General features: G+C 59.6%; 39 protein-coding genes, 1 tRNA gene and 1 pseudogene. 19 read left to right on the plus strand and 22 right to left on the minus strand.

The window, feature by feature from the left end:
- Nucleotides 1-86: 86 nt before the first annotated feature.
- From ACX80Q_RS15540 to ACX80Q_RS15550, 3 genes are all read right to left on the minus strand, one after another.
- Nucleotides 87-656, minus strand: coding sequence for a DEAD/DEAH box helicase family protein (locus tag ACX80Q_RS15540; RefSeq protein WP_459331437.1), 570 nt, complete (start codon nucleotides 654-656; stop codon nucleotides 87-89).
- A gap of 79 nt (nucleotides 657-735) precedes the next feature.
- Nucleotides 736-1,770, minus strand: a complete 1,035-nt coding sequence (locus ACX80Q_RS15545) for a helix-turn-helix domain-containing protein (RefSeq protein ID WP_459331438.1) — start codon at nucleotides 1,768-1,770, stop codon at nucleotides 736-738.
- A 38-nt stretch (nucleotides 1,771-1,808) separates the two neighbouring features.
- Entirely contained in the window at nucleotides 1,809-2,522 is a 714-nt protein-coding gene (locus ACX80Q_RS15550) for a hypothetical protein (RefSeq protein ID WP_459331439.1), read from the minus strand.
- Between the two features lie 208 nt (nucleotides 2,523-2,730).
- Here ACX80Q_RS15550 and ACX80Q_RS15555 point away from each other — a divergent pair, with 208 nt between their 5' ends.
- Nucleotides 2,731-3,663 carry a NaeI family type II restriction endonuclease gene (locus tag ACX80Q_RS15555; protein ID WP_459331440.1) on the plus strand — a complete coding sequence of 311 codons (933 nt, stop codon included), beginning with the start codon at nucleotides 2,731-2,733 and terminating at the stop codon, nucleotides 3,661-3,663.
- Complete coding sequence (locus ACX80Q_RS15560; protein ID WP_459331441.1) at nucleotides 3,660-4,505, plus strand: HNH endonuclease; 846 nt, start codon at nucleotides 3,660-3,662, stop codon at nucleotides 4,503-4,505. Before ACX80Q_RS15555 ends, ACX80Q_RS15560 begins: the two co-directional genes overlap by 4 nt.
- On the opposite strand, the gene ACX80Q_RS15565 is transcribed toward ACX80Q_RS15560, so the two are convergent.
- A complete protein-coding gene (locus ACX80Q_RS15565; RefSeq protein ID WP_459331442.1) occupies nucleotides 4,502-5,509 on the minus strand; it encodes a DNA cytosine methyltransferase in 1,008 nt (335 codons plus the stop codon). The two genes, ACX80Q_RS15560 and ACX80Q_RS15565, sit on opposite strands and share 4 nt — an antisense overlap.
- A gap of 128 nt (nucleotides 5,510-5,637) precedes the next feature.
- Entirely contained in the window at nucleotides 5,638-6,135 is a 498-nt protein-coding gene (locus tag ACX80Q_RS15570; protein WP_459331443.1) for a very short patch repair endonuclease, read from the minus strand.
- Between the two features lie 70 nt (nucleotides 6,136-6,205).
- Between ACX80Q_RS15570 and ACX80Q_RS15575 the strand changes: the two genes are divergently transcribed.
- The 3 genes from ACX80Q_RS15575 to ACX80Q_RS15585 all read left to right on the plus strand — a co-directional run bounded on the left by ACX80Q_RS15575 (nucleotide 6,206) and on the right by ACX80Q_RS15585 (nucleotide 8,829).
- On the plus strand, nucleotides 6,206-6,955 hold the full coding sequence (locus ACX80Q_RS15575; protein ID WP_459331444.1) for a hypothetical protein: 750 nt from the start codon (nucleotides 6,206-6,208) through the stop codon (nucleotides 6,953-6,955).
- Between the two features lie 109 nt (nucleotides 6,956-7,064).
- Nucleotides 7,065-8,408 carry a hypothetical protein gene (locus tag ACX80Q_RS15580; protein ID WP_459331445.1) on the plus strand — a complete coding sequence of 448 codons (1,344 nt, stop codon included), beginning with the start codon at nucleotides 7,065-7,067 and terminating at the stop codon, nucleotides 8,406-8,408.
- 196 nt (nucleotides 8,409-8,604) lie between these two features.
- Nucleotides 8,605-8,829, plus strand: coding sequence for a DUF2188 domain-containing protein (locus tag ACX80Q_RS15585; protein WP_459331446.1), 225 nt, complete (start codon nucleotides 8,605-8,607; stop codon nucleotides 8,827-8,829).
- Between the two features lie 129 nt (nucleotides 8,830-8,958).
- On the opposite strand, the gene ACX80Q_RS15590 is transcribed toward ACX80Q_RS15585, so the two are convergent.
- Nucleotides 8,959-9,915: a hypothetical protein gene (locus tag ACX80Q_RS15590; protein WP_459331447.1), complete on the minus strand. Its 957-nt coding sequence runs from the start codon at nucleotides 9,913-9,915 to the stop codon at nucleotides 8,959-8,961.
- Nucleotides 9,916-10,120: 205 nt separating this feature from the next.
- Nucleotides 10,121-10,360, minus strand: coding sequence for a helix-turn-helix domain-containing protein (locus ACX80Q_RS15595; RefSeq protein ID WP_459331448.1), 240 nt, complete (start codon nucleotides 10,358-10,360; stop codon nucleotides 10,121-10,123).
- Nucleotides 10,361-10,669: 309 nt separating this feature from the next.
- On the opposite strand from ACX80Q_RS15595, the gene ACX80Q_RS15600 reads away from it, so the two are divergent.
- The gene (locus ACX80Q_RS15600) at nucleotides 10,670-11,710 is read left to right on the plus strand and encodes a hypothetical protein (protein WP_459331449.1); all 1,041 of its coding nucleotides are present in this window, start codon (nucleotides 10,670-10,672) and stop codon (nucleotides 11,708-11,710) included.
- A gap of 53 nt (nucleotides 11,711-11,763) precedes the next feature.
- Here ACX80Q_RS15600 and ACX80Q_RS15605 read toward each other — a convergent pair whose 3' ends face one another.
- Together ACX80Q_RS15605 and ACX80Q_RS15610 are read right to left on the minus strand one after the other, a co-directional pair.
- Nucleotides 11,764-13,434 (minus strand): SIR2 family protein, encoded by a 1,671-nt coding sequence (locus tag ACX80Q_RS15605; RefSeq protein ID WP_459331450.1) that lies wholly within the window; start codon nucleotides 13,432-13,434, stop codon nucleotides 11,764-11,766.
- A gap of 9 nt (nucleotides 13,435-13,443) precedes the next feature.
- Nucleotides 13,444-13,698 (minus strand): hypothetical protein, encoded by a 255-nt coding sequence (locus ACX80Q_RS15610; RefSeq protein ID WP_459331451.1) that lies wholly within the window; start codon nucleotides 13,696-13,698, stop codon nucleotides 13,444-13,446.
- Between the two features lie 727 nt (nucleotides 13,699-14,425).
- Between ACX80Q_RS15610 and ACX80Q_RS15615 the strand changes: the two genes are divergently transcribed.
- Nucleotides 14,426-14,872: a hypothetical protein gene (locus tag ACX80Q_RS15615; RefSeq protein ID WP_459331452.1), complete on the plus strand. Its 447-nt coding sequence runs from the start codon at nucleotides 14,426-14,428 to the stop codon at nucleotides 14,870-14,872.
- A gap of 58 nt (nucleotides 14,873-14,930) precedes the next feature.
- Here ACX80Q_RS15615 and ACX80Q_RS15620 read toward each other — a convergent pair whose 3' ends face one another.
- Nucleotides 14,931-15,764 (minus strand): hypothetical protein, encoded by an 834-nt coding sequence (locus ACX80Q_RS15620; RefSeq protein WP_459331453.1) that lies wholly within the window; start codon nucleotides 15,762-15,764, stop codon nucleotides 14,931-14,933.
- Between the two features lie 105 nt (nucleotides 15,765-15,869).
- On the opposite strand from ACX80Q_RS15620, the gene ACX80Q_RS15625 reads away from it, so the two are divergent.
- From ACX80Q_RS15625 to ACX80Q_RS15675, 11 genes and pseudogenes are all read left to right on the plus strand, one after another.
- Nucleotides 15,870-16,874: a vWA domain-containing protein gene (locus ACX80Q_RS15625; protein WP_459331454.1), complete on the plus strand. Its 1,005-nt coding sequence runs from the start codon at nucleotides 15,870-15,872 to the stop codon at nucleotides 16,872-16,874.
- Between the two features lie 5 nt (nucleotides 16,875-16,879).
- A complete protein-coding gene (locus ACX80Q_RS15630) occupies nucleotides 16,880-18,040 on the plus strand; it encodes a hypothetical protein (protein ID WP_459331455.1) in 1,161 nt (386 codons plus the stop codon).
- Complete coding sequence (locus tag ACX80Q_RS15635) at nucleotides 18,037-18,723, plus strand: vWA domain-containing protein (protein WP_459331456.1); 687 nt, start codon at nucleotides 18,037-18,039, stop codon at nucleotides 18,721-18,723. Before ACX80Q_RS15630 ends, ACX80Q_RS15635 begins: the two co-directional genes overlap by 4 nt.
- A 281-nt stretch (nucleotides 18,724-19,004) precedes the next feature.
- Nucleotides 19,005-20,060 carry a DNA cytosine methyltransferase gene (locus ACX80Q_RS15640; protein ID WP_459331457.1) on the plus strand — a complete coding sequence of 352 codons (1,056 nt, stop codon included), beginning with the start codon at nucleotides 19,005-19,007 and terminating at the stop codon, nucleotides 20,058-20,060.
- On the plus strand, nucleotides 20,057-20,674 hold the full coding sequence (locus ACX80Q_RS15645; protein WP_459331458.1) for an MT-A70 family methyltransferase: 618 nt from the start codon (nucleotides 20,057-20,059) through the stop codon (nucleotides 20,672-20,674). The genes ACX80Q_RS15640 and ACX80Q_RS15645 overlap by 4 nt, the downstream gene beginning before the upstream one ends.
- Entirely contained in the window at nucleotides 20,664-20,864 is a 201-nt protein-coding gene (locus ACX80Q_RS15650) for a hypothetical protein (protein WP_459331459.1), read from the plus strand. The genes ACX80Q_RS15645 and ACX80Q_RS15650 overlap by 11 nt, the downstream gene beginning before the upstream one ends.
- 226 nt (nucleotides 20,865-21,090) lie before the next feature.
- Nucleotides 21,091-21,285, plus strand: coding sequence for a hypothetical protein (locus tag ACX80Q_RS15655; protein WP_459331460.1), 195 nt, complete (start codon nucleotides 21,091-21,093; stop codon nucleotides 21,283-21,285).
- A gap of 505 nt (nucleotides 21,286-21,790) precedes the next feature.
- On the plus strand, nucleotides 21,791-23,416 hold the full coding sequence (locus tag ACX80Q_RS15660; RefSeq protein ID WP_459331461.1) for a type IV secretory system conjugative DNA transfer family protein: 1,626 nt from the start codon (nucleotides 21,791-21,793) through the stop codon (nucleotides 23,414-23,416).
- Nucleotides 23,413-24,426: a replication-relaxation family protein gene (locus ACX80Q_RS15665; protein ID WP_459331462.1), complete on the plus strand. Its 1,014-nt coding sequence runs from the start codon at nucleotides 23,413-23,415 to the stop codon at nucleotides 24,424-24,426. Before ACX80Q_RS15660 ends, ACX80Q_RS15665 begins: the two co-directional genes overlap by 4 nt.
- Complete coding sequence (locus ACX80Q_RS15670; protein ID WP_459331463.1) at nucleotides 24,426-25,028, plus strand: antirestriction protein ArdA; 603 nt, start codon at nucleotides 24,426-24,428, stop codon at nucleotides 25,026-25,028. Before ACX80Q_RS15665 ends, ACX80Q_RS15670 begins: the two co-directional genes overlap by 1 nt.
- Before the next feature lie 219 nt (nucleotides 25,029-25,247).
- Nucleotides 25,248-26,282: pseudogene (locus ACX80Q_RS15675) on the plus strand (recombinase family protein); the annotation flags it as partial.
- Between the two features lie 652 nt (nucleotides 26,283-26,934).
- Here ACX80Q_RS15675 and ACX80Q_RS15680 read toward each other — a convergent pair.
- The 6 genes from ACX80Q_RS15680 to ACX80Q_RS15705 all read right to left on the minus strand — a co-directional run bounded on the left by ACX80Q_RS15680 (nucleotide 26,935) and on the right by ACX80Q_RS15705 (nucleotide 32,221).
- Nucleotides 26,935-27,011, minus strand: a tRNA-Met gene (locus tag ACX80Q_RS15680).
- 186 nt (nucleotides 27,012-27,197) lie between these two features.
- Nucleotides 27,198-27,974, minus strand: coding sequence for an enoyl-CoA hydratase (locus tag ACX80Q_RS15685; RefSeq protein WP_459331464.1), 777 nt, complete (start codon nucleotides 27,972-27,974; stop codon nucleotides 27,198-27,200).
- Between the two features lie 57 nt (nucleotides 27,975-28,031).
- Nucleotides 28,032-28,976, minus strand: a complete 945-nt coding sequence (mmsB, locus tag ACX80Q_RS15690; protein WP_459331465.1) for a 3-hydroxyisobutyrate dehydrogenase — start codon at nucleotides 28,974-28,976, stop codon at nucleotides 28,032-28,034.
- A gap of 55 nt (nucleotides 28,977-29,031) precedes the next feature.
- Nucleotides 29,032-30,075, minus strand: a complete 1,044-nt coding sequence (locus ACX80Q_RS15695; RefSeq protein WP_459331466.1) for an enoyl-CoA hydratase/isomerase family protein — start codon at nucleotides 30,073-30,075, stop codon at nucleotides 29,032-29,034.
- 18 nt (nucleotides 30,076-30,093) lie between these two features.
- A complete protein-coding gene (locus tag ACX80Q_RS15700) occupies nucleotides 30,094-31,230 on the minus strand; it encodes an acyl-CoA dehydrogenase family protein (protein WP_459331467.1) in 1,137 nt (378 codons plus the stop codon).
- A gap of 37 nt (nucleotides 31,231-31,267) precedes the next feature.
- Nucleotides 31,268-32,221, minus strand: coding sequence for a cytochrome b/b6 domain-containing protein (locus tag ACX80Q_RS15705; RefSeq protein WP_459331468.1), 954 nt, complete (start codon nucleotides 32,219-32,221; stop codon nucleotides 31,268-31,270).
- 260 nt (nucleotides 32,222-32,481) lie between these two features.
- Between ACX80Q_RS15705 and ACX80Q_RS15710 the strand changes: the two genes are divergently transcribed.
- Nucleotides 32,482-33,018, plus strand: a complete 537-nt coding sequence (locus ACX80Q_RS15710; RefSeq protein ID WP_459331469.1) for a MarR family winged helix-turn-helix transcriptional regulator — start codon at nucleotides 32,482-32,484, stop codon at nucleotides 33,016-33,018.
- A 165-nt stretch (nucleotides 33,019-33,183) separates the two neighbouring features.
- Here ACX80Q_RS15710 and ACX80Q_RS15715 read toward each other — a convergent pair whose 3' ends face one another.
- From ACX80Q_RS15715 to ACX80Q_RS15740, 6 genes are all read right to left on the minus strand, one after another.
- Nucleotides 33,184-34,221, minus strand: coding sequence for an MBL fold metallo-hydrolase (locus ACX80Q_RS15715; RefSeq protein ID WP_459331470.1), 1,038 nt, complete (start codon nucleotides 34,219-34,221; stop codon nucleotides 33,184-33,186).
- Nucleotides 34,218-35,303 carry a CaiB/BaiF CoA transferase family protein gene (locus ACX80Q_RS15720; protein WP_459331471.1) on the minus strand — a complete coding sequence of 362 codons (1,086 nt, stop codon included), beginning with the start codon at nucleotides 35,301-35,303 and terminating at the stop codon, nucleotides 34,218-34,220. Before ACX80Q_RS15720 ends, ACX80Q_RS15715 begins: the two co-directional genes overlap by 4 nt.
- Nucleotides 35,304-35,312: 9 nt before the next feature.
- Nucleotides 35,313-36,845: an acyl-CoA synthetase gene (locus ACX80Q_RS15725; RefSeq protein ID WP_459331472.1), complete on the minus strand. Its 1,533-nt coding sequence runs from the start codon at nucleotides 36,843-36,845 to the stop codon at nucleotides 35,313-35,315.
- Nucleotides 36,846-36,906: 61 nt separating this feature from the next.
- A complete protein-coding gene (locus ACX80Q_RS15730; protein WP_459331473.1) occupies nucleotides 36,907-37,767 on the minus strand; it encodes a crotonase/enoyl-CoA hydratase family protein in 861 nt (286 codons plus the stop codon).
- Nucleotides 37,767-39,935: a 3-hydroxyacyl-CoA dehydrogenase NAD-binding domain-containing protein gene (locus ACX80Q_RS15735; RefSeq protein ID WP_459331474.1), complete on the minus strand. Its 2,169-nt coding sequence runs from the start codon at nucleotides 39,933-39,935 to the stop codon at nucleotides 37,767-37,769. The genes ACX80Q_RS15730 and ACX80Q_RS15735 overlap by 1 nt, the downstream gene beginning before the upstream one ends.
- Nucleotides 39,936-39,938: 3 nt before the next feature.
- On the minus strand, nucleotides 39,939-41,156 hold the full coding sequence (locus ACX80Q_RS15740; RefSeq protein ID WP_459331475.1) for an acetyl-CoA C-acetyltransferase: 1,218 nt from the start codon (nucleotides 41,154-41,156) through the stop codon (nucleotides 39,939-39,941).
- Nucleotides 41,157-41,338 lie beyond the last annotated feature (182 nt).

The raw sequence follows: 41,338 nt of genomic DNA on the forward strand, positions 1-41,338 counted from the left end.
ACCTCCGCGGCTCAGCCCTGGGCTTCCGCAACCTCACCAACTACGTCGCCAGATCATTGCTGGAATCCGGCGGATTCAGACCGAAACTACACCCTGGATTCTGAAGAGCCGCTTACATTCACAATGCGGGCCGAGGGGAACTTAACCCGAAGTGTCTCCCAGCTATCTGCAACGTTGTGATGAGCTTCATCAAAGAGGATCAGATCGAAGAAATCATCCGCAAGCTTCTCGAGCCAAACGTTGTCTACACGCTGCAGCTGCTGAATATTTGTAACAACAATATCTGCCTCGTTGAGATCCGTTATGTTTGTCTTCGATCCACGAATCTCAGCTGGTTCAGGGTAAGGCGGCGCCGCCAGTACCTTCCGCTTGCCATAGAAGAATTTATCGTTCGATGGCACCAGGTCGTTAAAGAGCTGGTCGGCAATATTGAGATTAGGTGCCACGAGCAAGGTGCGCTTTGAGTCAACAGCGAAAGGTGCCAACGCTAGTAGCCCTGACTTCCCGCATCCTACAGGCAGCACTACACCAACCTCACGGCCTTCGCCTTCGAAATCGTGAGTACGGATCGCCTCGTACGCAAACTTCTGCGGATCACGTAGATCTGAGTTATCGGTGATGAACGGTTCTAGTTCCTGATACTGATTGCTCTTCATTTAAGTCCCCCTAATTTTAGTACGATAGATAAAATCTGTTCTTCGCTATTCGAAGCGATCGCCAATCAGCTGAAATGCATCATGCCGCGACGGGAACCAATCCGTTAACCAGTCCAACAACCTCGGATTTATCGGTCAGTGCTAGTTCCCTCCCTACCCCTGAAAGGCTTGCCTTCTGGGGTCCGAAGAGAACTTTGCGCAGCAACAGGGACGTCTCGGGAACGATGCCGCCTGGTTCGCTAGTTCGGTAGCCCTGCTCGGCCAGCGTTATGCACATGGATCTGTACTGCCAGTCAGACATCAGGTTCAGTTCCTTAAGCCGGTACGTCGTCGCCATTGCTGAAGTCTTCCAGTATGTCCTAGCTGCAAGAATTCTCTCTTGGCTAGCTCCACCCATTCCTTGGGCGAGCACTCCTGTTCTCGGCATCAGGAGACTGGAGGCAAACCGGTGCGCTTCAGCTTCCCGTTCTTTTGATTCGGTTGCCGTCATCTCGAGATCTCTGTGAAGTACAAGATGTCCGAGCTCGTGCGCTAGATCGAATCGTTGCCGCTCCCCCGACTTTGATGTATTCAGAAAGACGTATGGCTTACCATCACGAGAGAAACAGAAGGCATCGATACTGTCGAATTGATGCGACAACGACAGCACTCGAACACCGTTGGCCTCTAAGAGGTGCAACAGGTTCAGGATCGGCTTGTCCCCAAGGTTCCAGAGTTTTCGGATGATCTCCGCCGCCGTTTCTGGCAGGTGCTTGGCAAGATCAGGAACGTCCGGCGCTGGCAGGCTGAACTTCCGCTCAATTATTTCGAAGAACTCGATGCCCACGTTGGCAGACGCCAAGGCAGCATCCCTCATGAGGGCGCTGGTTTTGCTCAGCTTGCGGAAGCTAGCGGCAGCGGGCGTCACCGGGTCAACGGTATCTCGGTAGAAGAAGTCCACTTGGACCCTGAGAGCCTTAGCGAGACGCTCAACAACCTCGGGTGAGGGTTCGCGGTCGGCTGAGTTCTCGTGGGTAGTGAGAGTACGGGTAGACACATCGCTAGCCTCGGCGAGACGCTTGAGCGTCCAGCCTAGGCGTTGGCGTGCCAGTCTTAGTCGTGAAGGTGTAAACATAGCGCTATGAAGGTTATCAGCGAGCTGCAGGGCAGCCGCTATCGAATCGACGGGACATCGAAGTCGATGCCGCCGTCCTCGTCGTCATTGCGGAAGATATCCAAGTCAGCATCGAGACGAAGAGGTTCGATCAGAATCTCGTGGCTAAACCCTACGATGCTCCTCTGCTTGTCAAGTTGACCTGTGGAGCCCCTTGGCTTGCTGGCTTGAGCTGGGCGCGCCAAGGAAAGTCGCATGTCGCCTTCCACTTCTTCGTGAAGCAGGAACCACAGCGGAGCATCATTAAGTTTCCGCTCGAAGTCTTCATCCCTTCGAAATTCCTCAAGGTCGAAGGCCTGCTGTCCAGGGATCACGGCCACATCAAGATCGTCGAGGGTGGCAGGGCCTTTGGGGCGCGTACGCGGATGCTTCTTGGGATCGGGGTTCGCCACGTTCACTGCCGATGAAACAGCAATAGCGATCACCCCGTCCGGATGGATAATGCGCTGTTGCCCATTGACCGGACGTCGCAGCCAGCCATTTTCAGTCAGGGCAACCGCCAAATTTTCAGTGATGTCACTGTAGAGATCGGAGCCGGGCGTACTCGGAGCAGCCAGCGAGGACCTCCCACGTGAATGCGTCCAAGCGGGGCGGACACAATCATGGATGATCTGTTCAGTCAGACCAAAAGCTTCCACACCGCGCTCACGCGACGGTTCCCCAAACATAAATGCAGTGACGCCCATAACCAGACCCAACTTTCCGTTGCGCATAACGCTACCACATTCGTGGTCGAAAATAACGCAACACACCAAAGTTCCGTCCGTGCTCACCCGATCAAACAGGTACCCGCAGCACCCGAGTCAATGCGTAGTTGTCGGGCGCTGGACAGTCTCAACGTCACCCCGCTAGCTTCAATTTTGCATCGCCACATGTCGGCATCAGATTGTTCAACGTTCGCGGCCACCATAGAGTTAGGCCATGTTGCCCTTTTCCTTGGATTCTAATGCCGAGCCCGTCGACCCAAGCCTCCCTGAAGTATTCGATTGGTTTCGGCAAGAGGATCCGGATGGATCGCGTATGGCACACGTCTTTCGGCAAACGTTCGACCAGCTCTACGACGGCCAGCGGACAGGGCGCTACCGCTGGGATCAGCTCTACAAGACCGAGATGACTCACTATGGCACCCTGATCGAGATCAATCTGCAACGCGAGTTCAAATTCGATGACGGTCTCGTCATGGACTACAACATTGCTGGTCATGAAGTCGATAGTAAGTACTCCGTCTCGGCGCAGTGGATGCTACCGCCGGAAAGCATTGACCATCTCATACTTGGCTCCGTCGCCAGCGACGTGAATTCTACTTGGAGCATTGGACTTGTCCGGGCGACACCGGAGAACCGCAACCTAGGCAAGAACCGCGACCAGAAGGGTACTTTGAACGCACTTGGCAGGTCACGCGTTCAGTGGCTATTCAAGGACGCGCCCATGCAGCCCAATATCCTCTTGCAACTGCCCGAGGATCAAGTCGCCCGCATTTTTGCACCCAAGAGTGGCCAGGCGCGAGTCAACGAACTTTTCCGGGTCGCAACCAACATGCGAATTTCTCGGAATATCATCGCCACCGTGGCACAACAAAACGATTTCATGAAACGAGTAAGGGAAAATGGCGGGGCCCGCAGCACCCTTCGGGCCGAGGGCTACCTCATCCTCGGCGGCGATTACACTGCACAAACGGCCGTCGCTCAGGCGCTTGGTTGCGTTGTGCCAGAGCCCGGTGAGCTCGTAAGCGTTCGAGTCGGTCCGGTGGACTACGTCATGGAAAATTCCGTAGAGCTCGACGGCCAGCTCTGGCGCAGAATTGAACATGGACATGCTTCGACGGCAGCTGCACCGAAGGTGGTCAGCCAGTGACCGCGGGCTTCAGCCAACTGCCGGCACCCGGGACGCAGGCCCTGATCGACCTGATTCCTTCTACACAGCATCGAGCAATTTACGAGTACCTGCACAACCGCCACGACGACCCGCCCACCATGGTCGAAATCAGAGCGTACGCCGCCACCTTTGCGGGCGAAGACCACTCCCAAACCGATCGGCGGGTTCGCGATCTACGCGATGTATATGGAATTGACGCACCGTGCCAACGCATTAACAAGAAGCCGAGGTACGTCCTTGTTGGGCTACGAGACCAGACCCATTCCGGCAGAAAACCAATCTCAGGCAAATTGAAGGCCCAAGTTCTTTATAGCCAAATATGCGCCATGTGCGGGAAGACGCCGCTGGGTGACAGGGTAAAGCTCGAAGTGGACCACAAACTTCCGCTGGCCTGGGGCGGTACGGACGACATTGAGAATCTCCAGCCACTCTGCGAAGAGTGCAATCACAACAAACAAGATTACTTTTCGTCATTCGAAGCATATTCTGACAAGATTCGCGCGGCCGCCTCTCTTCTTGAACCGCACAAGCGCATCGGCGAAACGCTCAAGGCTTTCAAGGAAGCTGGTGAACCCGCTCCGTCGGAGGTGGTCGGCTTGATTGCCTGCATGATCCAGTATCAAGAAGACTGGCAGAAGCGTACACGTGAACTGCGAAAACTCGGCTGGGACTTCAAAATCCGGAAGAAGAAGGAGCACGGGCGAATGCGCAGTTACTACGAACTAACCAAGTGGTTACCGTGGCCCTCAGAGCCTATTGCTCCCCTTATCAGGCAAATCGAACAGGACAAGAAGCTCGCGAAACAGCAGACATCGAGCTAGCTCACGGCGCGAAGGTGGCGCTCGACGTCTTCTGTCTCGTTCTTCTTGGCAACAGCCTTGACACCTAGCGCCGTGGCGATTGACGTCCCAATGGCGCTAGCTACGGGCGGAGGGAAGGCGTTGCCGATCTGCCGGTAAACGGAAGTCTTGAGCCCAGAGAATTGCCACTCAGCAGGGAAGCCTTGAATTCGGGCGACCATCTGGTTGGTCAAGCGAGGAATGTGGTCAATTGGTGTTTCTGGCCCGGGTACTTCGTTGGCGATGCCCTTGCCGTCGACGCCCAGCTGCAGCCAGCCAGCCTTAGCGCGCGTGGGGCCGAGATCGGCACCACCATGCTTCTTGGAGCCACCGACGACCGTAGGGGCAACATTGTTGGCCTTGGCTGCCCAGGCTTCGGCTCCGGCCCATCCACCGCTGGCCATGAGCGGCAGTAACACTTCGCCAACCGTCGGAGGAGTACCTTTCGGCGTCGGCCAAGCGAACTTCTTGTGGTACTTCTTCTTCACTGCGACAAGAATGAAGCGCGGTCGAAGCTGAGGAACACCGTACTCGCTTGCGTAAAAAAGCTGCCATTGGGGATCGTAACCAAGTTCTCGGAGCTCCTCGAGAATCAGCTCACGATAACTAGCAAATCTGGCCGACGCCAGCCCCTTCACGTTTTCGAGCATGACGGCCTTTGGGTTGGCCTCTCGGACGAGTCGCAATGCTTCCGGGAACAGATCGCGCTCATCGTCGGCGCCAAGCTGCTTGCCAGCCACGCTAAATGGGGGGCATGGCACGCCGCCGGCGAGCAAATCAATCCCCTTGTAGTCCCGGCCGTTGATCTCGCGAACATCGCCATGATGGACGTTCCATGACGGTCGGTTGAGTTTCAGCGTTGCAGCCGCGTCCTTGTCGATTTCGACGGCCAAAGAGTGGCCAAAGCCAGCGTCTTCCAGGCCATATGACTGGCCACCTGCACCAGCGCAGATCTCAAGGGCGGAAAGGGGGGTGGTGGTGTTCATGTCGTCTATCTTCTCATTGCAGGGTGGTTACTTCGACCTTCTGTGGTGCTTCTCCTACATTGACACAAAGCACTGACATCATTGTGAGGAGTCCGCCGTATCAAGTAACGCTTCGATCTGCCGAATACTCAAATCGGCGGCCTTCTGTCCACCGAGCGCGCGTCACCTTCGACCAGCCGGGAGTCGAATCCCCCGTGGCTTCGCGCCTCGACTGCGGTGGGCCCCAGAAACGCGCGCAGACCTCGTAATTGCGTACCGGCCTCGCGGAGCTCACACTCCCAAACAGTGGCCACGCTCCAGCCATTCGCCTCCAAAGCAGCCACGGCGTGAGCATCGCGTTCCAGAGTCCGCTGCCTCTTTGCTTCCCAGAAGTCCGCGTTCGTTTGCGGCCTGTGTCGGCCATCGGCACAACTATGCGAATGCCAGAAACAACCGTTGACGAAGATCACCTTGTGTCGGCCGCGAAAGACAATGTCCGGCTTGCCTGGTAAATCTTTGGCGTGCAGCCGGTACCTGTAGCCCTGGGCATAAAGGAGTCGCCGTACGATCATCTCGGGCTTCGTATCCTTGCTCCGGATATGCGACATGACGAGATGGCGCTGTTCCGGAGTCAGCACATCCACCATGTCCTCGATCGTACTCTCGGCGGCACTAGTTCAACAGGCAAATGTCGGTGGCGTGTGACAGGCTCTTTCCATGACAGATTTCACCCGGGAACCGGGACTCTATTACCTTTCGTGGAACGAATGGGTCGCCATGGGGGAACAACGGTCCGCTGTCGGTTTCCTCGCTGAATGGCTCGAGACCAGTCCACGGCCAGACAAGTCCATACTCGTTAGCCCCAAGAGCTCCGAGGTTGAGCAGCAGACGCTTCCGGGCCTACTGGCATGCTGTCCCGATGCCGCCACCGGCTACCTCAGCCAGACCGTTTCCGAGGTTGATGCTGGCCGCTCCGTCGTCGCCCTCTACCCCGAGGAAAAGATCGCTGAAAGCATTGTTGATCGGGTCGATCCCCAAACGGCCGATCTGTGCGTCACGCTGTGGCCAGGATTCGACCACCTGGAAATGTGGCTTGAAGCCCATGGGGCCATTCAACTGCCGTCAGGCATGCCCTCCGACACCAGCTTCATTGGGCGGCTGGATCCTGTCGTCCGTGTTGCCATTCGGCGGTCGTTTGAGGTCATGAGCGAGCACGGAGGCATCCGGAATGGTCGCGGCAAGGATGAAATTGTACAGACACTTCGAGTGCTCCATAAGAATGGCTATACGTACGACAACCACGACCTACAGGTGTTCGCCTACCGGCTCGGGTACCGGCAGCGAGATGTCGAACAGCTTGGCAAGTACGTGGAAAGCATCCACGAGAACCGCCGTATTCAGACCGGGCCGGATCGGCTGCGAGCCGACATCCTGGACATCTGGAAGACCAAAGCCCAGAAACTATAACGGCCCAACGGAGGCCTCCGTGGCAGTGCATAATCCCTGCGCTTCGCACCCGTCGTTACTCTCTGGTTCTTGTTAGTCTCCATAGACCGACTCGGATTGGAGAATCCTCGTGCAACAGCCACAAAAGCCTCTCAGCCATTTGCAATCCAAAGTTTTGAAGTGGGTGAATGACGGGTGCCCGGACGGTGTCTTCGAGGGATATTCACATCGAATATCCGCAAGAGCCCTGGCGGACGACCGTTACATCACCGTGACGGGCAGAGGGCCGACGTGGACGGCCAAGATGACCAAGTGTGGCCGAGAAATCCTTGAAGGAGTTGCGGATTCGGACAGTCACGAAGAAGCCGTCCAATCCGAAGCCGACAAATTCATCCAGAGACTTGAAGCGGCTGGCGGTGTTCTGGAAGTCGAGGACGGTTATCACCTCTCCGCTGCCAACGCGGCTCTCGTTCCTAATGTCATGAAGTCAGCGATGCGGCCAAAGGGCTACAAACTTGAAATTGCCAATGTGGGATCGTGGCAAAAACCGAAACACGAGGCGCGCTGGGTCCGTCACTTCCCTGACGACGTCGAGGCGCGTCCGGTCCCTGTGCGGGACTCAGTGGGCAAATACCATCCGATCGCCAAAGCTTTCCGGGATGGCACCCGCGGGGTGTCCAACGACCACATGCCACGAGCGGCCAAACTACTACACGCGCTTGCTTCGGAAAGCGCCGTTCGAGGATACGGCGTCACCATGCCGTCCGAACACAAACATCCCTATGCACGCCAAAACGCAACCCTCACGGGCGACATCGCTATCACCATTGGCACAATGACACTTGCTCTGGAACTGCGAGAACTGCCGCCCAACGGCGGAGCAGCAAGACCCTACGTCTCTAAATATGACTACCGGTCGGAGCCCAGCAAACTCGTCGGCAACACAGCTTTCGTATCGACTGGTCGTCTCCAGTTGGAGTTCACATATGGCCGGACACACCCGCGACGGCAGGAGCGTTTCCGAGATGGCAAACGGCAACAACTCGAAGACGCTTTGCCCTCAATACTTCGAGAGATCGAAATTCAGCACCTTGAACATGACTGGAGCATAGAGCAGTCGCGGATTAAGGAGGAGACGACCAGGCGGCGCTGGGAGGCCGCCATGGAACGCGCTCGGACGAGGATCCAGGACCACCACAAGGCCGAACAACTTTCAGCTCAAGCAACGGCGTGGGCCGAAGCTAGCAAGTTGAGGGCGTATGTTGATGCGCTCGATGCAAGACTGGCCGAGGAACAGGACACTGAGCTGGTTAGCTGCGGGCGGGCCTGGCTGGAATGGAGCCGCAGCCATATCGACGCCAAAGATCCTTTGTTGAACCCCATCGAGATTCCGGTCCTGTTGGATTACTCCGACGACGATCTGACCCCGTTCCTGGATGGATGGAGCCCAGATGGGCCCCGTGGAGCCAGGTAGACAGGCCCCTGCAGCCTCTGCAGCCTCTGCAGCCTCTGGCGCGATATTGCAACCGTCATTGCCACGTCGCCAGTTCCACCGTCGGTGATGCAGCTCGCTAATCCCCCGGCGACGAGAACGAAGCGTGTCAGTGGGTCCTGCTAGCTTGTGGATTGACGAACGACTCGCGTCCGTCACCGGCATTGGAGGCAACACCATGACGAATAAAAACGTCGAAACGTACCATGAAGACGGCCAGTGGAAGAACCGCGTGCAAGGTAACTCTCGTGCATCCAACACTGCCGAGACCAAGAAGGACGCCCAGGCCGAGGGTCGCCGCATGGCTCAAGATCGCAAGGTGGAGCACGTCGTCAAGAACCTCGACGGAAAGATTAGCGCCCGTAATTCCTACGGAAACGATCCTCACCCGCCGAAGGGCTGAGTGATTCAGGAGCAACGACCTGCTAGGCACTATCGCGGCGTCCACTCGAGAAGATTCTTTTGTCTAGTGGACGCCCCGATGTTCCGCGTCACTGGTACCTCCGTGCCGTGGCCCTAGTGCGAATCCGAGCTACCAACCCCATCGTCTACGCGTAGGCACCCTGATGACTGGTATTTCTGATTGCTCCAACGGCCGATCTGGAACTGCCCGAACCCTGTGCGGCAGGATACGTTCACGCTCGTGTTCTTCTTCGAGATGAGCAGCAAACATACTCTTGTTACTATCTCGAAGAACGTCGATAGCATGGGACAGCAAGAGATCGAGCCGCCGCGTTTCCGCTTCGGCAGCGACTAGGCGTTCGTGCGCCGTGACCGACCGATGCCCGCACCACTGACGGAGTAGCTCGTGAACGGGTTGGATGTCCTTCAGATAGTAGTGATACTCCCACTCGGGCGATGTCGAACGGTCTTCCTGGCCACGGCGCCCTTCATCCTTGCGGCCATGCTTGCAATAGTGACGAACCTTGGCTTCCTCGGCCATGACGTATTCCAAGATCGGATCAGGATTCTCCTCACAGGCCGCGGCAGCCACGTCGAGGCCACCGGTCGGAGACAAAATTAGAATGGCATCGAGCTCGAACCATGCGTTCCGCCCCTTCATATCGGACATCGGGCGGCCCATGAGTACCTCGAGCGCTGAGATGTCTTTCGCTTCAAGTCCGTTCTTGGCCCGGCCTCCAGTGAATACCTCAGCAATACCGCTTGGGATGAGGCGTTCGTAGACCACGTCGCAGGCGAATTCCTCGACCTCGTCGATACCCTCGGCATCGAGGCGCTGCCAGTTGGCCATGAGGCAGTCGTACGCCTCGACATCACGCCACAGTATTGGCAGCCGGCTTCCAGACACAGACTGGATCTGACCGGCATTGGCACCGTCGACGAACTTAATCTCGACCCGAACTTTGTGCTTGTCTCGGACGACGTTGATGATGAGGACTTGCTCGGACGGCGCATCATCACGTTTCCGGTAGGCCCACAACTCCCCTGGTTTGGGAATAAATTGTTCTGTCTTGGTGTCTGCTTCCATAAGTTCCCCCGATTACTTGGGACGAGTTCCGATTTAACGGCCTGCGCCTATAGGCTGAATCCTATCCATCGGCGCTGACATCCAAATATGCCAACGAATGAGACCGAAGCGGAAAGTCGATTGGACTCGTGGCCCGGTGGGGTGCCGTTTGTGCATCCCGACAGAGTCAAATGGACCGCCACTCCGACGGTGGTATCGCGGGTCCCTAAAGCGTTGCGTTCAGCCGCTGCACAATCTGCTGCAAGCTGGTCCCGAGGGCGCCGGCTATCCGGGCAGTCTCAATGACATCCAGGCGGCGTTCGCCGCTCTCGTACTTGCTGACAAAAGATTGTGGAACGCCAAGAGTTGCGGCCAAGTCAACCTGGCGGACGCCCGCCTCAAGACGAAGATGCTTCAGAAGTTCACGGAACTCCCGGTATTCCTCGCTATAGATTGATTTGTCCACATGGTCAGTCCATCTGGCCTTACTTAATATCCCAAGATCGGATATTGTCTTGATGGGGGCCGGTTCATCCTGAATTTGCTCTCCATCAGGCGGAACGACATTGTGAAGAGGTGGCGTGCATGAGCGGCGGCGACGGTTTTATCTACGGGCAAAATAGGGGCATTCTGGAAAGCGTTGGACGGTCGGCGCAGGCCACGACCCAGCGACTTTTCCACATGGCCTTCTCAAAAAGGCGCTCATACTTCATAATGAACGCCAGCTATGCGGCCAAGCCCACTACAACGGATCTATCGGCTCAAAGTCACCATCGTGGCTTTGCTTTCCTTGGGCCTCGGCATCGGACTGCAGGTGTTGGCGCTCCACAGCCGTGACATCGCACCTTGGCTGAATTTCTTGCCACTCTCAGAGATCGGCGGCACACTCTTTGCCGCCGGTCTCTTTGGCATTGCCTGGGACTACTTTGACGGCAAAGACAAAGAAGGACGCGAAGACGAGCGTATTCGCAGGCTGTTGACGGAAGCCGCTCCAGATTTCCGCGACGCCGTGGTTCGCGGCTTCGCCGTCGGAAGCGACGATCTGAAGCGCGTCGCCACACCTGAACTGCTCGACAGCATTGCCGGAAACGTCCTAGCCCTCCGGCTCGGTGACCGCACCTTTGCCGAAGAGGTCTACGCCGACATCCGAGACCAGGCCATTCGTGCTCCGGAGCGCTGGCATGACGTTGACGTGCAAATTCGCCTCTCACCTATAGGTGAGAGGAACGCCAAGGGCGTTCCTCGATTCGTCGTAACCGTGAAGTGGGAGTACACCGTCGTACCGGCCCATGAAACCCAGCGTTTTGCCTGCGTGTCCGACAAAGAAGAGTTCAGCGACCTGGTGACAGACATTCCAGCGACGCTCGCCTGGTTCATGACACCTGCATCTGGGTTCGATGCAGCCGACAAAGAATCCTATGAACTCGTTCAGTACACCGTAGACGGCGACCAACGCGCCATCCGCCGGACTGCACGCAAAACTGGGCAGATCTACTCCGTGAGACTCGGACGTGACGTCGTCGTGGCCGCTAAGCCAGTGCGCGTTTCCTTTATCTACCGAACTATCACGGCACAGTCGGGCCATTTGCTCCACTTCGACATCGTTCAACCGACGAAGGGCCTCAACGTGACACTGGACTACGGCGACACAAGCATAAGCCAAGTTAAGGTCCTCGATCTGATTGCCAGCAGCAAACATGCACGGGTGGAGCGAACACCGATCACTGTGCCAGGGAGGTCGGTCAACGTTGAGTTCGATGGGTGGGTGTTCCCACGGACTGGGGTTGCGTTTGTGTGGACGATGGACACGGAATAGCCCAAATTTTTCCCTTATGACAAGAAATCAACAAGATTTCCATCAACGAACGATCAATTCAAGTGAGGCATTGCGGGGAGATTTACTATTTCGAGAGCTTGTGTCAAAGTATTTTCATTGTGCGTCAACGACAAAATATCTACACCGCTAGTCGTCAGAATTTGGACTATCTGACGCAAAGCCGAGGGCTGATTCATGCTTGACCATGTAAGTATCGATTCGCTAGCCATAGAGCAAATCGTAACCGCTCCCGCAAATATTACGCCACCGCCTGAAGCGACCAATATTGGAACGGAAAAGAAAGCATTCCAACGCGGATGCCACGGGCGGCTATCACTCCGGATTCTCTCAAAGTCCTTAGCCGTGCGAATCACGGGTCGGCCTTGAAGTATTGCTTCAACAGAAGAATTTCCAGATCCCTCCTCGATATGATGCCTAATTTCGATTGATCGATCCCGAATTTCACCTCCTGTGTGAGCGTGGAGTATGATCTCCCGATTAACGGGATTCCTTCTCCAAACCTCGATTCTCATTGCTTCTTTGCCGTGTAAATTTTCTACTTTCTTTGGAAGCGCCCGTCGAACCGAATCAAGCGAACGAACGGCAGCAGAATGATCAGCCGACACAGCATCGGGAACCTGAAGATGCAGCTCTTCCCACGCCTTTGCCCAATCAAACAGACGCTGACGGTGCGTCATCGGAACAATACCAGAGCCCCTGCGAGATTCATCCTGCATAGACGAGCTAAAATTAAAGAACAGTTGAGTTATTTGAGAGTAAAAATCCGCATGAAGCGCAACTAACCCCAAATGTGATGTTCGCATCTTAAAGAAGCTGATAAAACGTTCGCGATCAACTTCATTCTTGTCACCAAGAAATTTATAATCTTTCTTAACAAGAACATATCGCTTCGTTAAAATATTATTTGTGGACTCCAATGCATTAATCAGCGGCGCATCACGAAGACTTGTCCCCACAGCGATAAAATGACTGCAATTATTTGCCAGAATTTCCCTAATTGCCTTAGAGGTTATCGGAAGCCTCTTCGAGAAACTAAATTCACCGTTGGGGATGAAACCCTGGATTTTGCCTTTTTCCGGAGGTGGGATCCGCCCATGAAGGTAGATGAATTTGGGTGCGGGCTTGTTCCGAACGAACTTTAGATGCCGCGGACGAAGCCTATCCCCGATAACCACCACTTCCGCATTATGGTTTTCAGTCGAAGATGCAGCATTGTTCAAGATTCGATCGTACACTTCCTCAAGGAATGTATCTTGATTCGTTGTGACGACTGTAACGGGAACTCCATGGGTTACAAGCCGATGCACATATGCGGCTATTGATTCCGCCAGTCTGCCATTTTGCCATCGCGGCTCATTATAGAGAAGGTTTTGCATGTTAGCATGAAGATGTCCGCGCGCTTCATCCACTCTTCCTTCATATTTTGTTTTATATGATTCTTCGATAATCGAAGATAACTCAACCGGTCCAAGAAATTTCAATAAGTCTTTAGCTTCGTCATAACCGAGGGGAACTGGTTGTATTTGAGCAAGCAGTCGCGAGTTTAGGCCTTCCCAATTTAATCCCGTGAAATCTATTGTCGCGCCTGCACCGCAATAGATAACCATCGATGAAACTGCCGCTCCACTCAACTCTGCAATCGCGTCCAACGTTTCTTCTTGTTCAAAGAATGGGTCAGAAGATCTATTTAGGATTTCATTCACCCCATATAATTATGGTACGAGTTTTTGGGAGTCGAGACCGATTGATATTTGGTCCAGAACTTGCAGCTCTGCATATACGGCTTCAAATGCAAATTCATTCTCTTCACCGGGAGGCGCGGCTGATCTTGCCTGCCGAGCCAATTCCAACAGGTGTTCTGATAACACTTGTGTCATCACTACTCCTTGCCTAACCGAAAGTTCCATGCCATTACTACTGGCTGGTAGTTCGTTATTGAAATGAAATGATTCTGGCTTGCGTTTCATGCTTTGATGGCACTATAACTGAAAGCATCTCCATTTGCAATACTTCGACGAGACTCATCTAAAGTGCTCGCCAAATGGGGTGCGTGCCTCATTTGAGAAATGCTCGCGAAATCTCTAGTGCATGTTCGGGTGCTTTGGTGTGCTGGAGGGAGGTATGGGTTGACGTTGTCTGCGCGTAGGGAAATCACGAAGAAAGAAGCCGGCGCGTATGTGTCGGCGTCGAAGAAGGCAAAGGGCCTGATTCTGGACCGGTTGGTGGCAGAGTTCGGCTGGTACCGGGCAAATTCCTCGCGATACCTAAACGCGTGCCACTATCTTCCGACGATGAGCTCAACGAGGAGATCGTGATGCAAGTGGAGAGCCGACGGCCCTACCAGGACGATCCGGTGACCCGGATGCTAATGCGCACGGCAGCCTGGTTTCGCCTTTAGACTCCGGACTGGGGAAATAGTCAAGATTGCCGACCACGTTCCTGGCTGCACGCTTGGCTATCGCCTCACCCAGACGCGTTGTGTCGACCGGTCTAACCCCCGGGATGTGCACCCCAACCCACCCCTGACGCGACGGCCACGCCACCTTCCGGACTCTCCTATGCGGGATGCCCAACTAACAAGTCAGGGCATCCGAGAACCATCAATCTCGGGAGATCCTGTGCCGCGAAATACAGGTAGGCGTTGTAAGTTCTACACCTTCACAACTAACCTCCATTGCCTTATTCTCAGGACAGATGGAGCCTGAGATTAACCATCATCACCCTGAGCATGATCGACCAGATTTTGACCTGGATTTTTTGGGCTCCTCCGAAATTGGCGACCTCCTTGAGGCCTGTCGAGAATTGAAGTTCGAAAACGTCGAAGATGAGCTCTTTCAGACATTGACCGAATACATGAGCTCTCATCCCGAATGGGCCGTCTCGGTTGTTGAAGAACTGTCTGTCGCCACCTTCGTCTCGTCACGGCTATTCGCCGCCATGGACGTCCGCGCGCTTTACGAGGCTAGTCCGTGTCGGATGGCGGCAGTGGCCAAGCGGCTCCTCCTTGACCCCGACGATGAAGTCGTGTCGCAGGCGCTCACTTCAGTCCAGATGATCGAGCAGGCCAGACTTCTTGATCTGCAGACTTTCGCTGGTCTTCACCAGGCTCTCGTGGCTGCACAGCGGCGCGTCCACCGGTAAACGCATTTCGAAAAGGTAGAGCGACTCCTTCAACGCAGACTTGTAGCCAGGCGACCGCCTACAACACCGGGAGGACGGTTAGCAACACGGAATTATTTCTTTCGATGCTGATTTTGGAAAACAGTTTGGGGTCGGACATGTGCGCCCCGAGCTGCCAGGTTGGCCAAACTGGCATGACCCAGTAGATTCCGATCGTCGTGAGCGGCTCTCCGCCCACTTCGTTTGCCCGGTCAAGTATGACCTCGATCTTCTCGTCTGCGCAGAGCAAGAGCGGTGTTGACGACTCATGGAGTTCGAATTTCAGGTGATCCTGATACTCGCCATCGACGGTAACCCTCGGGCGCCGGTACGCCGAATGCTCCGGAACCCCAATGGATATCCCTACCAACAAGCGAGTCTCACGTTGGGATACGAAGAGGTTGCCGAAGGGACGCTCGAAGATGTACCGGTCGCGAATTATGTGACTTAGCTGGTTAGCCCCTCGATCGCTGCGGCGCCTGGCTGTTCGGGCATCCACAAAATGCGTAGAGGCGTATGTCGCCAAGCGCGCATCAAGCGTGTCGCCAGGGGTCTCCAGACCGCAGCTTTCAAAGTATGCACGGATATCCCCGTCGGAATCTCCCCCGTGCTGCGCTGCCAGGTCAACTAGGACGGTGAAAGCGTGCTCGACACTGCCTTCGCCAACGAAGTCGATGATCTGAAACAGCTCAGTTAGTCGGTGTTCACCAAAAACACCGAATCCTCGGCGCAGGGCACGGAGTTCCGTGTGCAGTTCCTCGCGAATGGGGTCGTCAGGCATGATCTCTGTCAGTTTTCTGTCAGTGACAACCCAAAAGCCGTCCGCGACGATAGATAGTAGTTCTTCGGACTGACACCGATTGGCAAAGTCCACGGAATTCTCAGTGGGAGCGACCCGAGATTAGGCCCTCGAATCGCTCCCCGTCACTTCTGTTCCTCCCGCACCACATTGCGAAATGAAGCTACCGAAAGGCTTTCCATGACGTCCCCAATTGTACCCAAACACGCGTTCTCGCCCCCTCCTGCCACCTGCTGGGACATTGTAATCGCCGCTAAAAACACGGACCGGCGGAGCATCAGGGTGTTTGCTGCGTCTCTGACCTCGGCCTACCACAAGGCGCTCGAACAGCTGGCTGACGACGAATTCGTTGACACAATCGCATCGGCAAAGACCAATCCACCGTGGGAACCCACAGACTCACGTCGATTCGGCCGCCGTCTCGTCTTGGCGACCATAGCAATCAGTACCGCACTCGCCCTTAGTGCCTGCTCGGCCATTTCACAAGGTGACCTGGCCATCAACAAGAAGACCTTGGCCACATGCCCTACCTCTCAGATTGCGGCCGATGGCCTGATCGACACCAGCGGCAGTGTCCGGGCGAACGCCGTGCCCGAAGCTTACGCCGAGGCCCTCAAAGACCTAGTTCGTCGGACGGCGGTGTGCGGCGGGCATCTGCACGTTGGCGCCTTTTCTTCCAGCGCCGCTTCGACGGTCACTTTGTACGACGGTGACCTGGTGATGCCGGGCAGCACCGAAAACGCCCAGCTGCGACGTGTTCCGCAGGGCGTGGCCGACGTCATGAAGACCGTCAACACTGCCTACGCTGACAAGGTTCCTGGTATGACATCCGGAGGGACGGACATCGTGGCCCAGTACCGTTTGGCTCATGAATACGTCCAACAGCTCGGCGGCGACCGGCAGCTGGAATTGCTGCTTCTGACAGACGGCTACCAGAACGCTGGATTCGTTCTAGGTGACCGGGCACTGTCCGAGGCGGACGCCAAGGCGCTGGCGGCCCAAGCGGACATCCCCCAGCTGCCCGGGGCCACGATTACCGTGGCCGGGATTGGCAAGACGCCCGGTCGGGACAGCGCCACGACGGAAATCATTACCGGCATGAAGACCTTCTACGACGCCCTGTGCCAGCGAAGCGGCGCATCCAGCTGCAGCAGCGTCACCGACTACACCCCGGCTGGAGGCTGACCGTCATGGCGATCATAGACAGGCTCAGGCCCCAACAGGGGCGGCGGCTCACTCACGTTGCTGATTCGGCCACGATCATGGCGATGCCCACTGGGGCGGTCAATCTGCAGCGCGTCGATGAAACTGCAGCCCTAGCGTCACCCGAAACCATCAAGTCAGGTACCTGGATGGGCAAGGGATTTGATGCACTCGATGCCGAGCAACAACATCTCTGGCCCGCCCAGGGTGAGGCCGCGCAACGAACTGACAGGGCAACCGCCGAAGGGTTGGCGGTTGCTGCGACAGCGGAAGCAACATTGTTGGACCATGCAAGCAGTCTGGTGGAGTCCACGAAGCGCAGCTACGACCATTGCCGCTCCACCTTGTTGCCGTGGATCCACCGCGGCCCTCACTCAGGCCTGCGTTACTGGATCGGTTGGGGTGTACTTGGCCTCGGAGATGCCGTCGGCGTCGCCGGTGCTGCCATCCTGCTCGGCGAGGAGTTCTGGATCGCCTGCGGCCAGGCACTGGCAACCGGGCTGGCGGCCGTCACGGCGGGACTGGCCGGCCACGATCTCAAGGAACTGCGTCTCGCCCGTCAGCGCCGCCGCGACCTGGACGAGCTGACTGACGATGAGAAACTCTATCGCCGGTTCTTTGACGACACCGCCGCCGGGGACGCGCTGCTCAAGATCGTGGCCTATTTGGCTGGGGCGATCATTATCCTCATTGCGCTGGGCATATTTTCCCTCCGGGCCAGTATCGAAGGCGCACTCGAAGGTCTGGTATTTGGTGCTCTGGCGGGGGCGACAGCTCTGGCCTCGGTCATCAATAGCTATGTCCATGCCGACGAGGTCGCCGACCTCGTGGCCGTCGCCCGACGCGACTACCAGCGTGAGGTTCGCACCTACCGCCGCACCGGACGGGCTAAACCCACCACACTTCGTGCGAAGGCAGCGGAAAACGCTGTGTCCATCGAGACCGAACATTGGCTGCGCGGGCAGGCAGCTGCCCGGCACATCCAGGCACTGAAGTATCAGTCACTGACCGCCAACCCCGGCGTCGTCGGCCACGGCCCAAGCGATCCTGAGACACCGACTGAACCGGCCAATAGTTCGTCCGCCGGGACGGGACCGGTTTCCCACCATCGCCGTCGCATCACAACCAACGAGGAGGATATCTCATGACTGCAACATCGTTGTTGGTTGGCAAGCTGCACCAATCTGACATGCTGGGCGGCCACCACGCGAAGGGCAGGCAGCTGCGAAAGCAGACGATTCGTCTGGGCCACCTTGGGCACTGTCCCGCAGTACCAACGCTCACCACCTTTCTCCCCGACGATTCAGGCAGCCTCTCGGGGCCAACCGGAAACGACCCAGTGAGCAATCGCTACGCCGAAGCCCGGCGGGCACTGGATGCCCTCGGTCGACACTGTTACTGCGGCAACTGCTTGGTAGCCGTCGTTCACTTTGATACTCCAACATTGGGGTGCATTGAGCCGACGCCGTTGACACGCGATGCACGGCAGCGGCTTGCATCCGGCCTCGAGATTCCCCGTGACTCAGCGGGCACCAGTTACCTGGGACCGAGTCTGGCCAAAGCCGAGGAACTGACCGCCAACTACCCCGACCACCGAAGCGTTCTCATCATCCTGACGGACTGGGCACTGTTCGACCACGACCTGGCGAGCATCTATGCCCGCATTGTCGCCTTTTCTGGAACCGTCTTCGCCGTCGGGCTGCGCAGTCCCGTCCCCGACGCCGTCACCGGACCCAACATCCGCAGCATCACCATATCGGCGGACTCGCCACCCGGCGCGTTGGCCAGGGCGGTCTTCGAAGGACTCACCGTTCACCGCCAACCTAAATAGCCACGTCAGACCCGTCAGTCCCCACGCGGTGAGTCGTTGTTTATTTCACACCATGGACATCGCGACCAAAACATTGTCTTACAGCTCACGGTCGACCTCTCAAGCCACCCGTCCAGTCGCCTGACGAATCGTCCCACTACCGGGGCGACCGGACGATTTACCCCACATCAACTCTGGTCTTAAGTACTCCCGGAGCACCCGCCAGATTCCTGGCCACCAAGTCAAAACCCCACCACCGCAGATTGTTGCGCTCAAAAACAGCTCCAGAAAGGAGAAAGGTCATGAATACCGAATCATCCCCCGCCCGCTCGCATCACCACAGCGAACGACCACCAGCACTTCGGGCACCACGACTCTGCACCGCCGACAGGCTCCGGGAGCAGCTCCAGCCCCTGAGGTTTGCCGATCTGTTCGCCGGCATCGGCGGCTTCCACCAGGCCATGCACAACACCGGCTGGACCTGCGTCTTTGCCGCTGAGAACGACCCCTATGCGCGTCGAACCTACGAGGCCAATTACAAGGACATCAGCCCAAAGCTCTTCTCGACAGGAAACTTCGCCGGAGACATCCGCGGGGTTGATCTGGCCGACATGCCAGACTTCGATGTCCTCTGCGCGGGGTTCCCCTGCCAGCCGTTTAGCATCGTCGGTCGACGTCAGGGATTCGAGGACACCCGAGGAACCCTCTTCTTCGACATCGCCCGGATCATCGAGGCCAAACAACCCGGAGCCTTCTTCCTCGAAAACGTTCCAGGACTACTCAGCCATGATAGCGGCGCCACGTTTGCCACCATGCGTTCGGTGATCGAGGAGGACCTCGGCTATTCGTTCCACTACAAGATCGTCCCGGCCTGCGACTTTGGGTTGCCCCAGCTGAGGCCGCGCCTGTTCATGGTTGGTTTCCGGGACCCGGAAACCCGCTTCGATTTTCCCAGCCCCGTGCCGTTGACCCAGACCATGGGCGACATTCTCGGCGGCAGTGTCGAACGGGCCATTGGCCGCACAGTTCTCGTCGGAGGCCGGGGTCACCAACTTGGCCACCGCCGCAACTGGGATGGCTACCTCGTTGACGGCGAGCTGCACCGGCTGACAGTGGCAGAAACAGCCGCCATGCAAGGCTTTCCACCAGATTTCGACTTTCCGGTCTCCGATACACAGGCCATGAAACAACTTGGCAACGCGGTTGCCGTTGCACCCGTGGAAGCTACCGCGCTGGCGCTTGTCAGGGCCATTCGGGAGCGAGAGACCTCAGCCGCAGCTGGCCTCCACCCGATAAGTCCACCGCTTGCCACCACCTCACACACCAAAGTAACCACCATTGAAGGGAACCACTCATGAACACCATCTCTAGCCCCAACTCCACGAAGAAGTACTGCTGCATTCTGGCCGACCCGCCCTGGGATGTTGACCAAAAGGGCAAGCTTGGCGCCGAGCGGCACTACGACCTGTTGACGCTCGAGCGCATCAAGGCCATGCCGGTGGCCGACCTTGCGGCTGATAACAGCTGGTGTTTCCTCTGGGTCACCAATGGCACCCTGCGCGCTGGCTACGACGTGCTGGAAGCGTGGGGATTCACCCCTCGGGTGCCTTTCACCTGGATCAAACCCAAGTTTGGCCTCGGCAACTACCTCCGCCACGCCTCCGAGCACCTCCTGATCGGTACCCGGGGACGGGTGAAACCCAACTACCGTAGTCAGCCGACCTGGATGTTCGCACCTGTGCAGGACCATTCCCATAAACCGGAGGAGTTCTACGCCCCGATGGAGCGGTTGTGTGACGGGCCCAGACTGGAACTGTTCGCCCGCCGACACCAGCCAGGCTGGGACGCCTGGGGAAACGAAATCGACAGCCAAGTCAGCATCCCCGGTTACCCGGTGCCGTCTGACTTCGATGACCAGGACGCCAGCCACTCCGATGGCACCGATGCTGCGGAGGTGCGTCGTGGCGGATAAACCGCAGCCGCGCAGTCCGCTGCGCTGGCTCTTCGACGCCAGCTTGCTGCTGCTAGGGGCCGCCTTGGCGATCAACTGGGCCGTGGGGCTGATCTCCGAAGTCTGGGTCGCCGTCGTTATCGCTCTCGCCATCGCCGCTGTCGTCACCGCACTCATAGTGTGGTGGCGGCACTGGCGGCACCGATGGTGAACATAAGCGCTAGATATGGCGTTCACACTTCGCCAACCGACACTAAAAAATGAGTCAAAATAACCACGCTAAATATCGTCAATCTATCTCTATAAAAGTTAGTTGCGCAGGCGTCAAGTCGGTGTTGTGAAATAAACAATCGGTATTGACACCTTGGTTTGGCAGGAATATAACCAACTCACCGCAAGTCGGCAATCAATTTTCACTATGAAAGGAGAGCGCAATTATGACAAATCGAAAGAATACGCAGAGGAAAGCGCCCCAACCGCGAAACATTCAGGTCCGCAGTGTGCGCCGCAATCCACCAGACATAGACAAACTCTCCCGCGCACTGCTGACACTCGCCATTGAAGCAGCCCAGGCCGAAAAGGAAGCCCAAGCAGAAATTGCCGCAAAGGAGGCCTCCAATGACCAACCATGAAATCGAAGACAATCTCGTCTGGCGCGAGATCGCGTGGCCCCGACCTCTGGCAATGGGAGCCATCGAATCGGTGACTCGACAGGTCGCCTCCTCCCGCCTTCCCGGACAACTTGTCTGGGAAGTGCGGGGACAGGCGGGGAGAGTGAAACACACCGTGGCAACGAACAAGGAACAGGTCCGCAGATTCGGCTACCTTGTGCACCAGCTCATTCCGGGGATATCGCTATCTGACCCGGACACGCGAGAACCGGTCAGCAAAGCGGGATCCTTGCGGTTGGGGCCAGTGGCGCTCCCTGCCAACCTCGACGACTCGGAAACTGTCGTCCGGTCATTGTTGGCCGCCCTGGCTGCGGCCCGGTTCCCTGGTGATCTGGTCGTGCTGCAGATTGTCGTGGGAGACGGGCAAAGTCCCAGATTCTTCAATCCGGGCACCGACACACCAAGGCCCTGGTGGCATTCCCTATCCGGCAGAACAGTGCCAACGCCAACCATGATGCAGTCACGCATGGTTACCAAAGCTGCCGACCACAGCGTCCGAGTGACGATTCGCATCGGCGTAGCCGCAGACACCTCTGCCAAACGGCAAGCTCTGGCTCTTGGCGTACTCGGAGCCATCGGCACCATGGAAGGACCAGGCGTCCACGCGGGCCTGGTCCGCGAATCACCCCACAAGGTCAACGGTGCACAGACGCCATGGTTGCATTGGCCTCTTCGACTAAGTAGTGGCGAACTCGCCACGCTCATTGCCCCACCAGTTGGTTCTGGAGAATTCCCCGGGATAGCTTCACTCCATCCAAAATTGCTATCGGCGGCAGCCTCTGTCGACAGTACCGAGCGCGTCTTTGCCCACGCGATGGCTCCCGGGAAACCGCGACATTTGGGCATTGGAACCTCCGATGCACTCCGCCACTGTGTGTACATCGGGCCCACTGGCAGCGGGAAGTCGACGGCCCTGTTGAACACGATTGTGGCAGATGTCTTGGCGGGGCGTTCGGTCTGCGTGATTGATCCGAAACGGGACCTCATCGACGATGTGCTGGCCCGGATTCCCGAGCAACGCATCAACGATGTGGTTGTGCTCGACGCCAGCGACCAGTACCCAGCCGGGTTTAATCCGCTGGCCAGCAGTGGCCGAAATCCGGATGTTGTGGTCGATGGCATCCTAATGGCGATCAAGGACATCTTCGATGGCATTGGCCCGCGCAGCCAGGACATTCTCCACGCATCGCTCATCACGTTGGTACGAGCCGGTGGGCATACCCTCGCTGACATTCCGCAGTTGCTTAGCGATGCGGCATACCGGCGTCCGCTCACCGCTGCTCAGGCGAACGACCCGGTGTTGTCCGGATTCTGGGCCTGGTACGACGGGCTCCGACCTGAAGCCCAAGCCTCAACCACAGCGCCACTGTTGAACAAGCTGCGCGTCTTCCTGCTCCGTCCCCAACTTCGCCGCGTGCTGGGCCAGGCCGAGCCGGGCTTCAAGGTCAATGACCTCTTTACGAAGTCGCGCATCCTGCTCGTCCCGCTCAACAAGGGCATCGTGGGGGCAGAATCCGCCTCACTGCTTGGATCCCTGCTGGTGGCCGAGTTGTGGCAGTGCATCCAGGCCCGCTCCGAGATGCCAGCAGACCAGCGTCACCCCGTCATCGTCACCGTCGATGAAGTTCAAGATTATGTCCGGATCGGAGATTTGGCAGACGCCCTGGCACAGTCCCGCTCCATGGGAGTCGGCTGGCAACTGGCCCACCAGTTCCGCAAACAGCTGCCCGCATCCATGGTCGCCGCCATCGACAACAACGCCCGCAGCAAAGTGGCCTTCGCACTGGAGATTGACGACGCCAAGGCGATGGCCGCCATGGCACCAAACCTCGGACCCATCGACTTCCAGTCCCTCGGCAAGTTCGAGATCTACTGCAACCTCGTCGCAGGAGGTCAACCCTCCGGCTGGGCATCGGGCAAAACCATGCCGCCACCGACCCGCATCAGCGACCCCGCCCATATCCGCCTCATCAGTCGGCAACGCTACGGGCCACCAGAGGAGCCGCCAAGTGCAGCACCACAACCAGCCACCAAAGCAACCCAATCGCCCCCACCAGTAAGTGTGGGCAGGAAAAGGAGGACTCAACCATGAATAGTTCCGACAAAACAACAACCGCAACCAGCAGCCCGATCAGCGACGGAGGGCATCCAGTCGCCCGTCCGGCCGCTACCCCGACGGACTCCGAACGAGGGCCACTTCCCGCCCCTGATGGACAAGTTCAGCTAGGGACTGATCCTCCCGTTGGGAGGACACCATCGGCGGCGGGCAGCAACTACACCAAGCCACAACGCAGGGCGCTCCTGGCCGAGCTCAGCCCCCGAGACCGAAGCATCCTCCTGGGCCTGTCCGCCCACCGCTATTTGAGCACCGATCAACTCCGCAAGCTGTTCTTCCACGAACACAAAACCCCTCAGGCCGCAGGGCGCGCCACCATTCGAGTCCTCCACAGGCTCTTGGACCACCAGCTCATCATGCGCCTGCAGCGCGGCGTCGGCGGGATCAATGGCGGCTCCAATTCCTTCGTCTGGGCAGTCACCGACCGGGGCGAGAAAGTCATCGGCGATCTCAACGGTGTGGCCGGCAAACGCCGCCGCTACGACCAACCATCAGTCCAGCACTTAGACCATCTGCTTGCGGTGACGGACGCCCGCTTGGCACTCATTGAGGGCGACCGCGCTGGTGACTTCAAGATCATCAAAACCGAGATGGAACCACAGTGCTGGCGAGCCTACCTCAACCGCAACAGCCAACCAGCCCACATCAAACCAGACCTCTACGCCATCACCCAGACGCCCGACTACGAAGACCGCTGGATGATCGAAGTCGACCGCGACACCGAACACCTGCCCGTCATCATCCGCAAATGTTTGGCGGCACAGCTGTACCACGACCGTGGCATCGAACAGGAACGCCATGGCGTCTTTCCACTTACCGTGTGGGTTGTCCCGGATGAGAAGCGCCGTCACAATATCGAGTCCGCCATCGAAAGGACGGTAGACCTGAGCAGCGAGCTATTCCGCGTCGTCGAATTGAAAGATCTATCGGCCCTCATTGCCAGGGGCGGTGCCCCGGTCAAACACGAAGAAGGAGGGCGCGAGTAATGGAACGATACGAGCAGATCCGCCCACCACAGTCCGATCCAGAACGGCTCAACCTACCATCCGACACGCCTCTGATCTACGTCACCTCAGTGGCAGACTACGCCGACAATGCACGCCACTCAGCTTGGATCCGAGCTGACCGATCTGCAGACGAAGTCCGCGAGAAAATCGCCGAACTCCTGGCTGCCTCGCCCGACCGGAAATCCGCTGAGCCGGGAGTTCCTGCTTGGTTCATTGAAGATAGCCGAGGGTTCTACGACCTCGGTCGACACCTGAGCGCAGACCTGGATGAAATCACTGACGCAGGACGCGGCATCGTACTGTACGGCGAAGCCTTCGCGGCCTTCGCGATGGCACACCCCGGGCCCAAAGTCCTCGAGGAATTCGTGGACAGCTACCAGGCAATGTATATCAACGCAGAAGTCTGCATCGACGCGTTCCTGGACGATATGGGATGGCAACAAGCCTTTGATGAATTCGTCACGGAACAAGGCATCGAAGGACTTGTCTCCTTCGACCGGCAGGCAATTTGGGACTCATACACCCGTTCTTACGAAGTCCTCGAAACGAGGGAAGGTGTCATTTATGTATTCAGTCAATAGCACCAATTCGACATTTCGCGAATGGGCACCAGATAAACGATGCGGAATTTACATTCTCCGACTCTTCTCTAACGAAGGACGGTATCATGTTAACACCTTAAATGGAGGACCAAATTGAATAATATAGATTCCACAAATACATTTACACGACAAGGCACGCCAAATTCCATATTGCCAGGCATTGGCCCTTCGGCGACCGATCCCTTGATCGACAGCCTCATGCCCAAGAAGGCGGTTTCGTACGTCCGCGTCTCGACCAAGCGGCAAGCATCAAAAGGTGGGCAGGAGGAAGGATTCTCCATCCCCGCCCAACGTGAGGCCAATAAGCACAAGGCCCAGTCGATGGGTGCCCTGATCGTCAAGGAGTTCGTCGACCGCGGCGAATCAGCCCGCTCAGCCAATCGGCCAGAACTCCAAAAAATGCTCGCATACGTCCGCGAAAACCAAGTGGACTACGTCATCGTTCACAAGATCGACCGGCTGGCCCGCAACAGGGCCGACGACGTCGAAATCAGCCAATCCCTGCTCGATGCCAGGACTACTCTTGTCTCCACCACGGAAAGTATCGATCAAACCCCCTCCGGCATGCTCCTGCACGGAATCATGTCCTCGATCGCCGAGTTCTACTCCCGCAACCTTGCCAACGAAGTCATCAAGGGTCTCAACCAAAAGGTGAAGAGCGGCGGAACCACTGGTCGGGCTCCACTGGGCTACAACAACGTCACCCTTCGCGGCGCTGACGGGAAAGAGCAGCGCACGGTCGAAGTCGACCCACTACGCGGCCCACTCATGAAACGGGCCTTTGAACTCTATGCCAAGGGCGACTGGACGATAGAAGCCCTCGCCGGGCATCTATCCGCCATGGGACTGACAACGAGGGCTTCCGCCAATATTCCGTCCAAGCCCATCAACGAGACCAGTCTGCACCGGCTTCTCGGCAGCACCTACTACATGGGTATCGTCAGCCTCAACGGCGTCCGATACCCCGGCCAACACCAAGCCCTCGTCGACGAGCCCATCTGGTATCAGGTGCAGGGCATCATGGCCTCCCACCGCAACGGTGAACGCACCCGCAAACATCCCCACTACCTCAAGGGAACCGTCTATTGCGGCACATGCGGCAGCCGACTCATTATCCTCATGGCCAAAGCCCGCTCAGGAGACTGCTACCCCTACTTCGTCTGCTCGGCGCGTCACAACAAGCGCAACGACTGCCTCCAACGCGCAACACCCATTGACGCCCTCGAAAAGAAGATTGCCACCGAATACTCCCACAGTTTCATCACACCAGAAAGACGGCAGCTGCTCGCCACCTCGATGTCAGAGAGCATGAGTGACATGCGCCGCCATGCCGATGAGCAACAGCGCGCCCTCGGCCTGAGTGTCGAAAAACTCGAACGGCAACGCCTGAAAATCCTTGAGGCGCACTACAACGACGCCATCTCCCCCGAGCTATTCAAACAAGAACAACACCGCATTGAATCCGAACTGCTCGGCGTCCGGCAAGAATTACAGCAAGCGACCGTCACCATTACGGATGTCGAGGACAGGTTGGAAGCAGCAATGCTGCTCGTGGCCAACGCAGCCAAAACCTACCTCGGAGCACCAGACCACATCAAGAAGCAACTCAACCAAGCAATTTTCACGCACATCTACGTGAATCCAGATGGGGAGATCTCGGTGGACTTGGCGGAACCATTCGCATCCCTCCGATCCGCCGCCCAGCTGCAACTACCGCTGCAAGACTCAGAACCCCAGTCGAATCAGGCTGGCGCGGCACAAACTCTCGAAACAACAAAAGAGCCCGCCCTTTCGGGCGGACTCTCTCGTTTATTCACAAACTTGGGTCAATCACTAAGCCAAACCAAGGGACTTTTTCAGCCCATAGGTTTTAGTAACAGACTCTTGGTTGCGGGGACAGGATTTGAACCTGTGACCTCCGGGTTATGAGCCCGGCGAGCTACCGAACTGCTCCACCCCGCGTTGCGTCCTCAACAGTACAGGTGTTTGGGCGAAACACCAACTCGAGTGGCTCCCCGGGCACATAATGCCGCCGTTGGGAGCCGCATAAGTGCGGTTTGGCGGCATACTGGCGGTTCTCCGGCTCATGTGCGGTTCCTGTACCGCCCACAAGCCGGGGAACCGCAGTCATGGCCCAGGGCAGCCGATTTAGCGGTGCTTGAACTCGGCCGGGCGCTTCTCGGAGAACGCGGCCATGCCTTCCTTTTGGTCCTCCGTGGCGAAGCAGGCATAGATGGCCCGTCGTTCGCGGACCACACCTTCGGCGAGGGTGGTCTCGAAAGCGGCGTTGACGGCTTCCTTGGCGATCATGGCCACCGGCTTGGACATGCCTGCGATGACGGCCGCCGTGGCCAGCGCGTCCTCCAGCAGCAAGTCCACGGGCACCACCCGGGCCACTAGGCCTGCCTGTTCGGCCTCCACCGCACCCATGACACGGCCGGTCAGCACCATTTCCATGGCTTTAGCCTTGCCGATGGCGCGCGTGAGTCGCTGCGAGCCGCCCATGCCGGGGATCACGCCCAACTTGATTTCGGGTTGGCCAAATTTGGCGTTGTCCGCCGCGATGATGAAATCGGCAATCATGGCCAGCTCGCAGCCACCCCCCAGGGCATGGCCCGCCACGGCGGCAATCATGGGCGTCCTGACCCGTGCCAGCTCATCCCATACGGAAAACCAGTGGGACATGTACATCTCCACGGAGGACTTGTGGGCCATCTCCTTGATGTCCGCCCCGGCGGCAAAGGCCCGGGAGGAACCCGTGATGACCATGGCACCAATGCCGGGATCGGCGTCGAACGCACGGGCGGCGGCTAGGATCTCGTGGCCCATGGCGTCGCTCAGGGCATTCAGCGCCTCGGGCCGGTTGAGTGTTATCAACCCCACCCGGCCGTGTTGTTCGGTCAGGATCAAGGAGTGCTGGCTCATGGTGGGGAGGTTCCGTTCAGTTCATGTGGTTTGAAAAGTCAATGGTGTTTGCGGACGTCAGTCGTCGCCGTCGGCCCCGGAGGCGTCCCTGATGGCGTTGATGATGCCGGAAAAGTCCGTTCCTTCCCCGCCGCCCAGGGCGAATTCGCGGTAGATTTCCTCGGCAGCCCTGCCCAGCACGGCGTCCACTCCCGTGGCGTTGAGCGCCTCCACGGCCAGGCCCAGGTCCTTCGCCATGAGGGCTCCAGCAAAACCGGGCTGGTAGTTGCGGTTGGCGGGGCTTGTTGGGACGGGGCCGGGGACGGGACAGTTGGTGGTCAACGACCAGCACTGGCCGGAGGCGTTGGCCGCAACATCGAACAACGCTTGGTGGCTCAGGCCCAGCTTTTCGCCCAGCACAAAGGCTTCACTCACAGCGATCATGGACACGCCCAGGATCATGTTGTTGCACACCTTGGCCGCCTGGCCGGCGCCGGGTCCGCCGCACAGCACAATGAGCCTGCCCATCACCTCAAGGATGGGGCCGGCGGCCTCGAAGTCCTCCTCGGATCCGCCCACCATGAACGTCAGGGTCCCAGCTTCGGCCCCCACAACCCCGCCGGACACCGGCGCATCCAAGCCCCGGTGCCCGCTGGCCACCACCATCTCATGGGCCGTGCGGGCGTCCTCCACCGAGATCGTGGAGCATTCCAAAAACAACGCCCCGGGCTTGGCGGCCGCCAGCAAGCCACCGCCGGGTCCCTCGCCCTCGAAAGCTGCGAACACATGCCTGCCGGCGGGCAGCATGGTAATGATGACATCGGCCCCCAACGCCGCTGCCGAAGCAGAAGCTGCCACCACGACGCCGGCCGTGTGCGCCGCAGCAAGGGCCGCCGGCACCACATCAAAGCCAGTCACCGAATAACCGGCCGACACCAAATTTGCTGCCATGGGCCCGCCCATGTGGCCCAGCCCAATGAAGGCAACCTTGGTTTCACGACTCGCCGTTGAATCCTCGTTCATGGTTGTTTCCTTTCGTGTCATCCCTGCCGAACAATCAGCTCAATTCCGAAAACTACTATGGCGCCAGCAAACCGAGTTCCCGTTCACCCAAACTGGCAAATGCCTCCGCCACAACCTCCTGCGGGACATCCGCCAGGGCTGCCGGGGCCCACGCCGGGTTCCTGTCCTTGTCCACCACCTGCGCCCGAATGCCCTCGGCAAAATCCGGCCAGCGGAGCGCCCGCAGCGACGTCCTGAATTCCTGGTTCAATACTTCCTCCAGGGACCCCAGGGAGCGTGACCGCCGCAGCGCTGCCAAAGTGACGCTCACGGCCGTGGGCGACTTCGCAGCAATCGAAGCAGCCGCCGCATCAGCCGCCGGATCACCCACGCGAGCCAGCCGCGCAAGGATGGTCTCCACACGGTCCGGGGCATACGCCTCATCAATCCACCACCGCTGCTGCGCCAGGGCGGACTCCGGTGCCACCTGGCCCCAGCGGGCGACGGCGGAGCTTGCGTTACGCTCGGCCAGCTCGGCCACCAGGGTGGGCAGTGCGGCAGATTCAACAAAATGGCTGGCCAGGCCCAGGAGAAGCGCATCGGCGCCACTGACCATGGACCCTGTCAGCGCCGCATGGGTGCCCAGCTCGCCGGGGGCGTGGGAGAGCAGGTAAGTGCCGCCCACATCGGGGACAAATCCGATTCCTGTCTCCGGCATGCCAATCCGGGAACGCTCGGTCACAATCCGGTGCGATGCGTGGGCCGAGATTCCCACACCCCCGCCCAGCACCACCCCGTCCATGAACGTCACAATGGGTTTTGGGTAGCGTTTGATGCGGGCGTTGAGGTGGTATTCATCGCGCCAGAACGATTCACTGGTGTCCCCACCGGTCCGGGCATCATGGTAGATGGACACTATGTCCCCGCCGGCACACAACCCCCGCTCACCGGCGCCGGAGATGAGAACTGTTGAAACGGCGTCGTCCGCCTCCCACTCATCCAGACACTGGGCAAGGGTGGCAATCATGGCCGGATTGAGCGCATTCATGGCCTCGGGGCGGTTGAGGATCAGGTGCCCCAGCTGGCCGTTTTGCTGATGTAGAACGTCGTTGTGCTCCATGTACCTATCCTGCACTGCTCAGCGCTCCACGGCCAGACGGCCCACGATCAGCCGCATGATTTCATTGCTGCCCTCGAGGATCTGGTGAACCCGCAGGTCCCTGACAAGCTTCTCCAAGCCGTACTCGCTCAGATAGCCGTACCCGCCGTGGAGCTGCAGGGCCTGGTTCGCCACCTGGAAGCCGGCATCCGTGGCCACCAATTTAGCCATGGCGCACAGCTTGACGGTGTCCGGCGCGCCGGTGTCCAGGGCGTCGGCGGCCCGCATGAGCATGGTGCGGGAGACCTCCAGATCGGTGTCCATCTGGGCAATTTCAAAGAGCAGGTGCTGCTTTTCAATGAGCGGGCCGCCAAACGCCTGCCGGTCCTTCAAATAGGCGATCGACTTCTCCAGCGCCGCCCGGCCGCCGCCCAGAGAGCACGCCCCAATGTTGACCCGTCCGCCGTTGAGCCCCTTCATGGCGATGCCGAAACCGTCACCCTCGGCGCCCAGCCTGTTCGCCACGGGAATCCGCACATCCTTGAACACCACCTGGCGCGTGGGTTGCGCCCGCCAGCCCATCTTCTTTTCATTGGCCCCGAAGGACAGACCGGGTGCGTCATGGGGAACCACGACGGCGGTGATCCCGCGGCTGCCCAAATCCGCCGTGCGGACCATGACCAGGTACCACGAGGCAGCCCCGGCCCCCGAGATGAACTGTTTGGTGCCGTTGAGAACGTAGTGGTCGCCGTCGAGCACGGCAGAGGTGGTGATGGCGGCGGCATCGGAACCAACCCCCGGCTCGGACAAGCAGTAGCTGGTTAGCTCGGTCATGGCGGTGATGCCCGGCAGCCAGGTGGCCCGCTGGGTGTCATTGCCGAAGGCGTCGATCATCCACGCCACCATGTTGTGGATGGAGATGTAGGCGGCGATGGTGGGGTCCACGGCGGCCAGCTCTTCGAAGATCAGCACGGCGTCGGCCCGGCTTAGCGCCGATCCCCCGTGCTCCTCCCCCACATAAATCCCGCCCATGCCCAAGGAACCGGCCTCCGCCAGCACATCCACGGGGAAGTGTTTGTTTTCATCCCACTCGGCGGTGTGTGGGGCCAGGGCCGTGGCGGCAAAATCGCGCACCATTTCCACCACCGCCTCTTGATCGGACGTGAGCTGGTACATGGAGCCTCCTGATGCGTTGCCCCGGTGGGGGTTTGGCTTATTTGGTGACCTTGCCCATCAAGGATGCGATGGGGCGAAGGAATAGTGGGCGTGCGGCAAACCAGGCGCCGGCCATGACCAGCAGGGACAGTGCAAAGATGCCAAAGCCCCACCAATTCACAACGTCGCTGGAGGTGTACATGTGGTTCAGGTTGCGCAGGGCTCCCGTGGCCAAAACGAGGGTGACGTGAACAATGATGAACGCCACAAAGTAGAGCATGACGGGGAAGTGGATGGCCCGTGCCGCCTGGATGGGGTAGATCTTGTTCAGGGTACGGGCGTTCTTGGGCCACGCCCCTGACATGCGGATCCCGGTGGCGATGGCCAACGGGGCGGCAATGAAGACTGTGACGAAGTAGGCCAGCAGCTGAAGGGCGTTGTAGTTGACCCAGCCATGCTCGGTGGGCCAGTCCAGCGACATGTACTGCAGTGCAGCGGACAGGGCGTTGGGGAAGATGTCCCAGCTGGTGGGCACAATGCGCATCCACTGGCCCGTGGCAAACAGCACCACAATGAAGATGAAGCCGTTGAGCACCCAGAGCGCATCCAGTGTCAGGTGGAACCACAAGTCGAGGCTAATTTTGGTGGGTGCGTTCTTGGTCTTGATCAGGCCCTTATTGTTGCGCACCCAGTGGGCTGCCGGACGCTTGCTGGTGCGGACCTGCCAGCCTGAGCGGATAATCAGCAGCAGGAAGAACATGTTCAAGAAGTGCTGCCAGCCCAGCCATGCCGGGATGCCCACGGGTGCTGTTTCAGGCAAGGTGGACTGCCCCGGATAGGTGGTCATGAAATTTTTCACGCCATCCATGCCAGTCAACCAGCGAGCAGCCAACACCACCACCAGCAGGGCCAGCACCAAACCGGCAGCCACCACGGCAACCTTGGCCCACAGGCTCAGGGCCTTCCACCGTGCCGCGATGCCGGGGGCCTGCTTATTGATGGGTGTCGACATGGTCTAAAAAACCTCTTTCAAGAACTTCCAAGGGACCACCACCTCTGGGGCGGTTTCACTATCCTGCGTTTGCAACAGTCTCTATTTGTAACAGGTGAAGGGAATGATGTTGCTATTGGCTGTAATAGAAGATCCAGCCAGATGCGGCCAATTCCCAGAGTACTAGGGAGTACTAGTATTTACTAGGTATCCCAAGTAAATTGTTGTGAAGGCTGATTGTGGCCGCCCCTGCACCTGTTCCACTAGCCCGAAAGGACCCCGTGTCCCCCGCCTCCCCGCTGCCCATGGATCCCATTGCCGAAGCCAAGCGCCAATGGATTGCCCACGGCTGGGCGGACGCGGCCGACGCCATGGCAGCCTTTTCCTCCGTGATGCGGGCCCACCAGATCATGTACAGCCGGGTTGATTCCGTGCTGAAGCCGCTGGGCCTTTCCTACGCCCGGTTGGAGTTGCTGCGCCTGCTGTCCTTCACGCGCGACGGCGCCCTGCCGATGGCAAGTGCCAGCGCCCGGCTCCAGGTCCATCCAACATCCGTGACAAGTGTTGTGGACCGGCTGGAAAAGGACCTGCTGGTGCGGCGCGAGGCCCATCCCACCGACGGCCGGGCAACCTTGGTGGTGCTGACAGAGGCCGGCCGGACGCGGGTGGAGGAGGCAACTGCAGCGCTGAATACGGAAGTTTTTACCCAGCCGGGGATACCGCAGGACGAGCTGGTGCAGATGACACAAATTCTGGCCCGCTTCCGCCAGGTCTCCGGGGACTTCACGGACCCACCCCAATACCCAGACCCCCTCTAGACGCTCTCGCAGCAATGGCTGATTTTTTCGCAACGCTATCGCACTCAACGGCATTGCGGCCGTGGCGTGTGCGAGAGCGTCGGGCAAAAACACACCATTGCTGCGAGAGGATCGAGGAGAAAATGACCATTGCTGCGAGAGCGTCTGAAGGGTTGGGGCGGGAGCCTATTTCATGGCTGGGGCGCCACGGGAGACTTCTATGTCCACCACCATCCCCTGAGCACTCAAATACACCAGGTGGCTGGCGGTTTCGGCGAGCGCCAGGCGGAGGGTGAACCCGCGCAGCGACTCAAATCCGCGTGACCAGCTCAGCTGCTTGGACACATCCCAGACCGTCGCCGCAGTTCCTGCTTCCAGCACGGCAATGACGTCGCCGGTCCTGGCCAGTGTGTGCTGGTGCAGCTCGGCCACGCGCTCCGGCAAGCCACGGAAGCGGTACTCGTGGGCTGGCAGGACTTCCATCTCCGCCCCCACAGCCATGACCCCCAAGGACTTGAGGTAGTCGGCCAGCGGATTTGCATGAATTTGGGCCTCGAGGGAAACATGCGGGGTGATACGCGGCAGCACATGGTCCCCCGTGAGGATGAGCTGATTGGCCTCATCCACGAGGCAAATATGTCCGGGTGTGTGGCCTGGGGTGGCCAGCACGCGAACGCTCAGCCCGGCGATGGGCAGCAGCTCCCCGTCAGCCAGGCGTCGCTGCGGCTCCTGGACACTGATCAGCTGAGCCCAGGAACGGGTGTTAAACGTAACCTCATTGAGGAATTTCGCTGGCACTCCCCACGCCGCAAACTGCACCCTGTCCGCGGCCACAAACTGTTGCGGGTCACCCCGCCACTGCACAGCCAGGGGCTCATCCGCGCCTAGGGCCACCCAGGCTCCGGAGGCGGCCCGCAACCGTGCGGCCATGCCCAGATGGTCGGGGTGGAAGTGGGTGACGACTATCCCCGTGATGTCCGCTGGCTGCAGGCCCGCAACTGCCAGCCCCGCCGTGAGATCGTCCCAACCCTCATCCGAATCCCAGCCCGGGTCCACCAAGGCTGCCTCGCCGCGGCCCAGCAGCAAATAGGCCAGGGTGTAGCGCATGGGGTTGCCAATGAACGGCACGGGAATGGACCAGACACCAGGGCGCACCTCCTCCACCGGCGGCAGCACCTTGTTTTTCCAGGCCTTGAACTGTTCCTGCCCTGTAACGGTGATCATCGTGTCCTCCACGAACTGAGAATTGTTGCAACGTCGCTGTCACCGCTTGGCACCGTCGCCGCGGCCGGTGTGCGGGAAAACCGGGGTGCGGGCGCGGCCACCACGTGCTGGCCCGCCCCGGACAGGGTGCCTCGGGCGGACAGGTGCGCATTGTGGGCCGCTTCCGCGTAGCTCAACACGGGTGTCACGCAGGCGTCCACGTGGTCAAAGATCGTGGCCCATTCGTCCCGGGTCCGGCTGGCAAACGCTTCCCCAAGAATCGTTGCCAGCTCTGGCCACTGTGCGGGGTCATCCCTGTCCGGCAGATCCGCAGCCAGCAGGCTTAGGCCCTCCAGAACGAGTTCATAAAACGCCGGTTCGACGGCGCCCACGGCCACGTGCCCGCCGTCGGCACATGCGTAACTCCGGTAAAACGGGGCTCCCCCGTCCAGCAGATTGGAGTGCCGCTCATCCCTCCATAGGTTGACCGAGCGCAGCTCCAAAATGATCTGTGAGAGCACACTGACTCCGTCCACCATGGCGGCGTCCACCACTTGGCCCAGGCCGGAGCGCTCGCGTTCCCACAAGGCTGCCAGAATGCCTGTGAGGACAAACATGGAACCGCCACCAAAATCTCCCACCAGGTTCAGCGGCGGCATGGGCAGCTCCGACGGCCCCATGGCATGCAGGGCACCCGTCAGCGCGATGTAGTTGATGTCATGCCCGGCCCGCTGGGCCAGCGGGCCGTCCTGCCCCCACCCCGTCATGCGGGCATAGATCAGCCTCGGGTTCAGCGCTTGGCACTCCGCAGGACCCAGCCCCAGCCGCTCCGTGGTGCCGGGCCGGAACCCCTCGAGGAGAACATCCGCCTCGGCCACCAGCTCCCGCACGCCGGCCAGTTGGGCCGGATCCTTCAGATTGGCCCGCACCGTGGTGCGGCCTCGCTGGAGGTGCGTGTCCGTGCTGTACCCTCCAACAGGAGGCGCCGGACCCACCACACGAACCACCCGCGCCCCGAGGTCCGTCAACATCATGGCAGCGTGCGGTGCCGGACCCAGGGCGGACAACTCCACCACCTTCAAACCCTGCAAGGGGCCACCCACCCGCAACCCCTAACCCCGTGCCGCGGCGAAGTTGTCACGCAGGGTGCGTTTGAGGATTTTGCCCGCCCCGGACATGGGCAGCGCCTGCGGGAATTCAAAGCTGCGCGGCACCTTGTACCCGGCAATGTGCTCCTTACAGAATTCCGCCAGCTCCGCCTCGGTTGCTGTGTGGCTGGCGGCGAACACCACCACGGCATGGACGCGCTCGCCGAAGTTGTCATCCGGTACCCCAATCACGGCTGAGGACGCCACTGCGGGGTGCTTGCTCAGGGCATTTTCCACCTCGGCGGAGTACACGTTCTCCCCGCCCGTGATAATCATGTCCTTGAGCCGGTCCACCACGTAGACAAAGCCTTCGGCATCCACATAGCCCAGATCACCCGTATGCAGCCACCCGCCGCGAAGTGCCTCGGCGCTTTGCTCGGGCTTGTTCCAATAGCCCTGCATGACATGGGCTCCCTTGCAGCAAATCTCACCAACGTCTCCGGCAAGGACTTCCCTGCCGTCAAGGTCCAAGATGGCCACCTGGCTGTGCGGGGCCGCCCGGCCGCCCGAACGCATGTAACCACCATGATGATCGTCCGGCAGCAGGAGTGTGATGACCGGGGACGCTTCGGTTTGGCCGTAGGCCTGGGTCAGCCGGAGCCCGGGGAAGCGTTCCATGGTGCGGATCAGCACGCCATCGGAGATCGAGGAGCCGCCGTAGAGCATGCGTGCCATGGAAGAAAGGTCGTAGTTCTCTGCCTCCGGATGGTCTACAAGAATCTGGATCATGGTGGGAACCAACAGGACATCCGTGGGCCGGTGCTGGGCAATGGCAGTCAGCACAGAGATGGGTTCAAAGAACGGCACCATGACGTGGGTGCCGCCCAGGATGGTCAGCCCGCACCACGCGGCAAGATCGGCAAGGTGGAACATGGGTGCTGCGTGCAGCAGCACGGCACCGGCTTGCAATAATTCGCCGGTGGCAACAGTGCCCAGGCCCGAGGCGATGAAGTTGCTGTGGCTCAGCATGACGCCCTTGGGAAATCCAGTGGTGCCGCCCGTGTAAAAGATACCGGCCAGGTCATCGCCGCCCCTGTAGGCGTCTTCCACGGGCTCACTGCCGGCCACTAGGTCCTCGTAGGAGTGCATGCCCTCGGGGGTGGGGCCGTCGCCGCAATGGATCAAGGTTGTCAGCCCGGGAGCTTTTTCCACCAGGGCGGCGGCCATGGGGACAAAGGCGTCGTCGATGAGCAAAACGTGTGTCTCGGAGTCCGTGAGCGAGTAGGCGATCTCCGCGGGGCTCCACCGGATGTTGACCGGGTTCACGGCGCCGCCTGCCCACGGGACGGCCAGCAGGTATTCGGCGAACCTGTCACTGTTCAGGGACAGCATGGCCACCCTGTCCCCGGGGCCCACGCCGAGCTGCCGCAAGGCACCGGCAAAGCGGGCAATCCTGTCCGCGTGGTCGGCGTAGCTGCGCACCCGGTCCTTGAAGATGGTGGCTGTGGCTTGCGGGTTTGCCTGCAGTGAACGGTGCAGTCCTTGGGTCAGGTACACGGTGGCTCCTCTTAGTAAAAAATCGACAGTGACTTCTCAAGCAGGATGTAGTTGTTGAAACTTACTTGCCGTGGAACACGCCCGGCCGGCGCTCCCCCAACGCGGCCACGGCCTCCAGCAGGTCCTCGCTGTGCAGGAATGCCGAGTTCCACAACGCCACATGGCGCAGTCCGCGGGCCACATTTTCTTCTCGGTCCTCGTTCAGCACGGCCTTGGTGCCGGCCACCGCCAGAGGCGAATTTGCGGCAATCTCCCCCGCCATGGCCAGGGCGGCCGCCATCAACGTTTCACGATCCGGGTACACGTCATTGACCAGGCCAATCTTCTCCGCCCGCTGCGCCGGCACGTCCTTGCCGGTCAGTGCCAGCTCGCGCAGGGCTCCCTCGCCAATGATGCCGCGCAATCTCTGCAGGCTTCCGACGTCGGCCACGATCGCCAGCCGAGTCTCCCGGACACTGAACGTGGCATCCTGGCAGGCCAGCCGGATGTCGGCGGCGCTGATGAGGTCCACTCCGCCGCCAATGCACCAGCCGTGGACGGCAGCAATGACAGGCTTGCTGCAGCGGGCCACGGCCGTGACGCCGTCCTGCAGTGCCGTGATGACACCTAGCAGTTCGGTGCGCTGGGCCGCCTGCGCGGTGGCGCCGGGCCCCAGCTTGCCCAACCAGCGGCCCAGCACTTCCTGCACATCCAAGCCAGTGCTGAAATTGCTGCCGGCCCCTGCGAGCACCACGGCCCGCACGGTGTCATCGGCGTCGAGGGCGGCAAAAACCTGGGGCAGCTCGGCCCAAAAAGCCAACCCCATCATGTTTCCGCGCCCGGGCCCTGTCAGGTGTACGACGGCGACGCCCGGCGTGGGTGCCTGCTCCACCGTGAACGCGGTCCAGGGTTGGGTAAAGGCTGTGCCTGACGTCTGCACCATCAGTAGCTCTCTCCCTTTTCGGCTTTTGCCACCAGCGAGGCTGGCGGGCGGAAGTGTTCGCCATAGCTGGCCGCCAGCTCATGGGCCCGGGCCACAAAACCTGCCAAGCCGCCGCTGTACCCGTTCATGTACTGGAGCACCCCGCCGGTCCAAGCCGGGAAGCCGATGCCAAGGATGGAGCCAATGTTGGCGTCCTCAACGCTGCGCAGCACCCCCTCATCTAGGCACTTGACGGTTTCGAGCGACTCGGCAAAAAGCATGCGCTCCTTCATATCCTCGAAGGGAATCTCAGCGGTGCCGCCGTAGTTCTCCTGCAGGCCCTCCCAGAGTCCTGTGCGGTGCCCGTCGGTGTAGTTGTAGAAACCTGCGCCGCCCAGTTTGCCCTTGCGGCCAAAGGTGTCCAGCATGGTGGCGATGACGTCGTAGCCGGCGTGGTGCTGGTACTTTTGCACGCCGTCGTCGGCTTCCAGGCCTGCCTTGGTTTCCTTCTGGATCTTGGCCAACAGCGAAAGGTTCAGCTCGTCGGCCAGCTGCAGCGGGGCCGCGGGGTAGCCGGCCTGCAGCCCGGCTTGCTCAATGGATGGGGCGGCGATGCCCTCGCCCAGCATGGCGATGGCCTCGTTCATGAACGTGCCGATGACGCGGCTGGTGAAGAAGCCGCGGCTGTCGTTGACAACAATGGGGGTCTTGCGGATCTGCACGGCGATGTCGAAGGCCTTGGCCAGGGTCTCATCCGAGGTGTTGGCCCCGGCGATGATTTCCAGCAGCGGCATCTTGTCCACGGGAGAGAAGAAGTGCAGGCCAATGAAGTTCTCCTGCGCACGCACCCCTTCTGCGAGCGCAGTGATGGGCAGGGTTGAGGTGTTGGAACCAAGCACCGCACCCGCCCCCACAATGTCCTGAATCTCCTGGAAGGCCTCTTGTTTAACAGCAACGTTTTCAAACACTGCCTCAATCACCAGGTCACAACCGGCCAGATCTTCCGGCTCGGCGGTGGGTGTGATTTTGGCCAGCAACGCATCTGCTTGTTCCTGGGTTTGTTGGCCCCTGGCCACCGCTTTGTCCGTGAGGGTCTTGGAGTAGCTCTTGCCACGCTCCGCCGCCTCGGGGGACACATCCTTGAGCATCACCTCCATGCCGCCGCGGGCGCACACATAAGCGATACCCGCGCCCATCATGCCGGCGCCCAGCACGGCGACCTTCTTGGCCGTGTGCTTCGGGTAGCCGGCCGGGCGGCTGCCGCCGGCGCTGATGTGGCCCATGTCGAAGAAGAACGCCTTGATTATGTTGGTGGAGACCTGCCCCGTCACCAACTCCACAAAGTAACGCGACTCAATCTCCAGTGCCGTGTCAAAGTCCACCTGGGTACTTTCGACGGCGGCGGCCAGGATGGCGCGCGGCGCCGGGTAGTTGGCACCCTTGAGTTGCTTGCGCAGATTGGCGGGGTAGGCGGGCAGATTTGTTGCGAAGGCAGGAGTGCTGGGGGTGCCGCCGGGGATCCTGTACTTGGGCGCGTCCCAGGGCTGCACGGCTTCCGGGTTGGCCTTGATCCAGGCCTTGGCGGCAGGGATGAGCTCCTCCACCGTGCCGACCACCTGGTGTACCAGGCCCACCTCAAGTGCCTTGGACGGCTTGTACTTCTGCCCCTGCAGGAGCACCTTCATGGTGGCGTCGGCAACTCCCATCAGGCGCACGGTGCGGACAATGCCGCCACCACCTGGCAGCAGGCCCAGCGTCACCTCCGGCAGGCCCAGCACTGAGCCCTTGGTGTCGGCGGAAATCCTGTGGTGGGCGGCCAGCGCAATCTCCAACCCGCCACCCATGGCGGCACCGTTGATGGCGGCAACAACAGGCTTGCCAAGGGTTTCCAGGATGCGCAGCTGGGACTTGATCTGCTGGCCCAGTGTAAAGATCTTTTCGGCATCGTCAGGGGTGGCTGCCACTAGGTCCTTCAACTCACCGCCGGCGAAGAACGTCTTTTTGGCCGAGGTCAGAATGACGCCACTGATGGTGTCTTTCTCGGCCGCGAGGCGATCCACCACCGCCTGCATGGAGGAGGTGTAGTCGGCATTCATGGTGTTGGCCGACTGGTGGGGATCATCCATGGTGAGGATGACAACGCCGTCCGTGTCCTGCTCCCAACGAATGGTGTTCGTGAACTGGTTCATTGCTTAGACCCTCTCGATCAACGTTGCCACACCCATGCCGCCGCCAATGCACAAGGTGATGACAGCCCTGTGCTTGCCGGTGCGTTCCAATTCATCCAACACGGTGCCTAGAATCATGGCACCCGTGGCGCCCAGCGGGTGGCCCATGGCGATGGCACCTCCATTGACGTTGAGCTTCGCATCCGGAATGCCAAGATCCTTTTGGTACTTCAGCACCACTGAGGCGAAGGCCTCATTGATCTCAAACAAGTCGATGTCCGCCACGCCCAGACCAGCCTTTGCCAACAGTTTCTGGGTTGCCGGTGTGGGGCCCGTGAGCATGATGGTGGGATCGGCACCCGAGGTGGCCGTGGCTACAATCCGTGCCCGCGGCGTCAATCCCAACGCCTCGCCAACCTCGGCGCTGCCCAGCAAAACCAAGGCCGCGCCGTCGACAATCCCGGAAGAATTGGCCGCCGTATGGACGTGGTCAATCGTCTCCACGGCATGGAATTTTTGCAGTGCGACGGCGTCAAAGCCGCCAGCCTCGCCCATGACGGCGAAGGCGGGGCGCAAGCCGGCCTGGGACGCGGGCGTGGAGTCCGGGCGCATGTGCTCATCGACGGCCAGGACCACCAGGCCGTTCTGGTCCTTCACCGGGATCACCGAATTGGCGAAGCGGCCCTGCGCCCAGGCCTGTGCGGCGAGTTGCTGCGAGCGCACTGCGTAGGCGTCGACGTCCTCGCGGCTGAAGCCTTCCAGGGTGGCAATCAGGTCGGCGCCAATACCCTGCGGCACAAAGTAGGAGTCGTAGTTGGTGGCCGGATCCATGGCCCAGGCACCGCCGTCGGACCCAATGGGCACGCGGGACATGGATTCCACCCCTCCGGCGATGATGAGCTGGTCCCAGCCCGAACGCACCTTCTGCGCTGCCATGTTAACCGCTTCCAGGCCCGAGGCGCAGAACCGGTTGATCTGCACGCCACCTACCGTGTCCGGCAATCCGGCGGCGATGACTGCCGTGCGGGCGATGACGGCGCCTTGGTCGCCCACGGGTGAGACAACACCGAGGATCAAGTCATCAACAAGCGTTTCGTCAAGGCCCGGATGCCGTTCTCGCAGGGCGTTGATCAGGCCCACCACCAAATCGATGGGCTTGGTGCCGTGCAGGGCGCCCTTTTTGCCGCGGCCGCGCGGGGTGCGGATGGCATCGAAGATGAATGCTTCGGGTTGTTCGCTCACGTGAGCTTTCCTTCCATTGACGTCCCCGCCCCTGGGGAAGGGCGGTGGCAGAACTTGACTTGTAGGAACTGGGTGGGCCCCACACCGCGAGGGTCCCGCCTCGAGCTTGCGAGAGGTGGGAGCGGTGAGGTGGGCCCCACACCGCGAGGGTCCCGCCTCGAGCTTGCGAGAGGTGGGAGCGG

This window comes from Arthrobacter sp. HLT1-20, assembly GCF_054510895.1.

Bases quoted from the DNA above. Each gene is read 5' to 3' on its own strand.
- ACX80Q_RS15540 (WP_459331437.1), bottom strand. From the start codon at position 656: ATGAAGAGCAATCAGTATCAGGAACTAGAACCGTTCATCACCGATAAC.
- ACX80Q_RS15545 (WP_459331438.1), bottom strand. From the start codon at position 1,770: ATGTTTACACCTTCACGACTAAGACTGGCACGCCAACGCCTAGGCTGG.
- ACX80Q_RS15550 (WP_459331439.1), bottom strand. From the start codon at position 2,522: ATGCGCAACGGAAAGTTGGGTCTGGTTATGGGCGTCACTGCATTTATG.
- ACX80Q_RS15555 (WP_459331440.1), top strand. From the start codon at position 2,731: ATGTTGCCCTTTTCCTTGGATTCTAATGCCGAGCCCGTCGACCCAAGC.
- ACX80Q_RS15565 (WP_459331442.1), bottom strand. From the start codon at position 5,509: ATGAACACCACCACCCCCCTTTCCGCCCTTGAGATCTGCGCTGGTGCA.
- ACX80Q_RS15570 (WP_459331443.1), bottom strand. From the start codon at position 6,135: ATGGTGGATGTGCTGACTCCGGAACAGCGCCATCTCGTCATGTCGCAT.
- ACX80Q_RS15575 (WP_459331444.1), top strand. From the start codon at position 6,206: ATGACAGATTTCACCCGGGAACCGGGACTCTATTACCTTTCGTGGAAC.
- ACX80Q_RS15585 (WP_459331446.1), top strand. From the start codon at position 8,605: ATGACGAATAAAAACGTCGAAACGTACCATGAAGACGGCCAGTGGAAG.
- ACX80Q_RS15590 (WP_459331447.1), bottom strand. From the start codon at position 9,915: ATGGAAGCAGACACCAAGACAGAACAATTTATTCCCAAACCAGGGGAG.
- ACX80Q_RS15610 (WP_459331451.1), bottom strand. From the start codon at position 13,698: ATGAAACGCAAGCCAGAATCATTTCATTTCAATAACGAACTACCAGCC.
- ACX80Q_RS15615 (WP_459331452.1), top strand. From the start codon at position 14,426: ATGGAGCCTGAGATTAACCATCATCACCCTGAGCATGATCGACCAGAT.
- ACX80Q_RS15625 (WP_459331454.1), top strand. From the start codon at position 15,870: ATGACGTCCCCAATTGTACCCAAACACGCGTTCTCGCCCCCTCCTGCC.
- ACX80Q_RS15630 (WP_459331455.1), top strand. From the start codon at position 16,880: ATGGCGATCATAGACAGGCTCAGGCCCCAACAGGGGCGGCGGCTCACT.
- ACX80Q_RS15635 (WP_459331456.1), top strand. From the start codon at position 18,037: ATGACTGCAACATCGTTGTTGGTTGGCAAGCTGCACCAATCTGACATG.
- ACX80Q_RS15640 (WP_459331457.1), top strand. From the start codon at position 19,005: ATGAATACCGAATCATCCCCCGCCCGCTCGCATCACCACAGCGAACGA.
- ACX80Q_RS15645 (WP_459331458.1), top strand. From the start codon at position 20,057: ATGAACACCATCTCTAGCCCCAACTCCACGAAGAAGTACTGCTGCATT.
- ACX80Q_RS15655 (WP_459331460.1), top strand. From the start codon at position 21,091: ATGACAAATCGAAAGAATACGCAGAGGAAAGCGCCCCAACCGCGAAAC.
- ACX80Q_RS15660 (WP_459331461.1), top strand. From the start codon at position 21,791: ATGGTTACCAAAGCTGCCGACCACAGCGTCCGAGTGACGATTCGCATC.
- ACX80Q_RS15665 (WP_459331462.1), top strand. From the start codon at position 23,413: ATGAATAGTTCCGACAAAACAACAACCGCAACCAGCAGCCCGATCAGC.
- ACX80Q_RS15670 (WP_459331463.1), top strand. From the start codon at position 24,426: ATGGAACGATACGAGCAGATCCGCCCACCACAGTCCGATCCAGAACGG.
- ACX80Q_RS15685 (WP_459331464.1), bottom strand. From the start codon at position 27,974: ATGAGCCAGCACTCCTTGATCCTGACCGAACAACACGGCCGGGTGGGG.
- mmsB (WP_459331465.1), bottom strand. From the start codon at position 28,976: ATGAACGAGGATTCAACGGCGAGTCGTGAAACCAAGGTTGCCTTCATT.
- ACX80Q_RS15695 (WP_459331466.1), bottom strand. From the start codon at position 30,075: ATGGAGCACAACGACGTTCTACATCAGCAAAACGGCCAGCTGGGGCAC.
- ACX80Q_RS15700 (WP_459331467.1), bottom strand. From the start codon at position 31,230: ATGTACCAGCTCACGTCCGATCAAGAGGCGGTGGTGGAAATGGTGCGC.
- ACX80Q_RS15705 (WP_459331468.1), bottom strand. From the start codon at position 32,221: ATGTCGACACCCATCAATAAGCAGGCCCCCGGCATCGCGGCACGGTGG.
- ACX80Q_RS15715 (WP_459331470.1), bottom strand. From the start codon at position 34,221: ATGATCACCGTTACAGGGCAGGAACAGTTCAAGGCCTGGAAAAACAAG.
- ACX80Q_RS15730 (WP_459331473.1), bottom strand. From the start codon at position 37,767: ATGGTGCAGACGTCAGGCACAGCCTTTACCCAACCCTGGACCGCGTTC.
- ACX80Q_RS15735 (WP_459331474.1), bottom strand. From the start codon at position 39,935: ATGAACCAGTTCACGAACACCATTCGTTGGGAGCAGGACACGGACGGC.